At 45.9% G+C, this 57,478-nt stretch carries 55 protein-coding genes, 1 tRNA gene and 3 pseudogenes (1 of these 59 cut by a window edge); 23 read left to right on the plus strand and 36 right to left on the minus strand.

The window, feature by feature from the left end:
- Positions 1-205: 205 nt before the first annotated feature.
- The gene (locus QT994_RS08880) at positions 206-1,126 is read right to left on the minus strand and encodes a cation diffusion facilitator family transporter (protein ID WP_333173532.1); all 921 of its coding nucleotides are present in this window, start codon (positions 1,124-1,126) and stop codon (positions 206-208) included.
- A gap of 241 nt (positions 1,127-1,367) precedes the next feature.
- On the opposite strand from QT994_RS08880, the gene QT994_RS08885 reads away from it, so the two are divergent.
- A complete protein-coding gene (locus QT994_RS08885; RefSeq protein ID WP_015174783.1) occupies positions 1,368-1,715 on the plus strand; it encodes a hypothetical protein in 348 nt (115 codons plus the stop codon).
- 117 nt (positions 1,716-1,832) lie between these two features.
- Here the strand turns inward: QT994_RS08885 and QT994_RS08890 are convergent, their stop codons facing one another.
- The 4 genes and pseudogenes from QT994_RS08890 to QT994_RS08905 all read right to left on the minus strand — a co-directional run bounded on the left by QT994_RS08890 (position 1,833) and on the right by QT994_RS08905 (position 5,722).
- Positions 1,833-2,690: a rhodanese-like domain-containing protein gene (locus QT994_RS08890; RefSeq protein ID WP_333173535.1), complete on the minus strand. Its 858-nt coding sequence runs from the start codon at positions 2,688-2,690 to the stop codon at positions 1,833-1,835.
- Between the two features lie 3 nt (positions 2,691-2,693).
- Positions 2,694-3,182, minus strand: coding sequence for a type IV pilin-like G/H family protein (locus QT994_RS08895; protein WP_333173536.1), 489 nt, complete (start codon positions 3,180-3,182; stop codon positions 2,694-2,696).
- Positions 3,183-3,219: 37 nt separating this feature from the next.
- Positions 3,220-4,281, minus strand: coding sequence for an S-methyl-5-thioribose-1-phosphate isomerase (gene mtnA / locus QT994_RS08900; RefSeq protein ID WP_333173538.1), 1,062 nt, complete (start codon positions 4,279-4,281; stop codon positions 3,220-3,222).
- Positions 4,282-4,601: 320 nt separating this feature from the next.
- Positions 4,602-5,722 (minus strand): annotated as a pseudogene (locus QT994_RS08905) (IS630 family transposase).
- A 9-nt stretch (positions 5,723-5,731) separates the two neighbouring features.
- Here QT994_RS08905 and QT994_RS08910 point away from each other — a divergent pair.
- Both QT994_RS08910 and QT994_RS08915 read left to right on the plus strand, forming a co-directional pair.
- Positions 5,732-6,028, plus strand: coding sequence for a hypothetical protein (locus QT994_RS08910; RefSeq protein WP_333173541.1), 297 nt, complete (start codon positions 5,732-5,734; stop codon positions 6,026-6,028).
- Between the two features lie 26 nt (positions 6,029-6,054).
- On the plus strand, positions 6,055-6,270 hold the full coding sequence (locus tag QT994_RS08915; RefSeq protein WP_333173543.1) for a hypothetical protein: 216 nt from the start codon (positions 6,055-6,057) through the stop codon (positions 6,268-6,270).
- Between the two features lie 554 nt (positions 6,271-6,824).
- On the opposite strand, the gene QT994_RS08920 is transcribed toward QT994_RS08915, so the two are convergent.
- The 7 genes from QT994_RS08920 to petB form a co-directional block, all read right to left on the minus strand.
- On the minus strand, positions 6,825-7,982 hold the full coding sequence (locus QT994_RS08920; RefSeq protein WP_333173546.1) for a matrixin family metalloprotease: 1,158 nt from the start codon (positions 7,980-7,982) through the stop codon (positions 6,825-6,827).
- Between the two features lie 612 nt (positions 7,983-8,594).
- Positions 8,595-9,140 carry a hypothetical protein gene (locus QT994_RS08925; protein WP_333173548.1) on the minus strand — a complete coding sequence of 182 codons (546 nt, stop codon included), beginning with the start codon at positions 9,138-9,140 and terminating at the stop codon, positions 8,595-8,597.
- 257 nt (positions 9,141-9,397) lie between these two features.
- On the minus strand, positions 9,398-10,759 hold the full coding sequence (locus QT994_RS08930) for a cytochrome 450 (RefSeq protein WP_333173550.1): 1,362 nt from the start codon (positions 10,757-10,759) through the stop codon (positions 9,398-9,400).
- Between the two features lie 325 nt (positions 10,760-11,084).
- Positions 11,085-19,757 carry a DUF7948 domain-containing protein gene (locus tag QT994_RS08935; protein ID WP_333173553.1) on the minus strand — a complete coding sequence of 2,891 codons (8,673 nt, stop codon included), beginning with the start codon at positions 19,755-19,757 and terminating at the stop codon, positions 11,085-11,087.
- Between the two features lie 307 nt (positions 19,758-20,064).
- Complete coding sequence (locus tag QT994_RS08940; RefSeq protein WP_333173555.1) at positions 20,065-20,913, minus strand: AraC family transcriptional regulator; 849 nt, start codon at positions 20,911-20,913, stop codon at positions 20,065-20,067.
- A 399-nt stretch (positions 20,914-21,312) separates the two neighbouring features.
- Positions 21,313-21,795, minus strand: a complete 483-nt coding sequence (petD, locus tag QT994_RS08945) for a cytochrome b6-f complex subunit IV (RefSeq protein WP_333047181.1) — start codon at positions 21,793-21,795, stop codon at positions 21,313-21,315.
- Between the two features lie 183 nt (positions 21,796-21,978).
- Positions 21,979-22,647: a cytochrome b6 gene (gene petB / locus QT994_RS08950; protein ID WP_015174799.1), complete on the minus strand. Its 669-nt coding sequence runs from the start codon at positions 22,645-22,647 to the stop codon at positions 21,979-21,981.
- A gap of 588 nt (positions 22,648-23,235) precedes the next feature.
- Between petB and ctpA the strand changes: the two genes are divergently transcribed.
- Entirely contained in the window at positions 23,236-24,474 is a 1,239-nt protein-coding gene (gene ctpA / locus QT994_RS08955) for a carboxyl-terminal processing protease CtpA (protein ID WP_333047259.1), read from the plus strand.
- A gap of 226 nt (positions 24,475-24,700) precedes the next feature.
- Here ctpA and QT994_RS08960 read toward each other — a convergent pair whose 3' ends face one another.
- Positions 24,701-25,120, minus strand: a complete 420-nt coding sequence (locus tag QT994_RS08960; RefSeq protein ID WP_333047179.1) for a slr1601 family putative cell division protein — start codon at positions 25,118-25,120, stop codon at positions 24,701-24,703.
- Between the two features lie 284 nt (positions 25,121-25,404).
- On the minus strand, positions 25,405-25,500 hold the full coding sequence (gene psaM, locus QT994_RS08965; RefSeq protein ID WP_190660159.1) for a photosystem I reaction center subunit XII: 96 nt from the start codon (positions 25,498-25,500) through the stop codon (positions 25,405-25,407).
- Positions 25,501-25,972: 472 nt separating this feature from the next.
- Here psaM and QT994_RS08970 point away from each other — a divergent pair, with 472 nt between their 5' ends.
- Positions 25,973-26,743, plus strand: a complete 771-nt coding sequence (locus tag QT994_RS08970) for a TerC family protein (RefSeq protein ID WP_333047178.1) — start codon at positions 25,973-25,975, stop codon at positions 26,741-26,743.
- A 145-nt stretch (positions 26,744-26,888) separates the two neighbouring features.
- A pseudogene (locus QT994_RS08975) lies at positions 26,889-26,966 on the plus strand (Uma2 family endonuclease); the annotation flags it as partial.
- 266 nt (positions 26,967-27,232) lie between these two features.
- Here QT994_RS08975 and QT994_RS08980 read toward each other — a convergent pair.
- Positions 27,233-27,967, minus strand: a complete 735-nt coding sequence (locus QT994_RS08980) for a DCL family protein (protein ID WP_333047176.1) — start codon at positions 27,965-27,967, stop codon at positions 27,233-27,235.
- 146 nt (positions 27,968-28,113) lie between these two features.
- On the opposite strand from QT994_RS08980, the gene QT994_RS08985 reads away from it, so the two are divergent.
- Both QT994_RS08985 and QT994_RS08990 read left to right on the plus strand, forming a co-directional pair.
- Positions 28,114-28,533 carry a XisH family protein gene (locus QT994_RS08985; RefSeq protein ID WP_333047174.1) on the plus strand — a complete coding sequence of 140 codons (420 nt, stop codon included), beginning with the start codon at positions 28,114-28,116 and terminating at the stop codon, positions 28,531-28,533.
- Entirely contained in the window at positions 28,518-28,853 is a 336-nt protein-coding gene (locus tag QT994_RS08990) for an element excision factor XisI family protein (RefSeq protein WP_333047173.1), read from the plus strand. Before QT994_RS08985 ends, QT994_RS08990 begins: the two co-directional genes overlap by 16 nt.
- A gap of 191 nt (positions 28,854-29,044) precedes the next feature.
- Here the strand turns inward: QT994_RS08990 and QT994_RS08995 are convergent, their stop codons facing one another.
- The 5 genes from QT994_RS08995 to QT994_RS09010 form a co-directional block, all read right to left on the minus strand.
- Entirely contained in the window at positions 29,045-29,368 is a 324-nt protein-coding gene (locus QT994_RS08995; RefSeq protein WP_333173557.1) for a transposase, read from the minus strand.
- Positions 29,369-29,413: 45 nt separating this feature from the next.
- Positions 29,414-29,722, minus strand: a complete 309-nt coding sequence (locus tag QT994_RS27790) for a transposase (RefSeq protein ID WP_445243887.1) — start codon at positions 29,720-29,722, stop codon at positions 29,414-29,416.
- Between the two features lie 171 nt (positions 29,723-29,893).
- On the minus strand, positions 29,894-31,369 hold the full coding sequence (glgA, locus tag QT994_RS09000) for a glycogen synthase GlgA (RefSeq protein ID WP_333173560.1): 1,476 nt from the start codon (positions 31,367-31,369) through the stop codon (positions 29,894-29,896).
- 113 nt (positions 31,370-31,482) lie between these two features.
- On the minus strand, positions 31,483-31,656 hold the full coding sequence (locus tag QT994_RS09005) for a hypothetical protein (RefSeq protein WP_333173563.1): 174 nt from the start codon (positions 31,654-31,656) through the stop codon (positions 31,483-31,485).
- A gap of 20 nt (positions 31,657-31,676) precedes the next feature.
- Positions 31,677-32,360 (minus strand): AIM24 family protein, encoded by a 684-nt coding sequence (locus QT994_RS09010; RefSeq protein ID WP_333173715.1) that lies wholly within the window; start codon positions 32,358-32,360, stop codon positions 31,677-31,679.
- A gap of 225 nt (positions 32,361-32,585) precedes the next feature.
- On the opposite strand from QT994_RS09010, the gene QT994_RS09015 reads away from it, so the two are divergent.
- The gene (locus QT994_RS09015; protein WP_333173565.1) at positions 32,586-34,082 is read left to right on the plus strand and encodes a glycosyl hydrolase family 57; all 1,497 of its coding nucleotides are present in this window, start codon (positions 32,586-32,588) and stop codon (positions 34,080-34,082) included.
- A 143-nt stretch (positions 34,083-34,225) separates the two neighbouring features.
- On the opposite strand, the gene QT994_RS09020 is transcribed toward QT994_RS09015, so the two are convergent.
- Both QT994_RS09020 and QT994_RS09025 read right to left on the minus strand, forming a co-directional pair.
- Positions 34,226-34,525 (minus strand): hypothetical protein, encoded by a 300-nt coding sequence (locus QT994_RS09020; protein ID WP_333050161.1) that lies wholly within the window; start codon positions 34,523-34,525, stop codon positions 34,226-34,228.
- A 49-nt stretch (positions 34,526-34,574) separates the two neighbouring features.
- The gene (locus QT994_RS09025) at positions 34,575-35,186 is read right to left on the minus strand and encodes a DNA-3-methyladenine glycosylase (protein ID WP_333173567.1); all 612 of its coding nucleotides are present in this window, start codon (positions 35,184-35,186) and stop codon (positions 34,575-34,577) included.
- A gap of 17 nt (positions 35,187-35,203) precedes the next feature.
- Here QT994_RS09025 and QT994_RS09030 point away from each other — a divergent pair, with 17 nt between their 5' ends.
- Complete coding sequence (locus tag QT994_RS09030; RefSeq protein ID WP_006633228.1) at positions 35,204-35,326, plus strand: hypothetical protein; 123 nt, start codon at positions 35,204-35,206, stop codon at positions 35,324-35,326.
- 171 nt (positions 35,327-35,497) lie between these two features.
- On the opposite strand, the gene QT994_RS09035 is transcribed toward QT994_RS09030, so the two are convergent.
- Complete coding sequence (locus QT994_RS09035; protein WP_333173571.1) at positions 35,498-36,016, minus strand: pentapeptide repeat-containing protein; 519 nt, start codon at positions 36,014-36,016, stop codon at positions 35,498-35,500.
- A gap of 513 nt (positions 36,017-36,529) precedes the next feature.
- On the opposite strand from QT994_RS09035, the gene QT994_RS09040 reads away from it, so the two are divergent.
- Together QT994_RS09040 and QT994_RS09045 are read left to right on the plus strand one after the other, a co-directional pair.
- Positions 36,530-37,033, plus strand: coding sequence for a hypothetical protein (locus tag QT994_RS09040; RefSeq protein ID WP_333173573.1), 504 nt, complete (start codon positions 36,530-36,532; stop codon positions 37,031-37,033).
- 107 nt (positions 37,034-37,140) lie between these two features.
- Positions 37,141-37,458, plus strand: a complete 318-nt coding sequence (locus QT994_RS09045; protein WP_333173575.1) for a translation initiation factor — start codon at positions 37,141-37,143, stop codon at positions 37,456-37,458.
- Positions 37,459-37,615: 157 nt separating this feature from the next.
- On the opposite strand, the gene QT994_RS09050 is transcribed toward QT994_RS09045, so the two are convergent.
- Positions 37,616-37,700, minus strand: a tRNA-Ser gene (locus QT994_RS09050).
- Positions 37,701-37,734: 34 nt separating this feature from the next.
- A complete protein-coding gene (locus QT994_RS09055; protein WP_333173577.1) occupies positions 37,735-38,652 on the minus strand; it encodes a TIGR04168 family protein in 918 nt (305 codons plus the stop codon).
- A 211-nt stretch (positions 38,653-38,863) separates the two neighbouring features.
- On the opposite strand from QT994_RS09055, the gene nadA reads away from it, so the two are divergent.
- From nadA to QT994_RS09095, 8 genes are all read left to right on the plus strand, one after another.
- The gene (gene nadA / locus QT994_RS09060; RefSeq protein ID WP_333050148.1) at positions 38,864-39,832 is read left to right on the plus strand and encodes a quinolinate synthase NadA; all 969 of its coding nucleotides are present in this window, start codon (positions 38,864-38,866) and stop codon (positions 39,830-39,832) included.
- A gap of 164 nt (positions 39,833-39,996) precedes the next feature.
- Entirely contained in the window at positions 39,997-40,614 is a 618-nt protein-coding gene (locus QT994_RS09065; RefSeq protein ID WP_333050146.1) for a TIGR04282 family arsenosugar biosynthesis glycosyltransferase, read from the plus strand.
- 327 nt (positions 40,615-40,941) lie between these two features.
- Positions 40,942-41,742: a TIGR04283 family arsenosugar biosynthesis glycosyltransferase gene (locus QT994_RS09070; protein WP_445243888.1), complete on the plus strand. Its 801-nt coding sequence runs from the start codon at positions 40,942-40,944 to the stop codon at positions 41,740-41,742.
- Positions 41,743-41,856: 114 nt separating this feature from the next.
- Positions 41,857-42,366, plus strand: a complete 510-nt coding sequence (locus QT994_RS09075) for a photosystem I reaction center protein subunit XI (protein ID WP_333050145.1) — start codon at positions 41,857-41,859, stop codon at positions 42,364-42,366.
- A gap of 57 nt (positions 42,367-42,423) precedes the next feature.
- Positions 42,424-42,540, plus strand: coding sequence for a photosystem I reaction center subunit VIII (locus QT994_RS09080; protein WP_293127047.1), 117 nt, complete (start codon positions 42,424-42,426; stop codon positions 42,538-42,540).
- A gap of 337 nt (positions 42,541-42,877) precedes the next feature.
- Entirely contained in the window at positions 42,878-43,432 is a 555-nt protein-coding gene (locus QT994_RS09085) for a hypothetical protein (RefSeq protein ID WP_333050144.1), read from the plus strand.
- A 138-nt stretch (positions 43,433-43,570) separates the two neighbouring features.
- Complete coding sequence (locus tag QT994_RS09090; protein ID WP_333050143.1) at positions 43,571-44,458, plus strand: hypothetical protein; 888 nt, start codon at positions 43,571-43,573, stop codon at positions 44,456-44,458.
- A 185-nt stretch (positions 44,459-44,643) separates the two neighbouring features.
- Entirely contained in the window at positions 44,644-45,216 is a 573-nt protein-coding gene (locus QT994_RS09095; RefSeq protein ID WP_333173579.1) for a DUF2996 domain-containing protein, read from the plus strand.
- A 152-nt stretch (positions 45,217-45,368) separates the two neighbouring features.
- Here QT994_RS09095 and QT994_RS09100 read toward each other — a convergent pair whose 3' ends face one another.
- Positions 45,369-46,190 carry an alpha/beta fold hydrolase gene (locus tag QT994_RS09100; protein WP_333050138.1) on the minus strand — a complete coding sequence of 274 codons (822 nt, stop codon included), beginning with the start codon at positions 46,188-46,190 and terminating at the stop codon, positions 45,369-45,371.
- An 80-nt stretch (positions 46,191-46,270) separates the two neighbouring features.
- Entirely contained in the window at positions 46,271-46,996 is a 726-nt protein-coding gene (locus QT994_RS09105) for a lysophospholipid acyltransferase family protein (RefSeq protein WP_333173581.1), read from the minus strand.
- A gap of 417 nt (positions 46,997-47,413) precedes the next feature.
- Here QT994_RS09105 and QT994_RS09110 point away from each other — a divergent pair, with 417 nt between their 5' ends.
- Complete coding sequence (locus QT994_RS09110; RefSeq protein ID WP_333050135.1) at positions 47,414-47,728, plus strand: hypothetical protein; 315 nt, start codon at positions 47,414-47,416, stop codon at positions 47,726-47,728.
- A 129-nt stretch (positions 47,729-47,857) separates the two neighbouring features.
- Positions 47,858-49,585: a succinate dehydrogenase/fumarate reductase flavoprotein subunit gene (locus tag QT994_RS09115; RefSeq protein ID WP_333173584.1), complete on the plus strand. Its 1,728-nt coding sequence runs from the start codon at positions 47,858-47,860 to the stop codon at positions 49,583-49,585.
- 212 nt (positions 49,586-49,797) lie between these two features.
- On the opposite strand, the gene QT994_RS09120 is transcribed toward QT994_RS09115, so the two are convergent.
- From QT994_RS09120 to QT994_RS09135, 4 genes and pseudogenes are all read right to left on the minus strand, one after another.
- A complete protein-coding gene (locus tag QT994_RS09120) occupies positions 49,798-50,142 on the minus strand; it encodes a hypothetical protein (RefSeq protein WP_333173587.1) in 345 nt (114 codons plus the stop codon).
- Positions 50,143-50,353: 211 nt separating this feature from the next.
- Positions 50,354-50,551, minus strand: a complete 198-nt coding sequence (locus QT994_RS09125) for a hypothetical protein (protein ID WP_333173590.1) — start codon at positions 50,549-50,551, stop codon at positions 50,354-50,356.
- 73 nt (positions 50,552-50,624) lie between these two features.
- Positions 50,625-50,846, minus strand: a pseudogene (locus QT994_RS09130) (Uma2 family endonuclease); the annotation flags it as partial.
- Between the two features lie 257 nt (positions 50,847-51,103).
- Entirely contained in the window at positions 51,104-52,036 is a 933-nt protein-coding gene (locus QT994_RS09135; RefSeq protein WP_333173593.1) for a tetratricopeptide repeat protein, read from the minus strand.
- Between the two features lie 580 nt (positions 52,037-52,616).
- Here QT994_RS09135 and QT994_RS09140 point away from each other — a divergent pair.
- Positions 52,617-53,861: a hypothetical protein gene (locus tag QT994_RS09140; RefSeq protein ID WP_333173596.1), complete on the plus strand. Its 1,245-nt coding sequence runs from the start codon at positions 52,617-52,619 to the stop codon at positions 53,859-53,861.
- A gap of 71 nt (positions 53,862-53,932) precedes the next feature.
- Here QT994_RS09140 and QT994_RS09145 read toward each other — a convergent pair whose 3' ends face one another.
- From QT994_RS09145 to QT994_RS09165, 5 genes are all read right to left on the minus strand, one after another.
- Positions 53,933-55,108, minus strand: a complete 1,176-nt coding sequence (locus QT994_RS09145; RefSeq protein ID WP_333173599.1) for a homocysteine biosynthesis protein — start codon at positions 55,106-55,108, stop codon at positions 53,933-53,935.
- A 99-nt stretch (positions 55,109-55,207) separates the two neighbouring features.
- On the minus strand, positions 55,208-55,414 hold the full coding sequence (locus tag QT994_RS09150) for a hypothetical protein (protein WP_333173601.1): 207 nt from the start codon (positions 55,412-55,414) through the stop codon (positions 55,208-55,210).
- Positions 55,415-55,642: 228 nt separating this feature from the next.
- Positions 55,643-55,867: a hypothetical protein gene (locus QT994_RS09155; protein WP_333173603.1), complete on the minus strand. Its 225-nt coding sequence runs from the start codon at positions 55,865-55,867 to the stop codon at positions 55,643-55,645.
- Positions 55,868-55,880: 13 nt separating this feature from the next.
- On the minus strand, positions 55,881-57,053 hold the full coding sequence (locus tag QT994_RS09160) for an AI-2E family transporter (RefSeq protein ID WP_333173605.1): 1,173 nt from the start codon (positions 57,051-57,053) through the stop codon (positions 55,881-55,883).
- Between the two features lie 173 nt (positions 57,054-57,226).
- Positions 57,227-57,478: the 3' portion of a Uma2 family endonuclease gene (locus tag QT994_RS09165; RefSeq protein WP_333173607.1), read on the minus strand. It continues 366 nt past the right edge of the window; only the last 252 of its 618 coding nucleotides appear in the window; its start codon lies beyond the right edge, outside the window; the stop codon is at positions 57,227-57,229.

Genomic DNA, 57,478 nt, shown 5'->3' on the forward strand with positions numbered 1-57,478 from the left:
GAAGAAGTTTTATCTCTCTGTGGTTGGGACTATATCCTTGAAGCTATATTAAGTGCAGCTTCATAGTGAATTGGTATAAATTAAGTGCGATCGCTCTAACCCGATTGATATGATTTTAAAAATTGGAGGAATTGCGGTAAGTCAAAATACTTTCCCGATTCTTCAATTAATCCGTGTATCCGTGTCAAAATCACTGGTTGTGCCTTCATTTTTCAGAATCGTAGCTAATTTGGTCGGAGTGGTAAGCCGGCGGCTCAACGTGAATTAAGATGCGTACAGGGCTGAAACGTTCTTCCAAACGGGCTTCTACTTCTTCTGTAATCCGGTGAGCTGTTTCTACATCGACAGCATCGACAATCATGTGCATATCAATAAATACTTGACGCCCTACAACGCCACGGGAGGCGATCGAGTGACAGTTGACAACCCCCGGTACATCGATCGCGATCGCGTGAATTATCTCCGGTGCGATCGCCATTTCATCCACCAACCAAGGCAGATTTTCTGTTAAAACCTTCCAACCGCTGCTAAATACCAAAACAGCCACAGGAAAAGACAAAAACACATCCAGGGATTGTAATTGAGGTATATTCCAAACCTGCCCTTGCCAAACACCAATCAACCCAGCAATTACCATAATTGTCACCCAAACATCGCTCATCGTGTGTTGAGCATCCGCCACTAAAATCGCGCTACCAAGGCGTTTCCCAACCCTGCGCTCGTAAAAAGTGACAAAAATATTGATGCCCAGTACAATCAGCAATATCCACAGTTCATTTGGCGATATTTTGACAACTGCGCCACCTTTGAGCAACCTTTGAACAGCGCCGCTGAGAATTTCAAAACACGCAATTCCCAGAAAAACAGCTATTCCCAGAGCTCCGAGAGCGTCAAATTTCTGATGTCCGTAGGGATGATCGCGATCGGGCTGCGGATTGGCATAATGATTAGTTACCAATCCTAAAATATTATTAGCGCTGTCCGTGACGCTGTGCAAAGCATCTGCTAGCAAACTCAGGGAACCTGTGAGCCATCCCACCACTGCTTTAATTGCCATCACCAGCAAATTTAGCAATAAAGTAATGATTAAGACCTTGCGGATTTCGGAACGGTTATCGGCTACCATAGAATCTCCTCGATCTGCCGTCAAGTTTTCTGGTTTCTAGTTTAAAGCTTATCAAGTCATAAAAGGTTAAAAGTATTGCTGAATCTAGCTTCCGACTAGATTTATATTCATTAATTTAGCGTCGCTTCTTGAGACAATTTTTAATTAATAGCAGTTTCGCAGTCCAATTGAGCTGGAATGTACTTCTTTTGGGTTACTATATTTTTTATCATTAACAATAGTATGTTAAATTTCATTGCCCATGTCTCTTTCTCCGCTGACACTGAATTTAGTCGAAGGTTCTGTCTCCTTTAGCTTTTCCCCGCAAGCTGCGCGGGATTTGCAAAGCGAAATTGCAGCTTTGATGGAAAGCTTGAAAGCTGTAGCAGCCAAAACCGCTGGCGCTAAAGCTTCTCCCCAAAAACCGATGGAATATCGGTATGCAGGAGATGTATTTTTGGAAGTTTTCTGCAATCCGAATATCTGGCCAACTCCTTTTGCTGCGAAAGTGCTGATTACGGTTAGGGACGATCGCGTGCGCGTGACCACCGAAGCCGAACTCAGCCGCCTGCGCGACGATCTCGCTCAGTATATCGAACAAGTCGGTTGATAATCTCAACTTCGATCGTTTGTAGTTAATAGGTTGAATCTGAATTCAGATACCATTCTCAAGAACAGGCTTTCCAGCCTGTTCCACAAACATTAAATTTTCTTGTGGGGTGGGCTTCTAGCCCGCCCGTGAAAGGATTACTGACAAAGGATAGCTATCTGCTGGCGACGCCGACCATTCCCACATGGAACCTGCATAATTCCTAGCATTAAATCCCGCATTTGTCAACACACAAGTCAACCATGCAGAGCGAATTCCCCCACTACAATAACTCACAATTTGAGTTGACTGCAAAACTCCTTTCTGCTGCAAAATAGCCACTATTTCCCCACGAGATAGTAGTTGTCCCTGTTTGTCCATTAACTGTTTGTAATAAAGGTGAACCGCACCGGGAATGTGGCCGCCCCGCTTTTCTCCGTAAGGTGTTTTACCTGCATATTCTCGCCGCTCTCTGGCGTCGATAATGACTAAATTATCATTGCCTAAAATAGCTTTTAAATCATCCTGTTTAATTTCCCCATTCGAGCCGCGAGATATTACAAAATCTCCTGTTTGCGGTGGATTGTTTGAACTTTTTACTTGAGAAATTCCAGCTTTGATTAAAGCCCGATATCCTCCATCGACAAAAACGGCTTTTTCATGCCCCAAAGTCCGCAGCATCCAAACAATCCTTCCGTCTTCGCCCCACCCTTTAACCGGATCGGCAACCACTATCGCAGGTTTGTCTTGACAAATACCAATTGCTTGCAGTTTTAGAGTTAAAACTGTGTTATTTTCTAGAATTTGTCCCTTGTGGGGAAAGTCGGAACGCGAAAATTCCTGCCAAGTTACGGGAATAGCTGGTGGGAGACGACAAAACCACTTTAAAATAGGTGTGCGAGCATCTAGTAAAGTAGCTTCTTGTTCCAGCCATTTCTTAGCTAAATCTGCATTTACTATCCAGTTATTTGCTAAATTCCCCAGTAAATTAGACATAATTTATTGAGCAACTTTTGCTGTATTAGCACCGCAGGCTAAAACCCCTTTAGTATTAGTTGGATTAGCTGGTTTAGTCTTGCCAGGAGCAACATTTAAACACAAGATTGTTTGGGTCTTGTTTCCCACCAAAAAGACTCCCCCCACAAAACTTTTGAGATTAGCTTGCTTCGATACTCCGTAGTTAAATACAGCAGCTTTGCTGACCATACCGATCGAGTAGCTGTAATTGGCTGAGTTAGGTTTAATTTGGCGGCCCATATAAACCAATAGATTGGAAACAGAACTTGTAAAGCCTGCTTTTTCTGCATAGTAAACTTGCTGAGCTTTATTCATAGAACCCACCAACTTTTGAGCTTCTGATTCCTTAGCTTTAAGCGTTTGTGAAACTTGAGCTTCCGAGACTGTACTGACAAAAACTGGCAGAGTTAGAGCTGCGAGAGCAACTTTGAGCTGCCAGTTGCGGCTGCTAGAAATCCTGCTTAATTTCACAGACAACAGGTGGAATGAGCAGTTGAGGAACATATAATTAAACCAATTGTTTTGCTTGAAACTGTTTCAACGCCCAAGGAGCAACCGTGCCGTGTTCTGTAATGATTCCTGAGATTAATTCCGCCGGAGTTACGTCAAAAGCGGGATTGTAAAATTCAACTCCCACAGGACAAATTCGCGTAGTTCCAACTTGATACATTTCAACTGGATCGCGTTCTTCAATGGGGATTTTGCTGCCGTCGGAAAGTTCAAAATCAATTGTTGACAGAGGCGCAGCGACAAAGAAGGGAACGTTGTGAGCTTTGGCAACAATTGCTAAACTGTAAGTGCCAATTTTATTGGCGGCGTCGCCGTTAGCAGCGATTCTGTCTGCACCGACAACTACCGCGTGAATCATGCCTAGTTTCATGCAGTGAGCGGCCATATTGTCGGCAATTAATGTGACGGGAATTCCTTCTTGCACGCATTCCCAAGTGGTCAGTTTTGCACCTTGGAGACGGGGCCGAGTTTCGTCTGCAAAAACTCTTCCGAGTCTTCCTTCTCGCCAAGCAGAACGAAATACACCTAAGGCAGTACCGTAGCCTGCTGTTGCCAACGCACCAGCATTACAGTGAGTTAGTAAGTTCAATTTTTCGGGTGTAGCTGGCAGAACTTCTAAACCTTTGTCGCCGATATCTTTACAAGTTTGCAAATCTTCTGCTTGAATGGTTTTGGCCATTTCTAACAAAGTTTTTTGCACTTGTTCGACGGAACCGCTAGTTCTCTCCGCAGTTTTGAGCATTCGCGATATTGCCCAAAACAAATTAACCGCAGTGGGACGGGTGGAACGCAATAACTCGCCAACTTGTTCTAATTTAGTAAAAAACTCGGTACGATCGCCCGTTTCGATTTCTCGCGCCCCCAAATACATCCCGTAAGCTGCTGCTACCCCGATCGCCGGAGCACCTCGGACTATCATAGTTTTAATCGCCTCAGCCATATCTTCGCAGCGACTAATTTCGACTACACCGTATTCTTTCGGCAGTCGGTTTTGGTCAATTAGCAGAACTCGGTCTTCTATCCAAGTGATGGGCGAAACAGGGGAGTTTTGAGCGGTCATCTATTTCAATTATGTGAGGGACAAGTTTCTATAATGCCATGAAGGCGACTATTCCTCTATGTTATGAGGGACACGCTGAATTTGCCAAAATCCCAGCCCTGCGGTTTGAGATTTGAGATTTGAGATTGAATAATTGCTGGATACGTACCACTCTCTGGGTTTGGAACTTATACAGGGTTGGATTCTTTTTCACAAAAGTGTACTTAGTAAAAAACCTAACATTAAGTTTTGTAAATTATACTTAGGTTTTGTGAAAAATTTCCGTAATCGAGAACAAACTAGCTGTACCAGGGGTCTGCTTTTTTTAAGTTGATAAGCTGCTACGCAGCTAAATCGGATAAAATAGCATTGCCTTTATTTTTAACTTTTCTATCCCATTTAATAACCATTTCTCCTTCATTTAATAATCTATGTAGCAATTATGACAATTCTTCTACTGACTTAAATAGTCGATGTGCTATATATTCTTTCGCTGAATGCCAGACCAATTCAATCAAATTATAATCGGGGCTGTAAGCTGGCAAAAATTCTAAAATAATATGTGGCATTTCGCTGATATTTTGCTCAGAAAATCTTTCTTTTTGTAAAAAATAGCATTGTCTAGAATAATTACAATCTTAATTCCAGATTCGGCAAAAATTTCCCCTTGATTACCCTGTTCTATCGATTCTTTAACTATCGCATCATTTAAGGCTTTAATTGGCTCATAAAACTTATTCGACTCTCCTCTTTCTATCACAAAACTTAACCTTTTTTTGTCATGATATCTCAACCCACCCATGAGATTTACTCTGCCTCTTCTCCTTTGACCTGTAATTTTTTTTCTCTGACCTTTTTTACCCCAAGTTTTTCTTCTTGTCACTCGTAAACGGAATCCGCTCTCATCCCAAAACCATACCTGTAAAAGCTCGGGTGTTTGTTTACTTATTCTTAAATACTCTGATAGCTTCTGTTTAAATACTTCTCTTTCAAGTGGGTTTTATTTGTCTTCTAAACTAGACTTAGCCCAAATGTAAACGTATTTATTTTTATGTAGTATCCGGGATATTTGGGAACTACTCAGTTTAATTACTGTGACTTTTTCTAAATATGTTCCTAGTCAGGCTGCCGTCCATATCCCAAATTCATATCCATATTCTTCCGGAGCTTTTTCGATTGTATTTATCAATATTTGTTCATACTCGGGAGTGACTTTACGAAAATTTTCTGGACTTCTTTTATCTAAAAAACTCTCCAAATTATCAGGGTCGCCATGAACTGACCAATAAGCTAATGTTGTGTAAGCAATCTCCATAAATTCACTAATTTGTCGATAAGTTTTTCCAGCAGTTATGAGTAAGAAAATTAGAACTTTTTCCCTGACGTAATTCTCCTCAGACTCTTTTAGTATTTTAATGAGTCTCTGTTTTTGATTTGAATATAGATGATTTTGGGCGGGCATATATTATAAATGAACACTTATTTGTTATTTATATTATACAATCTAGCTGCGTATCAGCTTATCTGTGGCGGCGAGGGGGAAGATACAGTGTACGGGGATATTGGTAGCCCCCTCCCCATTGGTTCTACTGGCGGAAAAGACCAAATATGTGGCGGTTTGGGCAACGATTTGCTGTTTGGCAATGAAGGTCAGGATACTGTCAATGGGGAGGTCGGGAACGATACTCTTTACGGCGGTAAGGATGAAGATAGTTTGCTTGGCCTGGGGACGATTTCTTGTTTAAAGATCAAGGGAATGATACTCTGATTGGAGGTACCGGGAACGATCGATTTATGTTGGGTATTGACCTCGGCAGCGAGACTATTTTAGACTTTCAATACGGTATCGATTCGATCGGCTTAATGGGTGGTCTGGATTTCTCCCAACTAAGCATTGTGGTCGAGAATAGTTCTACCCTCCTCCGAGTTACTGGTTCCGGGCAACTTTTGGCAACTCTCAGCACTGTGCCTGCAAGCGTGATTACTGCCACAGATTTTGCTCTCCTCTAGTGTGATCGAGCTAATTAATTAGCTGAGAATATTATAGGGACGATGGATTAAGAGACTGTTGGCAAATAAAAAAAGGGTTAAACCAAACATTTTACAGCAGATTCCACGTTGTGAAGTACACCCCTGATCCCTGAATCCCCGTAGGGAAAAGGCAATGCCTTTTCCCTACTACTTTATGAACCTGGAATAGGCTATATAATCAGGGCAAATAAACTCTGATGAGCCAGAAGTAATATCATTTTCGGTTACACAGCGCCGTGTCCTACCTGGGGAGAATCTCGCTTTTGCAACCAAGCTAGAAATTGGAGTTTTGAGGCAGGAGACAGGAGGCTCTGTGCCTCCCTAAGTCACCACAACCTGCTGTACCTCGTTTCAGAACCCAATCAGCCCAAACCCGCCTTCCTCGCGCACAACCTGCTGCTTGATGAGCAAATTACCCGCTTTCTATTGGGAGAAAAAAGACAAAATAGAAAATAGCTTGCCCCATATACCCTACGGGTGGCCATGCACTACTTTGAGAAATCGCTTTTCTCTCTAAAATTTGGTGGCCGCCCTTACCAAAGCATCACTGAGGCTTCGCCACCAGCCAAGTTAGAGTATAAGCGAATTCTCAGCACATACCGCCGACCTTTATAAAGCCGAACATTGATTTGTGCATTCAAGTCTGTGCCACTGTCGTCGTCACCAGCAACATATTTGAGATCACCACTCTGATCCTCGAAAAGAACCATGACTGTATCTGTTTCTCCGAAGGTCCCAATTGTATAGCTTCGGGTGGCAGAGGGGTTGATCGCAAAGTTTTTCTGTTCAGCAGGTGCGAGGGATAGAATCTCCGAACGGAAGGGTTTAAGTTCTGTATAACTCGAGTCATCAAGCGGGGGATAGAATAATCGTACCTGCAACACATCCTGCTCAGAAAGTCCGCCAGCAGGATTTAATCCGTTGTGGTACTCCACAGGTTTCTCAATCAGTCCCGCTGCAAAAGCGTAGTGCATGATTGAGTTGGGGTCCCACTTTGACCCCTCAACTTCTCCTACTGCAAGCTTTTGGAGCACATTATAAAAAGTTGTCTCTCGATCCCAATTATTAGGAGGAGCAGCAAAATATTTATAAACGGCTTCTTCGTCCCATACGATACCTGCAAACGGGTTTTGGTGCTCGTGAGGGAAACCTAAGGCGTGACCTATCTCGTGAACAGGGACATCTACCCCACGGGGATCAGCGCGAAGATCCCAGCCGAAGTTCATGGTTCGCTCGCCTTGCTTAGGAATATCTATCGCATCGCGGCCAATATATGACCAGGCTCCATCCCCTTGCACAAAGCCGATTCGTATCTCTGCTTCGCTGATGTTCCGAACTTCCTCAAACTTGATACCAATCCCTACCTTCTTCCATACCTCAAACCCCTGCCGCACAATCTCCTTCTGTTCATTCCCGCCTGAATTGGGACCACTCTCAAAAAAGTAATAACGTAATTTTGTACCGTTAACCCACTTCTTCCCGATTAACCGTATTAGACGAGCACGGTCCGGCGACACGCTCGGATCGAAAGTGCGTGGAGGAACCTTTGGCAAAGCACAAAAATGTTGTGCTTCTTTACCTGATTCTGCGCCATCGAAGCCAACTTTGATTCCGAGCTTAGCTTCAAGTTGTTCGATGCGTTTTAGTAATTGCTCAACTTGATAAGAGTCGATTTGTGAAATTTTAGTCATGACAAATTCCTCCAAAGTGAATAGCTAGGGACTTTAAGTCCCAAGAAACAGCTATTTTGAGAATGTTTATTTTCATCTACCTGAATCAAGTGGGAACACAGTAGATTCAGGAAAGAAAAACTGCAACCATGTCAGCAATGACCTAGATAAATGCGAGCGGTCGAGCTTGTGTAAACTGAATTAAATCCTTGTGAAACCCAGATTTTTTGTTATAATGATGAGTCTGGACGGATAAATTTCCTACTCTCAACATCCCATGAGGAGATGGCGATCGCACTGTACAGGGAACTCGTGATCTCCCATTCTAGTTTCCCGCTTTACACTGTAAAGGATCAATAGTCCGGACAGTTAGACAGGAGTCTGAAACCCTTGATTTTCCGTTCCGCTCTCGATGGCGCAATCGCCCTGAAACCCTTATTTTACGGTTGGCAATCAAACACTATCCAAAGTATTGATCTCAATAATTGACAATAGGCGGCAACAGCTTACTGCATAGCCTTTATAGGCTATCATATCAAACTTGACCTAGTGGGGGTCGTAGGTTCAAACCCCCCCGCTTCGATCGACAAAACCCGCTTAATTAAGCGGGTTTTGTCGTTTTTGTAAATATTTTCACTCTTTGGCAATGATTAAACAATCACTGTCAACTTTAGACAGCATATCTGGAAACGCTGACGTGTAGTTGCCATTTTTGTCTACAATCCTGCGGAGTATATATCCCCTCTCAGCAGGTCTGCCGAAAAACGAGTTTGTGCGATGCCAGATATCTCCATTCGGAGTGTTCGGATCTCGATCGATCAAAAAATCTACAAGCCACTGTGGCACAGACCATCCAAACACTATCGGCGTTATGTGCCCGTGCTGCAAAGTTGCATCAGAGAATCGGAACAAGTAAGTAATCCGAGAAAATTTGACTAAATAAAGTAACATCCGTCCCGCCATTGATGAATGAAATGTCCAGATAACAGGGTCAAAAACGCGCAGCAATAACGTCCGTTCGTCAGCATTCCAGTCTGAACTGTACATCGTCAAACAATGGTCGGGTAAAACATTCCCGTCCATAAAAAATATACCTTGCAGGACTTCGGGTAACTCGGCTGGATGTTCTACTTTCATCCAATTCGCGATGTCTTTTAGTTGCTTTTGTTCGATTAACATGGGATTATTTATCCTCCAAATAGTTGTGATTTACGGTTCAACTTAAATACCTCATTTATTTCTTAGTCTCTGGGTCGAACTTCGTTTGTGTGGCGTGCGGTTTCAACTCACATGGGGCAGGATTGCCAATAAGTGTTTCAAGGGTGGGATACCCCACAAGAAACTTGATTTCTTGTGGAAGAGGTCGGAAAGCCTGTTAAGCGAGAATGGTGTAATATCTCAGTTTCAGCCACTGTCCGATCGAGCTTTTGGATTAATTACCCCTGCAAATTCGGCTCCGACGAGCGGCGCACTTTGCCTACCGTACTCACGACATCCACCAGCATATTGAGTGCGATGTCTTTACCGGGGCAAATCCGTCCCGCACTCCGATCGCCCACCGAATTAAAACCCATATGAAAAGGGCACAGATTCTCCCGCTTAGGGTTGAATTCGTATACCGTAGAGCCCCAGAAACTCCCGTCTAGGTGCCCCAGGCTGAGCGGTATCAGTACCTTGGTTCCGGCAGGGAAAGTGCGCTCTTTGCCCGCTACCGTTGCGGTGAAAGGCTCTGTCGCGACTCGGTGGGTGGCGCTGACGGGGGCCCAGAGGCGGGCGCATTCCAGGAGGAACAGCTTGATCGACTCGCGATCGTCCAAATCGAGCTGATCCCAAAAATCAGTAGGATTAATTTCGGCCGTCTGCTGTCCTTTATAGGCGGGGAGAGGGCGGTATCCCATTGCCGTGTTGCCTAGGTGCAGGGGGCCTTGCAGTCCCGCTATGCCCATAATCGATGTCATCAGCTTCGCCAATTCCCGCTTAGTCATGCCGTTGTTTTCCGAGCTCTCCTCGAAGTCGGCTAAAGCTGGGGAATTTTCATAGATAGTCGCTGCACGCTCGATTAGAGTGGACAAATCCCCGTGTCCAAACAGGTTCAGGCTTTGCAGCAGGTTGCCGATGACGGCGAAGTAGTGCAGCGGGCTTTGGCGGGTGTAATGCAATTCGGTGAGAAGTTCGATCGACTCTGAATCGTCTGGATTAATCCCAAAGATGACGTAGTGCAGATATCGAACTAAAAATCCCATCCAACCGCGCTTGACATCGGTAAAAAACGCTCCCCCCGCACCGTGCGACATCTCGGCATAATCTGCTGCTAGCCGATCGAGCAACCGTCTGCTGATTTCGTCCTCCTGGCGATCGGTTGTCGCACTGTTGAAGAGATATTTCTGCATACAGCTTCGGAATGCCGCGTGGTTGCTGCTACCGTCAGTTTCGCGATCGGACAAAGACAGCAGGAAAAGGTTCCTACCGCCGACATCTTGGTTGGGAGCGCGATCTCCATCGAGTACAGAAGTACCCAGCCGCCATCCGCGCGCCTGGGGCGATGTGAGTGCTTTTTCCAGCGTTGCAAACTCTCCCATCACGACTTGCCCCGCGCAGCAAAAATTGGCTCCGAAAGCCAGTCGTTTTATGGGCAAATACGTGGGTTCGTTGGCAATCAAACCCTCAATCAGGGCGATCGGCGGTAGCATCGTTTTGCTGAGACTTTCTTCCGGGTTTTGCAAAGCCCAAACCTGAAACTCGTTCAGTGCCGGGTTCATCAGCGATGAGAAAATAGTATCTAAATTTAGGTTCATCATAATTCCTCCGAGAATCCTTCGCCATAATGCGCTTCGCATTTAGCAGCAAGAGGGTATTGAGCAGTAATTGAGCGGGATTGAATGCCCGCTTCATTGCCAAAATCAGTAAGTATAACTATAGCCATTTTTCTTTGTGAAGGTAGTGGCAATATAGAGATAGTTTTACTGAATATGTCTGCGCTCCAGTCTAGCCTTTTTCCGGAGATTGAGTGGAATTTATAACGATTCCTGGTAAGTATATCTACTTTTTACATCTAAAGTATTAGCCCCAATCTCTGAGAGTCGCACATAAACTGTATTTATGTGCGACTACTTGCTATTAAATTTAGCCAAAATCGGCGACATTAATTAGACTGGACGACACCCCATTGAGAGCGGCTAAAATTTCTCCGGTTGCTGACAAACGGATGAAAGTTGCACTGTTTTCTTGAGTAATTGACAGTTGGGAGAAAGTAAGAGTGGTGCCTAGAGAAAGCAAATCTTTACCGTCTTCAAAATCCAAGATAATATCGATACCAGAATTGCTAGAGAGCAAGAAGCGATCGCTCCCATTCCCTCCAATCAAAGTGTCATCTCCATCTTCACCGAATAGGAAGTCGTCGCCGTCACCCCCAATAATAGTATCATTTCCCTTGCCTCCGCGCAAAGTATCATTGCCAGTGCTGCCATCTAGCAGATCGTCGCCTCGGTTTCCAAAGATAACATCGCCACCATCGCTACCTGTAATGGTATCAATTCCCTTGCCGCCGTAAAGGGTATCGTCGTCAAAACCGCCATTGATTAAATCATTGCCTTGATTGGCATTAATCCAGTCATTGCCGTTAAAACCAAATATCAAATCATTGCCCTTTTTGCCACTTAAAACGTCATCGCTGCTGTCGCCGCCTAGAGTATCGTCGCCATCCGTACCGATTTTTTGATTGGGGGAATTGTTGACTAATTCTATGCCGCTGTCGGGTAAAGGTTCGGCAGCAGTGAAGTCACTGTTTATACTCTGGCGAATAGTTGGGTTATTGACGCTTGCCGATTGAATTTGTGCGTCTAAGGATGTGCCTGTATTTTCTGCGATCGCCTCCTGAATTGTCTTATTTCCGGCTGCGACTTGCTGCAAGTCTTTAGCGACTTCACCTTGTTCTACCTGTTGAACTTCGGCTATTTTAGTAGCTGCATCTGAAAGCGGGAGGTTGCTGGATGCGATCGCCCGTACCCGCTGATTCCCTTCAGCAATAATTTTAGCAACTTCCGGTGCAAGATCGGACGCTTTTTGTGCTTGCACTTGAGTTGCTGCAGACTGAATGATGCTTTGTAATTGTGCGGGATTGGTTAAATCGACAGCCCCGGATTGAATTTGATTGGCAATAGTGGAAATAATGCGATCGGCAATATCGGTTTTAGAGTTCGCTGTAATCCCCCCGATTAAAATTGTCGTTTGAACAACAAGGTTTTGTACCTGAATGTGTGCTGCATAAACCGCCAAACCGTTCGGATCGTTTTGAGTAATTGCCTGTAGGGGATCGTAGCTAGTCAAATCAATTGTTGACGGTACTCCAAAGGCTGCCTTAACTTTAGTCTCTGCTTCATTAGGATTGATACCTTGTGCAACCATCTTCTCCATTAGGGTAGTTAAAGGCGTCACAACAGTAGAATCTGGTGTCGCTGTTAGCGCTGTTTGCTGCGGCAAATAAGTAGCGGTATTGATGCCGTCTGCAACGACAACTCTGCCTTCATTTTGTTCGAGTTGGCCGCTATTATTTTTGTCAAAATCGGGGAGAGAGACATCTAAATTAAAGCTGCCATCCACGTTAGTAATAGTGAAGGGTTCTTTTTCATCTTGGATGCCGTTAAAGTTAGCATCAAAGAAGACTTTAGCTCCCGTGAGGTAACTGTTAACACCGCTACCGCTGTTTCTTGAACTTTCTCCAGTGCCAAATTTGGCTATCTCAAATGTGGCAAAGTTTTTCTCATATACAGTTTTTTCAAAATCGAAATCTCCAAAGAATGTTTCAATTTTAAAACCGACTTTGACTATAGCACCCAGGTAAGCATTAACTTGACCAGATACGTCAAATAATTTCCAAGGTTCACTCAGGCGTGAAACAATTTCAGAACCTCGAAGTTTACCATCACTTGTCCCATTACTTTCTCCACCATCTACCAAATCAATTCCTATTTGTCCCTGAATTCCACCTTTGACGAAACCAGAAGCAAGGATGACATCGATACCCAGACCGGCTGCGATATTCGCGTTGATTTTGAGCTCCTCAACATCCGCGCCAGTACCGTCGGGATTTGCGCGATCGCTCACGTAAAAACCATCTAAAACTTTGTAGGCTGATAAAGGAGAAAATTCCTCGTCTTTCCATTCTTTTAATCCGTAAGTATCGTACCCAAAAGCGAGGTGTGCTGACGCATTAAAGTTGCCTTCAACTAACCCTGCTATCGGCCCCAATATAGGAAATTGTTTCCGAAAATTGAAATCTATTCCCAGTGGAGGCATATCGTAGGTGAAAAGGACAACATCCGGTTTTCCTAAAAGGAGTTGAATGGCTGTTTCGGGCTTGGTTAAAATTGGCAAGTCTATGCCCGGAAGGCTCTTGAAGTTATTGACAAAATCTTTTTTATTTCCCCCTATTTTAGAATTAATTTGTTGAGAAATATCGGACACTGAGTTTTTCAGTGTCGGTATTTTGTTTGCGAGGCTAGAGTTGGGCTTGGCAACATTAATATTCCCTAAACTGTAGGAACCTAAATCGATGGCAATATTTCCTGAAGAGTTTGACAGGCTATTTGCCAATTGCGATATCTCGTCGATTTTGATAACTGCATTTAAGAAGTCAGTAGCAACATTACCCCCGGATAATTTAGTTGCCAGTTCCAATATCGAAACTTTGCCATCTCCATTGTTATCGAAGAGGCCGCCCAGACCAATTTCTGATAGTAGCTTAGTGTCTGCATTCAGGAAATCGATAACGGGTCTAAAAGGGTCGATAATATCAGAAACAGTGGTGAGTATTGGTTTTGCCAAGTTAGTAATAAAGGTTCCCAAGTCGAGTTTGAGGTTGTTAAATTCGACTTTCGGGTTAGGCAATCCAGCAAAGGGATTGTCGGTGGTTGGCGAACCTATATTTCCCGGATTATTTGATGGCAAGAATGAAGATAAATTTGCAGTCGCGCCTGTATTTGAATTTGAGGAACTTAGCGAGGGATTTAACCCTGAAACCGCTGACAACTTCTTGCTGGATAAAAGTGATGAAGTGAAATTTGATAGACTCGATGTAGTTGACGGGGAAGTTAAGGATGGCTGCGAATTCTTTAATTGACCGTTCCTGTAATTAATCAGTGGCCAATTGACTGCTAAATCAAAATCAAAAGATGGAAAAGCAGCATTGCCGCTGATGCTAGTTTTGCCGTGCAAGCCGAGATTGGCATTACTCGTTAAGCTAGATTGAAATAAGTCTTCTAACTGATAACTGCCGTCTAACTCAGACAAAGTTAAACGATTGCCATCATCAGTACCGCCCAGATTATCTAAGTCATTCAACTTGACTTCAAAGTTGGCATCGAGTTGAGTTGGGTTTTCAGGATCGTCGGTAAATTCAGCTTGTAAAAAAGCGAGGTTGGCTTGAGCTTTGAAATTCTCAGGAAGTGCTAACTTTAAGTTAGCGTTCAATTTGGTATTGTCCGTATCGATGTAGCAGCCAAAATCTTTGTTGTAACCGACCCCAATAGATAATTCATAGTCAAATCCCGATTGTTGAGGTGTCTTGAAAAGACTAGCAACTGGCGAAATCAAACTCTTAGAAGGAACTATCGCACTAGAAGGAGAGCCATTACTACTATCTATAACAGGTGCTAATCCGGCTGAATTACTGATAGTGGAATTGAGGCTTGACGCTTTTAAATCCTTGGATAAATTGGCAAAGCTAGAGAGATTTGCAGTGGGTACGAGCGCGACAACTTGATTCCGCGGCTTAGGAGGCTTTTTGACTTTCAAGCCGAGTGCTGGCAACCCTAAATCTTCCGCAAAGTTAATATCATCTAGTTGATATTTTTTGCCAATTTTAATGACTAAGTTACTGTCATTTGGATTTGAACTACTCTCGACTTTAACATCGAATGCTGACCCAACAGCCTCCCGAATGCTATTTTGTAGCTGAGTAGGCGTGAAATCGGTTGCATTTTTAACGGTATTGACTAGACTATTTTTGAAATTGCTAATAAAATTCGGAGAAAGGTCGCTGAGTCGTCCTAAAATTGGAAGTTTGACCGCATTAAGTTGGTCGTTAACAATGTTTTCCAGTTTGTCTAATCCTTTTTCCAAACCGCACCAAAGGGTTTCGTTATCGGTATTGGTAACGGCGACATCTGCTGCGTTTAAACCGGAGTATCGAGGATCTGTGCTGACAGCAGGTGCGGTAACAATAGTGTAAGCTTTATCCCCGTCAGCTACATTGTCGTCAACACCTGTCACTGTTACAGTTTGCGGTGAATTCCAGTTACCAGAATTGAATGTCAGCGATACCGGTGAAACTGTTCCTTCTGCTGTATTGGAACTTTCTAAATCTATTTTGACATCAGCATTAGGTTGGCTGTTGAGTGTGACATCAAATGTTGCTGTTCCCCCGGATTCTGTTGTGGTTAATCCACTTGCAGGATTAACAGTAATTCCAGCAGGTGTGACTGTTGGAGGTACTGGTGTTGGAGTTATCGGTGTTGGCGTGGGAGTTATCGGTGTTGGGGTGGGAGTTATCGGTGTTGGAGTGGGAGTTATCGGTGTTGGAGTGGGAGTTATCGGTGTTGGGGTGGGAGTTATCGGTGTTGGGGTGGGAGTTATCGGTGTTGGAGTGGGAGTTATCGGTGTTGGGGTTGGAGTGGGAGGTATTGGTGTTGGGGTTGGGGTGGGAGTTATCGGTGTTGGGGTGGGAGGTATTGGTGTTGGGGTTGGTGTTGGGGTTATCGGTGTTGGGGTTGGGGTTGGCGTTGGCGTATTGTCGTTATCAGTAATGGCGACGCTAACAGGTGAAATTGTGATGCTGTTATAGTTAACATCGGTACTGGTAGCAGTATGGTCGATCGCCCCCGCATGATTTCCTTCCACAACCGCATCGTCTGTAGCTGTTACTGTGACGGGTTTAGCAACATTCCAGTTAGTAGCGTCGAAGGTAATTGCACCGATCGCATTAATTTGATTTCCCGCATCAAAACTGATAGTAACTGGTGCCGTTGGCTGCGAATTTAACTTGAGTGTATAACTGCCTGTACCTCCGCCTTCTGTAGCAGTTGTGCTCTCCGGTGAAATACTCACACCCGTCGTGTCGTTGTCAGCAATCGTGGCAGTCACAGGAGAAATCGTCAGGTTGTTATAATTAGTATCTGTACTGACAGACGTATGAGCGATCGTGCCGCTGCGGGTTCCTTGCGCTATGCTGTCATCGATCGCCGTAACAGTGACATTTTGAGCAACCTTCCAATTATTCGGGGTGAAAGTCAGAGGTGCGATCGCATTAATTTGACTGCCCGTGTCAAAATTAATCGTGACGTTTGCAGTAGGTGCGGTAGTCAGAATTACGCCGTAGCTATCCGTTGCACCGCCTTCAGCAATAGCTGTTCCGCCTTCTGATTGGACAAGAGAAATACCGGGACTATCGTTATCTGTAATTGATACCGTCACATTGGGAATGACTTTCGCGTTATAATTGGCATCGGTACTCGTAACTGTGTGAGAAATCGTGCCACTGTGAGTTCCTTGTGCTAGATTGTCGTCGATCGCACTGACAGTGACAGTTTGAGCAACATTCCAATTAGTGCTGTCAAAAGTAATAGGTGTGGCGATCGGATTAAGTTGATCGCCAGTATTGAAACTGATAGTAACTGGTGCCGTCGGTTGCGAAGTTAGCTTGACTTTGTAACTGCTAGTTGCACCGCCTTCTGTAGCAGTTATGTTCGTAGGTGCAATGCTGAAACCTGCCGTGTCGTTATCGGTAATGGCGACGCTAACAGCCGGAATTGTGATGCTGTTATAGTTAGTATCGGTACTGGTAGCAGTATGGGCGATCGCACCTGCATGATTTCCTTCAACTGCATTGTCATCAACAGCAGCCACCGCAACAGTTTGAGCGACATTCCAATTAGTAGCGGTAAAAGTAAGTGCGGTAATTGGTTGAATTTCACTGCCTGTAGCCAAGTTAATCGTAACAGGTGCTGTCGGTTGAGTATTTAATTTAACGCTATAAGTTCCAGTTGCACCGCCTTCCGTCGCAGTCGTGTTAGTCGGAGTAATGCTAACGCCTGCGGTGTCGTTATCAGTAATGGCGACATTAACAGGCTCTATTGTGATGCTGTTATAGTTAGTATCGGTACTGGTAGCAGTATGGGCGATCGCACCTGCATGATTTCCTTCAACTGCATTGTCGTCCACAGCAGCCACCGCAACAGTTTGAGCGACATTCCAATTAGTAGCGGTAAAAGTAAGTGCGGTAATTGGTTGAATTTGACTGCCTGTAGCCAAGTTAATCGTAACAGGTGCGATCGGTTGGGTATTTAATTTAACGCTATAAGTTCCAGTTGCACCGCCTTCCGTCGCAGTCGTGTTAGCAGGAGTAATGCTAACGCCTGCGGTGTCGTTATCGGTAATATTAGCATTGACGGTATTGCCAGCAGTGCCATTGACCGTAAAACTTACACCCGCCCCGTTATAACTGGCATCGGTACTGATAGCAGTGTGAGTAATCGGGCCGCTGTGTGGCGAAGTTTCTGTTACGGCATCATCAACTGCACTGACTGTCACTGTTTGCGGTACAAACCAGTTAGTTGGAGTGAAACTAATGCCAGCAATAGGTTGAATTTGACTGTCAGTATTGAGTGCGATCGCCACATTTGCAGTAGGCTGATTAGTCAATACAACTGTATAAGTATCCGTCGTCCCGCTTTCTGCTACAGTAGTGCTGCCGCCCGACTCAACAATCTTTACCTGCGGCCCGCCAGGAATGATTTTAGTAATAAAAGCATCAAAAGCACCTCCCCCATTCGCCGCTTGCAAAGGAGTTGCTGTTGGGAAATTAGTAGAAGCAGTAGAGCCCGCCACATAAACTGCACCCGAAGCATCCACCGCAATACCACCACCGACGTCGTTCCCGCTGCCGCCAAAATAAGTTGAATCAACTAAGGTAGAACCAGATGAATCGATTTTCGTAATAAAAGCATCTTGCCCGCCACCGCTGATACTTTGAATCGCATTGTTAGTCGGGAAATTAGTCGAAGTAGTGTTTCCCGTCACATAAGCATTACCCGCACTGTCTACAGCAATGCGATCGCCCTTGTCATCTCCACTACCACCCAAATAAGTTGAATAAATCAAAGAATTACCCGCAGCACTCAGCTTGCTGACAAAAGCATCATTCGCACCACCTGCATTAAGCAGTTGAATCGGACTAACTGTCGGAAAATTAGTTGAACTTGTAGTTCCCCCAATATAGGCATTTCCAGAACTATCAGTAGCAATACTAGTACCTTGGTCATCACCAGTACCACCTAAATAAGTCGAATAAATACGTGCACCATTTTGAGTAAACTTACTGATAAAAGCATCATATTGACCACCTCCCATTGTAGTCTGAACTGGATTAGTCAATGGTAAATTAGTCGAATAAGTAATTCCAGAAACATAGGCATTACCATTACTATCTACTGCAATCCCTTGACCTTCATCGCGATTACTACCGCCGAAATAAGTAGAATAAATTAAACCACTGCCCGTGGGATTAACTTTAGTAATAAACGCATCAACGTTGCCTCCAATTTGAGGTTGAGAGGCATTGGCAATGGGAAAACCATTGCCTGTCGGTCCGGTAACATAAGCATTACCGTTACTATCTACAGCAATGCTAGTGCCTAGGGCACTCCCGTTACCGCCCAAAAAAGTAGAATAAACTAGAGAATTCCCGGCCGCATTGAGTTTAGTTGCCGCAGCATTGTAAGTAGTTGCTGTGGGTTGAAAAGAACCAAGTGTAGTTGGATAACCAGGATCGACTTGTCCGGTTAAATAAGCATTTCCTTGACTGTCTACCGCAATCCCAATACCGTATTCATTGCCTGTACCGCCGATATAAGTAGAGTAAACTAAGGCAGTTCCTTCAGGGTTAATTTTAGTAACTAAAAAATCAGCTTGACCTGCTGGCGTAGTTTGGTACGCACCGGGAGTAGTCGTAAAATTGTTAACAGTAGTTCCAATAATGTAAGCCGCACCTGTGCTATCTACGGCGATGCGGTTGGCGTAGTCATTCCCGTTGCCGCTTATGCCATCGCCGCTGCCACCTAGATAAGTCGAGTAAGCTAAAACCGGATCGATAACTAGGGGTTGAGTGGGGTCAAAATATCCCAAACTAAAATTAACTTGACCGTTTCCTAATAAATTGTAAGCTGCGGGAACATTCACCCGCTGGCCGTTGATATCTTGATAAACTATCGGTGCGTTATCAATTAATTCGCCTAGCGGTGTCTCTAATATCAGTGCTCCGTCGTCCCGCAACCGGATGTCATTAACACCGCTATAGTTCATCTTAATTTGACTCGGATCGGCCAAAGGTGCAACCAAAAACTCGCTCTTAAGTTGTCCTTCTGTGCCTTTGAAAAGGCGGTCAATTCCTTGATAGACGTTTTGATAAACAACGCCGTTAAAAGTAGGCACATTAGTCTGCCATTGACTAGAATCTTCGCCTACAAGAAAGTTAGCAACTCCCGGCAATTGTTCCAGCCCGGAAATTGTGGGATTCGGGTTGCTGTTGGCTAAGCTGCTGCGGACAATTGCAGAATTTGTGGCTTGGTTTCCCGGTTCATTGGGTTGCTGAAAAGCGACGAAAGAAATTTCGTTTGGAGTAAAAAAGATGCTGTGACCGGCACCTTTCACCTGGAATTTCACATTCGGGTCTGTTTGTCCAGCATTTGCAATAAAACTTAACGGAATTTGACCGTAAGATGCCTGTTGATTTTGAGAGTTCATAGCTGGTACCCCTGGTTTATGTTATGCGAGTAAGTATATACAAGTACCAGCTCTGCTGTATAGTAAATTCTGGCGAATAATTTACAAAAAATACAATTTTCTGGCGAAATTTCTCTGATTTTTGATTAAAAATTGTAACACGGGCTACGGACTCGGTATTTCGACCCCAGTCCGACAGGGAATTAATTCCCTGTCTCATAGCGCAAGTCCTCTTTTAGATGACTGAATAACTCCTTAGTCCTCTTTTAGATGACTTCTGCTTTGAGGCAGGGGTTTAAGCCCCTGCCGGACTGCGGTGTTACCTTGATTAAAGTCGATCGCGATATTTCTTAGGAGTCAAACCGACGATTTTGCTGAAAGTCTTGCTAAAGTGACTTTGGTCGTGAAACCCGATTTGCTCCGAGATATAGGTTATTGATAAATCTCGCCTTTTCAACAACTGTTTGGCTTTTTCGCTCCGGCACTGGGTTACGTACTGATGGGGCGTGATTCCAGTGGATTGTTTGAACAAACGACCGAAATAATAAGGACTTATTTGTACTAAATTAGCTAGTTCAGCTAAGTGCAAATCTCGGCTTAGGTAGTCATTTATGTAGTTAATAACTCTCTGCAATTTGTAAGGCTCAAGACCACCCTCAAAATCTCGCAGATTCGGTTTATCTGCACAATAGCGGTGCAGTATATGAAGTGAAAGCGCGTTTTTCAGTGCATCGACATAAATAGTACCGTTTAATCCACCTGATGCGAGTTCGGTTTTCAGGGCCCAGCCAATGCCGAGAATCAACGGATCGCTGATTTTCCAGTGCGGTATAATTTCAAGGAGGTTTGAATTGGTCGATTCGCCAACTGTATTGTCGAAGTCGGTAGGGTCGATCGCGATCGCTATAAATTCAGGATCTTCGACTGCACCTGACTGGAAATCAGTACCAGCACCACCGATGAAAATTTCTCCTCTTTGCCACGGTTCGCTACCGTAGTGTTTCCCGTTGAGTATGCCGTTTACTGTAACTGAATTGAGTATCAGCCCAATGTTGTGTTGTTGGAAACAGTGTTCGGGAGTTTCGTCTGCTGGCTGACGGTGATATTCGACGTGAATTCCCTCCCATTTTTTGCCGTGACTCGACAGGATTGAGGGACTCGGGAGAATCGATTTCATTGCGTCTGCCTGGGCAAAATCAAGAATTAACTGTTTCTCTGAGGACATAGCTTGCACCTGCGGCAGTTGCTATTATTCTATAGGCCTGAAGTTCCCGCAGTTATACAAAAGATACGCAGGAATTACGCTACATATTCTCGGTCTGTTTGTCAAGCTTTCGCAATAAAAATTAAGGGAATTTGACCCTAGGGCGGTGGAGGATCGACAATCAGCAATTTCATACCAGCCGTTGCGCCTACAATTAATTACTGATAATTATTAACTTTTAGAGCGAACAATTTAAAATCTAAAATCTAAAATCTAAAATCTAAAATCAAATGACGCCCGCTAAAGTTTCCCACAAGTACAAAAGCACTTTACAGAAAACCCGCAGGCGTCAAAATCAAGCAAACTTAAATCTTAGAAAAGACCCAGTGTGAAAGATTTGTCGATCGGGAAAATAGCACCAATACCCAACCACAGAGTTACCGCAGTTCCCAACAGGAAAACAGTAGTAGCAACAGGGCGGCGGAACGGATTTTGGAACTTGTTAACATTCTCGATGAACGGAATCAAAATCAAGCCAACGGGAACACCGGCCATGCAAGCAATACCCAACAATTTGTTAGGCAAAACACGCAGGAGTTGGAACACAGGCCACAAATACCATTCCGGCAGAATTTCCAGCGGAGTAGCAAAAGGATTAGCCGGTTCTCCAACCAAAGCCGGGTCTAGTACGGCCAAACCCACGCACAGAGAAATCGTTCCCATGATTACTATAGGGAAAACGTAGAGCAAGTCATTAGGCCAAGCTGGTTCGCCGTAATAGTTATGACCCATGCCCTTAGCGAGCTTAGCGCGGAGCGCGGGATCGCTCAAATCAGGTTTTTTGAGAATAGACATAGTAACAGTGTTCTCCTTTTAGTTTTACCCGGGCCTGCCCTTCCGCTGTATTCGTTAGTTTGAATCAGCGGCGCGATCGCAGGAAGTATTAGCCGTAAATAAATATCATGAGTGATGAATTCTGAATTTTCAACTCAAAATTCAGCGGGGGGGCAAAAAAATACCGCCCCCACAACTCAAAACTTACAAGGGGCCAGAGATACCTTGCTTGCGAATCATCAAGAAGTGAGCCAGCATGAAGACTACAATCAGCCAAGGCAACACAAAAGTGTGCAAGCTGTAGTAGCGAGTCAAAGTACCTTGACCAACGCTGACACCGCCGCGCAGCAGTTCAACCATCAAAGAGCCGACAAACGGGATAGCTTCGGGGACGCCGGAAACGATTTTAACTGCCCAGTAACCGATTTGATCCCAAGGCAGCGAATAGCCGGTCACGCCGAAAGAAACAGTGATGACTGCCAAGATTACTCCTGTCACCCAGGTTAATTCGCGGGGCTTTTTGAAGCCGCCTGTCAGATAAACCCGGAAGATGTGCAAAATCATCATCAGCACCATCATGCTCGCAGACCAGCGGTGGATGGAGCGGATCAGCCAGCCGAAGTTGACTTCAGTCATCAGGTATTGCACTGAAGAAAAAGCTTCTGCTACCGTGGGACGGTAATAGAAAGTCATGGCGAAGCCGGTGGCAAACTGGATCAGAAAGCAAACTAAAGTAATTCCGCCCAAGCAGTAGAAAATATTGACGTGCGGGGGTACATACTTTGTAGTGATGTCATCGGCGAGCGCCTGAATTTCCAGGCGTTCCTCAAACCACTGGTAGGTTTTTGAGTCGGTGATTTGTTTAGAAAACATGGAGCCAGAATTCCTAAAAGAATATTGCTGTGGTTGAGGTTCAGGGCAGCAGCCACAAGGTTTTTTGTCGCCCCGCGCCGAGCAGCTTGCTTTTACTAGCAAATGCCTGAGGCTATTTTTTAAATTTGGAGCTGACGAAAGGAACTCTATTGTGCGATCGCCTGCAAGCCCTGGGAAACTAAGCGGTGGCTTGTCCCTACTCGCTGGCGTTGCCCGATCGAATTCCAGACTGTGATAAAAAATGTAACATAATTGCTGTGCAAATTTCACGCGAGCGATGCTTTTGCCGAGTCTCAAATACCATTTTCTGCAAGCTCTACATTCGCCCCAAGCTGGCATACAGCCAAGAGCCGAGCCTAGGACCAAAGTCCGAGCCTGCCACCTGGTCGCTGGGACGTAATTTTTAATATTTATGATAAAACTTCACTTATTTTGCGATTAAATGTTACATTTAACTAATTTTTTGTTCGCGGCGGAGGTTTGACGAATGCCGAATGCCTTGGGGAGAGTTAAATGCACAAAAGCTTAAAAGCTTACAAACTTAAAATACAGGAGATGCAATACTTGCCTATCTTTTACAGAAAAATCATGCACAGACGAGTTTTCCAGATTGCTATTTTACTTTTCCTCCAAGTCGCCCTAGTTCTCGGCCCGTGGGCCGGGCCTGCGGCGGCGCTGACTCCTGAACAGCAGCTATTGAGCGAAGCTTGGCGAATTGTCAATCGCTCTTATGTGGACGACAGCTTCAACTCTCAAAACTGGTGGTCGATTCGCCAAAAAGCTGTCAAGCAACCGCTCAACGACAGACAGCAGACTTACACGGCGATTCAGGGGATGCTGGCGAATCTCGACGACCCGTTCACTCGGCTGCTGAAACCCGAACAGTACCGCAGCTTGCAGGTCAACACTTCGGGAGAATTGACGGGTGTGGGGCTGCAAATTGCGATCGACCCCCAGACAAATACCCTGACAGTGCTGGCCCCTTTGGCCGGCTCACCGGCAGATAAAGCTGGCATCCAACCCCTCGATCGCATCCTGAAAATTGATGGGACTCCTACCTCAGAATTGAGCCTAGACGAAGCAGCAACTCGAATGCGCGGCCGCATCGGCACTGCCGTTACCTTGACCTTGGGGCGCGAGGGAAGGGACGTTGCTGAGGAAATTGAGCTAGTGCGCGATCGCATTGCTCTGAATCCGGTTTACGCCGAATTGCAGTCGGGGTCGGAGAATTTGCCGCTGGGCTACATTCGCTTGAGTCAATTCAGTGCTAACGCCACTGAGGAAGTCGCTCACGCGATCGACCGCTTGGAAAAACAAGGAGCCGCCGCCTACATTCTCGACCTGCGGAACAATCCGGGGGGACTGTTGCAAGCAGGGATTGAAATTGCCCGCCTGTGGCTCGATTCCGGGACGATCGTCTACACGGTGAACAGACAAGGCATCCTCGGCAGTTTTGAAGCCTCTGGAAAAGCCCTAACTAACGATCCACTGATTGTTTTGGTGAACAAGGGAACTGCCAGTGCTAGCGAAATTTTGGCGGGTGCGCTGCAAGATAATGGCAGAGCTCAACTGGTAGGAGAAAAGACTTTTGGCAAAGGACTGATTCAGTCGCTGTTTGATTTGTCTGACGGTTCTGGGTTGGCTGTGACTGTTGCTAAGTACGAGACACCTAACCATAAAGATATTAACAAGCTGGGGATTTCGCCCGATCGCGTAGTGCCTTTGGAACCCATTGCGCGCGATCAAATCGGCACCGAAGCAGACTTGCAATATCAAGCTGCACTGCAACTACTGAAAGAAAAAACCGTGCTGGCAAAGTCAGTATAAGCCTGAGTTTGAAGTTTTGAGCTGGCAGCCGGGCCTCAATACACATATCTAAGTCTGTCTCTGCGTTTCGTTCGCAAGGACAGACAAGAATCATCCTAAAAACTTTTTAACTCAAAAGTGATATCACGTCCGACAGATTTATCTGTCATTCTTCGCTGTGCGAAGCAAGGACATAAAAGAATGATGCACCTCGGACGTGATATCAAAACCCAAAACAGCCGTTCTCTTAAGGTTCGGGGGTTGATTCCTCGGCTTCGGGTACATCGGCTTCTTGCAAAATCACCTGACGCTGCTGCGGGTCAGCTTGGTTGCTTTGCTCTTGCATCACAGTTTTAGCCAGACTAGGGTCAAAGTAGCGGTTAAAGTCCGATCGCGACTGATTTACTCGCCCTTGGGTAAGATTGACTTCAGCTTGGATTTCGTGCAATTTTTCTTGCACCGCCCGGTAGTGAGGCCAAAGCTGAAGCAAAGCAGAAGTGGCACAGACTGAAAGTACCATGTTGACTGCCAACTTGACGCCTGTTTCGGCCGCGAGGGTTTGGTGAGGGTAGGAACGCTGGCGGCTGCTACTGCTGCGACGAGGAGTAACCCGAGGGGATTTTTTTACAGGACGCAGTGGGGTAACGGAGGGTTGAATCGCTTGCATAATTTTTTTCAAATACCTGAGACTGACGTTTTAGAGTTCAACAGAGCAAATTCTGAGCTTAACGCACACTCGCCGCTGTTTGTCAGGGTGCTGACAGCCAAAATTTTTGAGGCAAAGGTGACGCCTGAAGACGGAATTTTCCCATAAAAATGCCTGCCCTTGCAGTGTCGTCTTGCTGAACACAAACAATCTACTCCACTGGGGCAGCAATTGTCTGTATCTGGAAAGCGAGAGATTTAACTGGTCAGGCAGGCGTTTTGCGGTTTGCAACTGGTGTCTGGAAACTATTTGTACAGTTCAGTTGACAGCCGGAAAGCCATAATTCCGGGAATCAAAGCAATTACGAGCGCTACGTAGACTTGGGTATCTGTTAAAGACATATTCGCAAAACTCCTTTTCGCGGGTACGATCTTTCACCAATTTGAGACAAATTGGCACTTTTGGGAATCATTTGTTACAACTTGCAACACAAATGCTGCCTCCGGGAAGGAATGGCGCAGTGGCGCAGTGGCGCAGTGGCGCTGTTTTTGAGTGTCGGAGGGGGAGAATTTTGGTGGTGCATAATTACGGGATGATTCTGATTGTTTTGTGGGATGGGCGCAGGAGGCCGAAGGCTTGTATTTTCACAGCAGGCGGGACGCCTAACCCACAAGAAGCCTCCTCAAATTGTGCAACGCCCGAATTTTTCCTTGTTTTCTGGGACTGCTTCCTTCGGACGTTGTTCGGACGATCGCCTCCCACAGAATTACCGCATTAGGTTAAGATTTAAGTGAAGGTGACACTAATGTTAGACAGAGCGGGTAATTTGCGCTGCGCTCGACCCTTGCCAATCTTAGGTGCACAAAATAGTTAATGCTAGATCAATTTCTCGACGCTTCACCCAATTTTGGAGTTGACGGCTTTTTATTATTGTTGGTTTTGGTGGCTTTGGAAGCTGTACTTTCGGCTGACAACGCGATCGCCCTGGCGTCTATTTCTAAAGGTTTGGAAGATGCCAAGCAACAACAAAAGGCTCTCAACGTTGGTTTGATAATTGCTTTTGTACTGCGGATCGCCCTAATTTTAACAGCTACTTGGGTGATCCAATACTGGCAGTTTGAGCTGCTTGGTGCTCTCTACCTGCTGTGGCTTGTTTTCCAACATTTTACTTCAGAGACAGACTCCGAAGGAGAACATCACGGGCCCAGATTTGCGACTGTGTGGCAAGCAATTCCCATGATTGCTTTTACGGATTTAGCGTTTTCCTTGGATAGCGTTACTACGGCCATCGCCGTTTCTGACAACACTTTTATCGTCGTAGCCGGCGCTACAATTGGAATTATTGCCCTGCGATTCATGGCCGGATTGTTCATCCGCTGGCTGGATGAATTCGTTCACCTAGAAAGTGCTGGTTACATCACAGTTGGGTTCGTGGGAATGCGGTTGTTGGTGAAAGTAATTAATCCGGATTTAGTTCCTCCGCAATGGCTGCTAGTTTCCAGTATCGTCTTGATGTTTGTGTGGGGATTTTCTAAGCGCACTCCCGAGCCAGTCGAGATGGCAAAATCTCTCGAAATTGCTCTGAATCAGGCGGATTCAGAAGTTGCAGTGCCAGAATCGCAAGGACAGAAGTCCGAAATTTAACATACTTTCATCTGAATAAAAGTAGCTTAAATCTGTCAAACCAACAAGATTGAAGGCTGGTTAAAATGTGCAAAAGCCTTTCATCCCGGTGACTTTAGTCCGGGGATGAAAGGCTTTTATTTGGTAATATTGTTTCCTTCACTAGCCGCTCGAACTTATGGGAGTACAATTGGGCCTATGGTTCGGCAGTTATCAAAATCAGACTCAGCAATGGTTGCGCTGGTGAGATAGCGAGGGGAATTCGTTGCTGACGGGGTTGGCGGCATATTGGCGATCGCAGCAGGCGATCGATCAGGATCTGATTTAATCCTTGGTGGTTGCTGTATTTTTTGAGGCTTTAGGGAAATAAGGCGGGCGACGGGAAGGAGTTGCAGGCGATCGGGTTTCACCTATCGGTAAAAAATGTAACCTTCCTGTTGAGTTGCTACCAGAAAACTTCGCGATGCACCAGAAATCTGAGTCAATCCACTCCAACAGAGATGTGATACGTCAGTCACCTACAAGTTCCATAGGAATCAATACAGGATTACGAATCTTCAGAATTCTCTCAGAGCCGCCAAGACTAAGATTTTGTTCGGCTTTAATAACCCTAAGCTGCGCCATTTTATGATGATATCGTCGAAACTTATCCTTTAACTGTCGATCAATCATAGTTGTTTGAAACTGGGCATCCTGGGACATCAACAACATTTCCGGTTTTATTTCAATATCATTAGCGCCAATAAAAGTGTTCACAATAACCTGAAATGTCAATGGTTTTTTATGGTCAAGATGGCTCTCATAAATAGCTACCTTATCACCAGTAATATCGCATTCAACTTTTCCATCCTGATCGGCACACTTTTCAAAGTATCTTTTTTTAGTTACCTGCAGATCATCTTCAACAGTGGCACGGCAGGCTTCTAAAAATTCTTGATAAAGAGACTTTCCTTTAGCAGAAACCGCTGTTCGATAAGAAAAATCCGTTCGAGAGCCATCTGTTCTTTCTATCCAAAAGCAACTTGTCGGCATATCTGTTCTATCTTTGTACAAACGTTTTATACCACATCCAGTCTTTTTATCTGCTTCAGGATGGCGCTCCAGAAGAGCCAGTAACATATCGCGATCATCACCTGCTATGCTTTGACCATTTCGATAGCGCTCCAACATATTTCTGAAGTGTTCAATAGCATCTTTCTGGAATTTGAACTCTATTCCATTGAGAACAATTGGTTGCCTGGCCATTTAAACTCCCTACCAGTTTTATATGACGTATAATTTAAATTGTATCGCAGATGTGGTAGCATAGATAATAATAAGCGATAGCTGCAAGACATAGGAGTTCAAAAAGTCCCTGCTTATCTTTCCTAACCTCAATTCTCGAATGTCGAATGTCTAGACGCGATAATTTACACTTCTCCGTACGTCGTACCCTCGAAAAAGACGGGTGGACAATTACGGACGATCCTTTAGTCTTAGTGTTAGAACAGACTCTTTTGAAAGCCGACTTAGGAGCAGAAAAGTTTTTCACGGCGGAAAAAAAAGGGCAGAAAATCGCTGTTGAAATCAAAGACTTCGATTCAGCCTCAGTCATCAGCGAACTGGAAAAAACGATGGGACAGCTTCAGCTTTACCAATGGGCATTGGAAGGCCAAGAACCGGAGCGTCAGTTGTTTTTAGCTGTGAGCCAAGCCATCTACATTAAACACTTTCAAAAACCGATTTTTCAGTTAGCCGTCCAGCGAAATAAAATTAACTTATTAGTTTACGAACCAAATCAAGAGGTGATTCTCCAATGGATAACTCACTAAGCTATGCAGACATCCTCAAAAAAACCCTGCAAGAAGCAACTCGCGCCCAACCGCGTTTACAGGCGATCCAGCTTTACCCCGTCTGTGATGTCGATTCGGGTCACTTTCTGATTCTGGCTACAGGCTGGGATAAACAGCGCTGGATGGACACGATTCTGTTTCATGCTCGTTTAGTCGATAATCAAGTTGTAATTGAAGAGGATAACTTCGAGGAAGGTCTAAGCCAAGCGCTGATTGCAGCGGGTATAAAAGCAGAGCATATCGTGACTAGCCCCTTCCCTGACAACAGCGATAGACAGAAAACCTATAATACAGTATAGAAGCCATTTGACATCTAAGAAGAGCGTGCAAGCCTTCTAATCATCAGCCTAATAAAACAAAGGTTGAGCTTGGCAGTCGCCGCTGTCAAACTTCTCTCAAAGTTCTTCACCAAAATTTTACATCTTTCCATCCAAGCATTTGACCGTTCAATGACCCACCTTGCCTTAACTGGGACAAATCCTGATTTCCCTTAAGCTTTTTTTTCAGCTTTTGATGGCTTTTCTGAAAGTTCAAACTTGATTTTTGTCATAATTTCTGGATATTTTTTTTCTAACTCTTTTGTAAGATGTTCGGGATGATAGCCATTGTCTAGTAAGAGTATAATTTTCGGAATATTTAGAGGTTTGGACTTAAAATAATCGATATTTAAAGTCAACATTTCAATCAAACCAGCATCATCTGATACACTAGCTTTAGTTCCGTGGGTAAAGAAGGGAAACCCAAGTGTATCAACGGCTAGGTGTCTTTTAATACCATTTTTAGATTTGTAGAAACTTTCATCCTTTTGACTCAAGACTAGCATTACAAGTATTTTTTACGGCTTGTAAGTCTATCATCATCAATGTAGTCCATTTGGCTTTTTTTTTACCTGCTCACGCACTTGCTCATGTAATACCATCATCAGCTCTTCTATTACTCCCTGTGAGCGCCACTGCTTGTAATGCCAATATACAGTAGAATAGGGCGGCAAGTCCTTCGCTAAGTCTTGCCAATTGCAGCCATTTTTTAGTTGGTAGAAGATGCCATCTAAGATTTCTCTTTTTGTCCAGTTACATGGTCTAGTTCGGTTCTTTTTGGGCAATATCTCATGTAGTATTGGTTCAATTGTTTCCCATTCTGAATCCGTTAGACTGCTATAATAAGGCATAGCTGCTACTGGATAATGCTTTTACGGTCACGTTACCACAAGACCGTAAAAGATGTCAAATGGGTTCTATATCAACTGTTAGAGTTCGCAACCAGGCTCAACAGCTTTCAAGAAGCGGGCTAGCAGTGCACACCCTACAGTTAGTAATTTGCACACTGGACACCCTACTGATTATTTGTGTCGAATTAGCTCGTAAATTTCCACATAGTCTTTAGCTGGATATTTCCAGGAATTGTCACAATTCATGCCTTGAAGCATGAGTTTTTCAAATTCATCATGATAGTCATACCACAATCCGATCGCCCGATCGAGCGCCGACTCTAAAGCTGAGTAGTCGCTTTGGTAAAACACGTAACCGTTGCGCTCTTCCGGGAGGTGGCGGGTGTCGTAATCTCGATCGAACACAGTATTCACCAAACCGCCAACTCCCCGTACCACAGGAACAGTACCGTACCTCAACCCAATCATCTGAGTCAGGCCGCAGGGTTCGTAATTACTGGGAACCACAATCATATCCCCACCCGCGTAAATTAAGTGCGACAATTCCTCATTAAAACCTAGTTCTAAATGGCAGTCTGGATTGTCATTTAAAAAGTATTTTTCGTGCTGGAAATGAGCGTTAATTCCCGCTTCCGTCGCGGAACCCAAAAGGACGAATTGCGCTCCCTTACTCAGAGAGTAATAAATTGCATGGTGGACGAGATGAACGCCTTTTTGGTCGTCCAAACGACCGATAAAGGTAATAATAGGCTTGTCCGCATCGCGCAGGAACAGCCGATCGCGCAAAGCTTTTTTAGTTTTGGCTTTTCCTGCCAAATCATCCTTAGTGTAGTGGTGCGGAATGTAGCCATCACTTTCTGGATTCCACACATCGTAATCGATGCCGTTGAGCACCCCGCGAAACTTCTCTTGATACAAGTGCAAAGTGTGACCCAAACCGTAGCCGAACTCGCCGAGGTGAGCTTCCCAAGCGTGGTGCGGCGAAACGGTGGTGACAAAGTTCGAGTAAACAATACCACCTTTCATAAAGTTGATAGCAAAAGGGTTAAAGTTATCTCGCAGGCGAGCGTAATCAAAATAATAATCATCTCGATTCAAACCCGTGGCTTGCAAAATATCGCCACCTCCCATGCCTTGATGTTTGAAATTGTGAATGGTATAACAGACTCGCTGATTTTCCATCCAATTGTATTTGTAAATTTCAAACAGCATGACTGGAACCAAACCAGTTTGCCAATCATGACAGTGAATCACATCGGGACGCTTGTTGCTTCTGAGCAAAAATTCCAAAGCGGCTTTGCTGAAAAATGCAAACCGCATATTGTCGTCATTGCACCCGTAATAACAGCCGCGATTAAAAAAGTTATCTTGAGAGCGAGGTTCGATGAAAAAACACAACTGCCCGTGCACCCAGCCGCACAAGACATCACATAAGATTTCGCCGCCGTACCAGGGTACCGCGAGATCCCGATAAGCCTCGTGAAGTCCCCAAATGTGGTCGTACCTCATGCAGTCGTACTTGGGTAGAATAACCTCGACGCAGTGGCCGGAATTCTCTAACTCCCGACTCAAGCCGTAAACTACGTCGCCTAAACCTCCTGCTTTGATGACGGGGGCACACTCCGAGGCAATTTGTACTATGTACATTTTTTTTCTCGCTCCTGGATGAATCAAAAAATATTTTCTTAACTTGACAAAGTATATGATTTCTAGGCAGATAAGCAAGTCGGCCATTGGGAATACAGGGAAAATACGGGCTGCTAGCGGATGTTGAGACGGATTTGGGCGATCGGACTTTTGCTTAAAATACAGGTACGGACACGGCAGTGCCGTGTCCGTAATGTGCCAAAGTGCAATCGATCGCCTGTTTTTCCAGGTTTTGCAACAATCAAACTAACTAATTTGTCAAATCCATTCGTTTTGAGCGATCGCATCTCTTGTCGCTGTCAATAACTCAACCCAAACCCATAGCATCATTTTCACATATTAATAATTTACCTTTCCCCTGATAAAACCAAACATAACCCTCCCCGCCGCCTTTGCCAAAATGACCTAATTTTCGATACTCTTCTTCAATCCCCTTGGTAAATCCTTTAACCAAATCGCAATCAGCTATCAAAGTTTCACCTTGTTTGAGTTCGACAACCTTAGCCGGGGAACTTGTAGCTGCTACAACAGTAGCTTTTTGTTCGCGCAAAGCTGTAACAGCAATTCTCCACCTACCGTCATTAGAAGCAGCCACTTGTCGGAATTTAAGTTTTTTAGCACCGATAACTACATTGTCCGAACACAACTGAAATATACCGTCATCAAACTCCCACTGCTCCCCATCCAAAAGCTCGATCGGCATATAATGCAGAAAAAGCCCTTTTTGTCTCGGTTCCAGTTTCACAGTACCAGTCCCTTGATATACGGGAGCGTTGTAGTCCATTTCCGTTGTCAAAGATACGCACATATCTTTCAAACGGTTATACGTTTTATAAACACCAGAAATCAATTTCCCCAGACACCAATGCAGCGCACCTTTTTGAATAATCACTCCCGAATTGTTCAAGTTAATTTCTACTTGCTGAACGAGGAGAATATTCTTAGTGGGATGGTAAAACTTATGGGTTTCAGAATTGATGTTATTTTGGATGTACTACAAATCCGTCGGCTCCAAAACCTTGATTTCTTATTTCATGATTTACCTCGCATATTTACTTGAAATGTGTTAAACATTTGAGCGGTGATTTGGGGCTTCCGCGAACCCGGACTTATCTTGTGAAATTTATGTTTTGCAGACATCCTCTGCTACTGTTAAATTATCTAGCTATATTAGCAATAGCAGACAGCGCTCCTCCACAATTGTTGAGAAAAATTTATGCCTGCGATCGCAAAATCTCCCAATTTACCGATTTTACAAGAAATCAACTCAGGATTGCCCAATATTTGCGGCTCCGAAGCAGAAATCAGTGCCGCAGCCAATAGCAACGAACCAATCTTTCTACCTACCACAAATCTGCGCCTCGAAAACATTCAAGCCGGATTCGCCTGCGCCCTGCATATGCACCAACCGACAATTCCTGCGGGTGCAAACGGCGAACTAATCAGCAATCTCCAGCATATGTTTGAACATCCCAACCAAGGAGATAACCACAACGCCGGAGTCTTTGCTTGGTGCTATTCTCGTATGGGAGAATTCATCCCACAACTAATTGCTGAAGGCTGCAACCCGCGAATTATGCTCGACTATTCGGGCAATTTATTGTGGGGATTGCGCCAAATGGGACGCGACGATATCTTTGATAATCTCAAGCGGATTACCTGCGATCCTCAATATCAACCTCATGTAGAATGGCTGGGCACAATGTGGAGTCACGCCGTCATTCCCTCAACTCCCATTCCCGATATAAAACTCCAAATTCAAGCGTGGCAACATCATTTTGCAGCCATTTTTGGCATAGATTCCCTGAAGCGCGTTAAAGGTTTTTCGCCCCCTGAAATGCACTTTCCAAATCACCCAGATACACTTTACGAATACATCAAAGCTTTGAAAGAATGCGGCTATCGCTGGTTGATGGTGCAGGAACATTCTGTAGAAAATCCCGACGGTTCGGGATTGTCACAAGACCAAAAATATATTCCCAACCGTTTGGTGGCCCGAAATTCTCACGGCGAAACAATCAGCATCACGGCTTTGATTAAAACCCAAGGTTCTGATACGAAATTGGTCGGTCAAATGCAGCCTTATTACGAAGCCAAAGGACGCAATAAACAGAAAATTGGCAATGTCACAGTTCCTTCTTTAGTTACTCAGATTGCTGACGGCGAAAATGGCGGCGTGATGATGAATGAATTTCCCAGCGCTTTTGTCAAAGCTTGGCACGAAAACCGCGAACAAGGCGGGGGAAAATCCGGTGTTGTCGGTTTAAACGGCACTGAATATTTGGAGATAATTGAAGCGGCGGGTGTTAATCCTGACGATTATCCTGTTTGTCAGGGGATTAACCAGCACAAAATCTGGCAGCTAGTCGATCCTGATAGTGCGACGCCGGAAAAAGTTGAAAGTGCGATCGCCCAACTCAAGCAAACAGACCATAATTTTCACATGGATGGTGCTTCTTGGACTAACGATTTGAGTTGGGTCAAAGGCTACGAAAATGTCTTGGAACCGATGAATCTACTCAGCGCTGCATTTCACAAAAAATACGACCCGCTGTTGCAGCAAGATGCGACCGTTACCAAGCAGTTTGAATACCAGCAAGCTTTGCTTTACAACTTGCTGCTACAAACAAGCTGTTTCCGCTATTGGGGACAGGGAACTTGGACTGATTACGCGCGCGAACTTTACAACCGCGGCGCTGCTTTAATGAAGTAGCAGAATTTATCGTAGGGTGCCCCGGAAACAAACTGTTTGAACAGCGCCAAATATCTGTGCTGAAGCACCCTACAGCTAGAAAGCTTCATGGATAAAGAGAGGACTTTAGTCCTCACTACAAACACCGACTTACCAATTACTGCCTACATTTCCTGCATCAACCGCAAATAGTTTTGCCGCATCTGCGTCATATTTTCCATCATTCTATTAGCCATATCTTTCTCAACATCGCTCATTTGCTGCCAAAATAAAGCCGATCGCCTCGCCATAATTGCCTCTTCCCACAGCATCTCCAAAAGTTGTGCCGCCATTGGGTTTTCAGCATCGATAATCCCACACAATTGCTGGAAAGCCCGGTTGGCTTCGGTGTGACTACCAACATCCTGAGCCAGCGTCAGGCATTTTTTGAGTTGTACGATCGGATTTTCAGAAGAGTAAGCCATAATTTCACGAAGATAAGCGACAAAATTTACACTGATACCTTTGACATTACTAGAGTTTTGACACAGCCGTAGAGTTCCCTACATACCACCGCCAAGGCAAATCAGTTCCTTGAGAAATCCCGATCCGCGTAGTTTGCACAAAATTTATTGTACCCTCCTCCACAGCTTGCTGAAAGTGAGCGCTCCGGTGTTCCAACCGCAGCGGTTGGCCTGCACCCAAGGGAAAACCGCTTAAAGTTCGATCGATATCCAGCACCTTACACAGTTTCCCAGGCCCGGCGGCGAGGCGCGATCGCTTCTTATCGGGAATTCCAGCGAATTGTTGGGGAACCGCATCTAGCTGCAAAGCTCGAATCAGCACAGCACTAGCAACTCCCTCTGCATCCGTCACCACGTTAAAACAGTGATACATCCCGTAGATTAAGTAAACGTAGCTCATACCCGGAGGCCCGAACATCACCTCATTGCGAGGAGTTCGCAGCCGATAAGCGTGACAAGCGGGATCTCCTGGACCGTAAGCTTCGGTTTCGACAATAATTCCCCGAATCGTCTCGCCGTCCGGAAACTGCCGCACCAGCGAGCATCCCAGCAAATCTGGCGCTACGCTGGTAGATGGTCGCGCCAGCCAAAAAGATTCTACAATCTGAGTATTTGCACTCACTCAACAACAGGTAAATTATGGACGTTAAGTTAGTTTTAGCAGTCTTGACAGCAGTTTTCACCGTTTGCTGTCTGTTCTTTGGTACAAAAAACGGATTCTACGATACTGACAAGTATCACGGTAACGGTTCTGCTCACTAATTTTAGGTGGCTGTTAGTTACTTAAAAAAACCGCTGTCTGTTTTTCAGACGGCGGTTTTTTTAAGCAACCACAGAGGCCACAGAGGACACAGAGAAAGAGAAAAGAGAGAGCAGAAAGAATGAAAAGAAGTTGACAAATGAGGAAACAGCAGATTGCTGTCTTTGCTGCAATTAAGGATGAATTGTGCCATCGGGCATTTTAGCTTCTTGCAAGCTAGCATTCGAGAAGTCAGCGCATCCCATGAGGTTGAAACGCATTGTCGCTCCTCGATCCGTTGCTTTCATATTGAAACCAACTACTGCATTTTCTGGGTTGTTCTGTTCTGGAACAGCGAGGACATTAAAATCCATATTTGCTTCTTTTTCATTCGCATCAAGGTTGAAAGTGATGCCGGCACAGCCCAAATCAGCTCCCGTCAGGTTGGCTCTATTTAAGTTGGCATTTTTGAGGTTGGCATTGGTCAACTTGGCTCCTGATAAGTTAGCACCTTCTAGATTAGCTCCCTGCAAGTTGACTCCTTGCAAGTCTAATCCTTTTAGGTTGGCATTGCTGAAATTGCATTCGGGACACTGTTTGGTTTGCAGCAATTCCTTGACTTGGTTTTGTTGATTTGAAAAAATTAGATATTTTACCGCAGTAAATACAACTGCGATGGACAATCCAGCAGTAAATAAATTATTTAATTTCATACATATCCGAAAAGCTTCGGGGGCTTTCTGTCGCGGTTAATAGATTTCTACAATAGTGCGATCGACCTCTCCAGAATTCCCACGAAAAAATTGCAGGCATCTCCGACAAGCAGTCCGGCGCAATTAAACACCGCCAGACTTATACATCCCGCCTCCTTTCTGTCGCCAGTGCAGCTTTGAGCTTCGGACTCGTGCCGTCCGTCTGCTTAACTTTGCTTTGAGCAGTCCACAAACGGAATTTATTGTTACACGAAGGCGCGCATTGGCATATATCTGCGGACTGAAATAAAAGAAACTTTATTTATATCCCTGGAAAGAGGAAATTTTCGAGAGACTGGAGGATAATTAATATACATAAGTCATACTGTAGCTGCGCTGTTAAGTTCTCAGCAACTACTTTTTTGTCAAAATTGCTTTGAGAAATTAATTTACTTACAACACTGTTGGCAGCAGCTCAGGTTCCTCAACCTCGCCAGAATACACCACCTATAATCCCGACAATTCGGAGCGGCAATGAACACAATCAAATCCGAACCCAAAAGATCGCGCTTCATGGCTCTGCTGCTGACAACGCTGCTGACCTTTCCGTTTATGAGTGCTTGCGGTTCTAGTCAGGAAAGTTCCGCTCCCCCGCCTCCTGTTGACAACACTCGGGCTGGACGAGTGCAAACTAATCCGGGTTCCGCTCCTAGGCCACAAGCGAAAAAAGGACTGAGCAATGCTCAAAAAGTAGGGATTACATTAGTCGGAGCAGCCGCCCTTTACTACCTCTACCGCCAGCACCAAAACAAGCAAGATAAGGGGCCACAGGGAAAATATTACCTTTCCAAAAATGGTCGCGTTTACTACCGCGATGCCCAGAATCGCCCTCACTGGGTAACGCCCCCGCCTGAAGGAATTAAAGTTCCGGAGTCCGAAGCAGGGCGTTACCGGGAATTCCAGGGGTACAATAACCAAAATACCGGTCGTGACCTCACAGGCTTGCCGGAAGCTACAGCTCCAGTTCCGGCACAGTAGCCTAACCATTTGAGATTTTAGATTACCGATGAGAGATTTTCCCTTAAATCTGGGATTCTTAATCTAAAACAGCAGTTTTTCACCACATAAAAAAGAGGAACTTTATCATGGTAGACGGATTTTTTCGGAAGTTAAAAGATGCGATCGTCGGGCCAGACAGCGAGCAAGTCGATCCTGATGGCAATTACGAAGATCCCTCAAATCCCGGACAGTTCGGCAACGTGACCCCTGCCAGCGAAGACCCCTACGGCGACCCGGCAGACTACGCGGATGCGGGACAGTTCGGTAACGTGACCCCTGCCAGCGAAGACCCCTACGGCGACCCGGCAGACTCCTACGTAGCGGATGCGGGACAGTTCGGCAACGTGACCCCTGCCAGCGAAGACCCCTACGGCGACCCAGCGGATGAGGAAGGGTTTAGTTAAGTCAGTTGGCTAGACAAATTATCTGGTAAGCAACAGCACCCCTGCGGGGGTGTTTTTTTGTTGGGAAATACCACGAGTGAGCCAAATATGAGCGGAAAAGGGAACTATTGAGGGGATAGTGAATCTGAAACCCTTAACCAACAAGAGAATTGTTAAACGGAGAGGGTGGGATTTGAACCCACGGAACCTTGCGGTTCACCTGATTTCAAGTCAGGCGCATTCGACCACTCTGCCACCTCTCCCGGCGCATAAATTTTATCATACCAGCAATTGTCTCTAACTACAAATAGCCGCCGATTCTGTGCGCCGATAAAGAATTTGTTCTCTTTCTACCCCGAAATCTTGCCCTACCCATACCAGAGATACTTCCGACACCGATCCATTTTCCAGCAGGACGATCGAGAAATTCCGCAGTTTCGAGCACTCTTTCTCCACAATTCGCGGTACGCTGGCCGCATTCAAATACACCGTACCCTCCGCACTCACCTCCAGCGACTTCCGCAACTCGTGCTTCGTGTGCCGCAGTTTGTGGTGCATATGACCAAAAGTTACCAGAGGTATGTGCTTCCCAGAACTCCGAGTTCGATCGATCGCGTCCGCAAAATCCGGGTCGCCCCAATCCCCTCCTAGGGGCTTCCAATCTCGCCCGCAGGGGTCTTCAGGAGCCTCTCCCAACCCCGTCGGACCCGTGTGACCCAAAAAAATCACATTTTCGCAATCGGCCTCCGCCGCAGCCGCTGCTATGCGTCGCGCCGACTCCTCAAAACTTTCTACCCCAAACCATTCCGAGTAAAAATCCGCGTACTTCCACTCCGAACCCCCCCAAGTAAACGGGCGGCTTCCCACCACAGTTACGCCCAATTCTGGAAAATCCCGTTTCCGGTAACCGACGTGAGCTTCTCCCATTAAATCTAACTGCTGTTTCACCCAATTTTCTTGAGTGCGATCGTAAGGGCACTGACTGCGGCCCCACTCTGTCGCAGTGTACCAAGCGTCGTGGTTCCCAAACACCGCTGCTTTCGGAATGTCCAATTGGGCGATCGCCCGCACCACCTCCACCGACTCATTGCCAAAATCCCCCACAAACAGCACCAAATCAACGCCCAGATGCTTCAGGGCCTCGCCGTCTTCCGCTTCCCAGCGATCGTGAACGTCCCCCACCACCGCAATTTTGATAGATTTAGCTTTATTCATGTGATTTGTTATGTGCGATCGATCCCTAGCCCCTTCTTACTCAGCATAAGAAACAGCGACCAATTTTTGCACTCTCCCGCAGCATATTTTGGATTTTAGATTTTAAATTTTAGATTGGCTCCACTGAACAGCCAGCACTTTTTGGTGAATTCAACTATAATTCAAAATACACTTTAGCTCTCTTCGCCACCTTCCCCGGAATATTCTAACTGTGTTTACCACCGCACCTGCTCCGAACTTTACTCAAACCCGACTGCCCAACGACTTGTTTGCAGCTATTAACGCCCTCAAACAAGAGTTAAACGCCGTCATTCTCGCCCACTATTACCAAGACTCGGACATTCAAGACATCGCAGACTTCATTGGCGACTCCCTAGAACTTGCCCGCAAAGCCGCCAACACCAGCGCCGATGTGATAGTTTTTGCCGGAGTTCATTTCATGGCCGAAACCGCAAAAATTCTCAATCCCGACAAATTAGTATTGTTGCCAGACTTAAATGCTGGGTGTTCCCTCGCCGACAGTTGCCCTCCCGAAGCCTTTGCAGCTTTCAAAGCCGATCGACCAGGACATTTAGTAATTTCCTACATTAATTGTACCGCCGCAATTAAGGCAATGAGCGATATAATTTGCACCAGTTCTAACGCTGTTAAAATTGTTAACCAAATTCCCGAAAATCAGCCGATAATTTTTGGGCCCGATCGCAATCTCGGCCGCTACGTCATGGAACAAACAGGCAGAAACATGGAGATTTGGCAAGGAGCCTGCATCGTCCACGAAAACTTCTCAGAAAAAAAGATAGTTCAACTCAAAATCGAAAATCCCGAAGCGGAAATAATTGCCCACCCAGAATGCGAACCTCCCGTGCTGCAGCACGCCAATTACATCGGCTCTACCACTGCTTTGCTCAAATATTCTCAAGCTAGTTCCAGCCAAGCTTTTATTGTCGCGACTGAACCGGGAATCATTCACCAAATGCAAAAGCAAGCTCCGCACAAACGCTTTATTCCCGCTCCTTCAACCAATAATAACTGCGCTTGCAACGAATGCCCGCACATGAGATTAAATACCTTGGAAAAATTGTATCTCTCGCTAAAAAATCAAACCCCTGAAATTACCATGCCCCTAGATATTCAACTAGCCGCTTTGCAGCCCATCCAGCGAATGCTAGAAATGAGCTAACCGCTGGCTACTTTTAAGTAAATACATTGTAGGCTGGGTTCGGCGCGGCGATTAAATTAAGTCATTGCCTAACCCACCACCATTAATCGATAATTCGTGAAGCAGTGGTTAACTCTTTGTCATCCTCAGCACTTCATTCCTTTAAAACTTATCACCAATAAATAATGATGCCAGAAAAACTGATTGTTTTCACTCGCTATCCCGAACCGGGAACAACCAAAACTCGACTTATTCCGGTACTGGGAAAAACAGGTGCTGCCAACCTTCACCGCTTGATGGCCCAACGGACGATCGCGTGCGCTCTCTCTCTGCAAAAATCCCGCCAATTATCGGTAGAAGTTCACCGAGCCGGCGGCAGCAAACAACTGATGGAAGAGTGGTTGGGAAATGAGATTATTTTTCAAAATCAAAGAGACGGTGATTTGGGCGCAAGAATGACAGCAGCATTTCAAAACTCTTTTAATTCCGGGGTTGAGAAAACTGCAATTATCGGCACTGATTGCCCTGGTTTGAAAGCAGAAATCATGGCACAAGCTTTTGAGGAATTGAGCCAGCACGATTTAGTTTTGGGCCCGGCAAAAGACGGAGGTTATTATCTGATCGGGCTACGGCGATTGATACCGGAATTATTCGGTGGAATTCACTGGGGAACCAGTCAAGTATTGGCTGGTACGCGGGCTATCGCCCAAAAGCTCGACCTCAATATTGCTTATCTTCCAACTCTGGCAGATATTGATCGACCCGAAGACCTCCTCGGTTTAGATATTAATATATTGAAATAACTAAACTCTATTTAATCTATTTGAAATATTAGCAAGTGTCATATTTAATTAGATAAAACTACTTGATTCTGAAACCAGAAGGTCATAATATAGTAATTGTATTTGTCTAACCAAATGCTGAATCTCAGTAGCAGTTAGACAGCGCTTGGGACAATAGTCCCAGGCGCGAGAAGCAGCGGAAAATTACCAACTAAATTAGCAACTAACAGATCAGCTTTGTACAAAACCCGCCCTGCCACAGGAAAGCCCAATGTAGGCGCGGGCCCGGTGTAAAAAATGAGCAACTAAGAGCTTGTTTTTTACAAAACTCTCCCACGTTAAGGCCAAATGTACGGGGGCTCCTGGGGTCAGAAATCGGCAAAATCAGCTTTGGACAAAACTCGCTCTCTCTCATGGGCTGCTTATTTCTGTATGTCGCCAGAAAATCCCTATCTCAAAATTTCCATTATCATTCCAGTCTTAAACGAAGCACCTACAATTGCCCGAGTCATCTCCACCGCCCTTGAGGCCAAAAATGTGGAAATAATTGTCGCCGACGGCGGCAGCAGCGACGGTACTACAGATATAGCAAAATCTTTTGGCGTCAGAGTTCTCTCCACCGCCCCAGGCCGTGCCACCCAAATGAATGCAGGTGCTGCTGCTGCTACTGGAGATATCCTACTGTTTCTCCACGCAGACACTCTTTTGCCTCTCGGGTACGACTCAAGCGCGCGTCGGGTACTAGCTAACCCCTCCGCAGTCGCGGGGGCCTTTGAACTCAAGATTGACGCCCCCAGGCTCAGCCTCCGGCTGGTAGAGAGAGGGGTAAACTGGCGATCGAACTTTTTGCAAATGCCCTACGGCGACCAAGCTATTTTCCTCCACGCAGTTACCTTTGACAAAATCGGCGGTTTTCCCGGCTTGCCCCTCATGGAAGACTTTGAATTCGTGCGCCGATTGAAAAAACAAGGCCGCATCGAAATAGTACCCCAGCCAGTGCTGACATCCGCCCGTCGCTGGCAGCAGCTTGGGGTGATCGAAACCACCGCCATTAATCAAATAGTAATCATCGCTTATTTCCTGGGAGTGTCGCCCGATCGACTCGCTTTCTGGTATAAGAGGCAAAAGAAAAATTCTTCCAAAAACTAAAGAATAGTGAACTTTTCTAAAGCTCGCCGTTAATTATGTAAATAGGAAACACGTCCCTGCGTAAAATATGACTTGAACGCCTCAACTTTATTACACTGCGAGGACAAACAGAATATGGCCGATCCCAGAGATGCAGAGCTTATTAAACCCTTTAACGGCGACCCCTTCACGGGTCATCTAGCAACTCCCATCAGTGCTTCTGATTTCACAAAAGCATTCATTGGGAACTTGCCCGCTTACCGCAAAGGACTCTCGCCCCTAATTCGAGGCCTAGAAATTGGTTTGGCACACGGCTATTTCCTTGTCGGCCCCCAAATCGTCTTCGGACCCCTGCGGGATTATCCAGAAGCAGCTAATCTCGGCGGATTATATACAGCCCTCGTCTTAGTTCTGCTTGGCACACTAGGTATGTCTGCTTACGGTTTAGTCTCTTTCAAACAAGACAACACCAGCTACCCTAGCGCTAATCCCATGACCCCTGATGCCCTCAGAAATGCTGAAGGGTGGAGCCAGTTTACCGGTGGTTTCTTCATTGGCGGGATGGGCGGCGTCTTTGTTGCCTACTTCTTACTCGAAAACTTTAACGGCATCGATGCCATTTTCCGGGGTTTAGTCAACAATTAGGCTTCACTCCCAAATATCCCTGTTGGAACACACTAACTTTAGTTTGGAGAATTTGATATGACAGGTTCCTACGCTGCTTCTTTCTTGCCTTGGATTTTGATTCCGCTAATTACCTGGCTGATGCCGGTTGTGGTAATGGGTTTGTTGTTTATCTACATTGAAAGCGACGCCTGAGCCTTACCCCTAAAGTAAGAGCTAAGTTGGAAAGCCGAAGTAAGACAATTGACGAATAATTGCTCTGAAATTTCTAGATAAATCTAGGGAAAATCAGCAAAAATTGTTTTGAGATTGCTGGCTATCAGAAAACTTAGTTTCTTTACCCCCATCTCCAGAATTTATCTGTAGAGCAATCTTTCAGTTTTCTTCCTTCTGAACTCGTAATTGCAAAAAAATCCTCTGTCGGCAGGCAGAGGATTTTTTTGCCAATAAGACAAATCATCCGCTCAGAGCACACAAATTGCCAAATTCTGAGCCACAATTGTTATGGAAACCTACTAATGAGGAGACAGCGATGCAATTTTTCCCAGCACGCCGCATCTTAGCTCCATTCCTGATCTCGGTACTGCTGTTAGTGACCGCCTGCAGTCAAACCCAAGCCCCCTCCCGCTGGGACAAAGCCCAGGTGGAAAGCACCCAAAAACCTGGTAAAGCCAAGCAGACAACTGCTGATAAATCAAGTGCTAGTAATCAAAACCTTCCCAAGAAGGCAGTTGCAGGCGGTAAGTTAAATAAATACTTCCCGGCTTCGGGCGGTGGATTTGATCGCGTTTTTGCTCAAGAAAAATCCGGTTTTGCTGAAGCTAAGCTGAACAAAGGCGGTAAAAATGTCGCGGTTCTCTCGATTAACGACATCGCCGGCAACCCCAGCGCAGGTGCAAAATTCCAGCAAAGTACCAAGCAAATCAGTGGCTATCCCGCTGTTAATCAGGGTGCTAATATCACTGCTGTTTTAGTGGCAAATCGCTATCAGGTGAAAGTTCAATCCCGCAATCCCTCTTTTACCGCTAGCGAGCGCGAAGCTTGGCTGTCAAAATTTAACCTCGGCGGTCTCGCACGCCTCAAGTAGCAATCTCTTTTGTCACACTCCGCGCCCGACTCCAGTCTGGCGCTATTAGAATTAAGTCTGCCAGAATGAGACTGTGAAGTTCTTGGCATCTGCCAAAAGTAATACCTTTGATTCCAGTTCCAGCAAAAGGAGTTTTTTGTGAGCAAAACAGTCTTTGAATTAGTCGATCAACTGCCTCAAGACAATATGACTGTCAAAGCCCTGCGAGCGCTTGACTTTGTGGTTCCCGGTGAGTGGAACAATTTAGTTGGCTTTGAAAATACCATTCGCACCGTTACTGGCGAAACTGACGAAGAACTGATTCAGCAAATTGGCGATCGCGCCATCTACCTCTACAACGATAAATCTGAGGGCTACCAGCGTGCTCTGTGGCTTTACCAAACTATTGACAATGCGGACAAGGCTTTGGGTAGTGCCGCCCTCGCTAACAAAGTCTCCCAAAATGTGCCGTTTTTATCGATGCTCGGCAATCTCACCCCCAAGCCCGAAAAAGCTCAGACGATCGACCTTTCTTTAAAGTTAGTCGTTGAGTTACTAGCTTTTTGCCAAATTAACGGCCTTCCCGGCGACAGCATTGGCGATTTTGCTGCTTCCTTGGGCGACTACGGCGGCGAATCCCTGATGCGGATGGCTGCTTTGGTTTGTTTTGACGGTTTGATTCCCCTGGGCCCGGACTTTATCATGGCAACTCAGTCTTGGATTCAAAAGCTCTCCCCGAACGATTTGCAAGATAATCAGGCATTTAAGTCGATCGGTGGCATGATTCCAGGGGGCTCTCCCGCTGGCCAACTCGGCTTTATCGGCGAAAGCTTTAACTCGGTTTCTGGCTGGATGAGCTCTTTTGTGAGCGATCGAGGTTTGACTCCCCAAAACGTACTTGGCCACTTGCAGAGTTTTGTGGAAATTTCTGCTGACAAGGTGGACTACGTGGGCGCATTCCTCGACATGACTACCAACTACTACGAACACACCGGTATTCAAACTCTCGCCCGCCGTTTGATTGAACGAGCTGTCGCTGAGATTTAGAATAACCAAAGGAGTTGTGATATTGGCGGGCGATCGCCCTCTGAGAGTGTTTTGAGTTCAAATTTTTTTGACTAGCCATTTTCTCAGGTTGGTTTTCGCTCAAAAGTGTCCGCGATCAAAAAAGTCGATCGCCCGCATCTGCACTCACAACTCCTTTTACCGATCACTTTTAAAAGGAAGCGTTAATGCCAGAAGAACCCCAAAATCCTACTGCTGGAGAATCGGAAACTCCCAGTGCTTCGATCGAGAATGCCCCGAGTTCCGACGTACCCGAGACAAGCGACTTTCCCAGCACTGACAAGCCTCAGCCGGCTGCTAAAAAGCCCCCAGCTAAGGCCGAAGGCGACAATCCCCCAGCTAAAGCTAAAAAGGAAAAAGCACCTGCTGTTGAAGACAAGCCATTTGCGGAATTTATTCAACAAGATTATTTGCCGGCTTTGCAAACTGCTTTGACTAAGCAGGGCGTTAAGGATTTAGAGGTGAGTTTGGCAAAGCAAAAACTCCCCATTGCCGGCATGAGCTCCGCCGGTGATTGCTGGCAGGTAATTGGTAAATTTCAAGAAGGTCAGCGCCAATTTAACCTGTATTTTCCTCAAGAAAATATTCAAAGTCAAAGGGCGTTTTCCTGCGCTGAAAATAATACCAAAACTAGCACTTTAGAGCCTTTTTTGATAGATGAGCGCAAGGTGACACTAGACCTCATGGTGTTTGGCGTCGTCCAGCGACTTAACGCTCAAAAATGGCTAAATCTTAATTAGTCAGTAGTCATTAGTTATTAGTCCTTAGTGGCTTGTCTTCGGGGACTTACTAAGGAGTGTCAGGGCGGGTTAATTGTAATATAAACTTTACCCCTCGCCCAATCTCTAATTTTGCCCCGACTGACTCAGAAGTGAGAAATCATAGCTAATGACTAATGACTATTGACTAATGACAGATTTTCTTCGGATTTTGTCAAAAAATTGCGAGCTTGCATAATCCCGTAAAGGTCAACATCTGTTTCTAACAAACAAGCATGACCGCTGTTAGCCAGCACCACCATTTGAGCCTTGGGAATTACCTTGACTAAAAGCTTCGCTTCTACTAGGGAAGGCAGCAGCCTATCGGCACCGCTAGCAATTACTAGCGTCGGCTGTTTGATGTCACGCAACTGATTTTCGTCAACATTAAACGATCGCACTAACGCCAATCTCCACACAGACGTGTTTTGCGGTACTGCTTGCATCGCTTCTAGCAAAGCGCGGCGATCGTCGCGCCCAATCTTTCCTAATGATGCTAATATCGGCAATAAACCGATTACCGACAGCGGATAAAGGTTGGCCGGCAGCCACTGAGTCAGGTACGATCCCCACTGCACCCAAGGCTGCTGTCGAAACGAAGAAGCTGGATTGACTAAGATTAATCGATCGCACAATTGAGGAGCTTCTAAAACAGTTTTCATCGCTAAACAGCCCCCAAATGACTCGCCGCACAGATAAATCGGCCGCTTCGGCTTTCCGGCTTGCTTTTCTGCTTCAATTAACGCAATTGTTTCGCTAACCAGTACCTCCCAACTAGCCATGTCGTCAGCCGGTACAGTTAAGCAGCGAATGTCGAAATCATTTGCTAATTTAGAAATTTGGGGCCGCAGCAGCAAACCACTGCCATCCATACCGGGAAGAAATACAAATAAAGGGCGCTCGGGTTTCGGCGGTTTGGGGGTTAGGAAACGAACCTTGTTGTTAGCATTTGCCATGATTCAAATCAATCGATTTTAGATTTTAGATTAAAGAATTGGAAATCTGACACCAGCCAACAGTCAACAAACTTACAAACTTACAAACAACCTCGTTGGAGTAATTCTGCAATCTCTCCCTGACAGTGGTCTGTGAGTTCAGCAACGACTGCTTTGGCTTTTTTGCCTCGATATTGCTGCTGTCTCTCGACAGTAATCCAGTAAGGCCGGCCGATTAAAACATTAACTCGCTGATAAATTATCACAGGATGCCACCCCGATCGATCGAACAGCGGTTCCGAAGGATCAAAAAAACTCAACAACTTGAGCGGTACACCCGATCGTACCGACTTTTCCTCAAAAGAACTAATCGCCACCGGCAAAACTGCCAAATCCCGCACCGGAGCCCGGAAAGCCAAATGAGCAAATCCTCGCTGAAACTTACCCACAGTATTCGGCTGAGTAAAATTTACCATCGGTTCTGCACCCTCTGGAAACACCCCCACCATCGCCCCGCCTTGCAGCAGGGCCGTCGCTTGAGAGAAAAAATGCTGCTGTCGGTGCTCCGGTGCTTCCAAGGGGAAAGCGCCGAAAGTCGTGACCACTTCCCTCATCACCGGAACTTGACCCATGTAATGATGACAAGCAAAGCGGATCGATCGACCCAAAGCCGCTGTCAGCAGCACAGGATCTAAGAAACTGCGGTGATTGCTCACCACCAGGACCGGACTCTCTTGGGGAATCCGGTCTTCGCGGTACACAAAGGTCTGCGTTCCCAAACTAGCCAGGAAACAGCGCGAAATCAGCAATTTGCTCTCTGAAGACATGGGCCAAAAGACAGGTGGGACGCGATAAATGTTGATTCTATTCCCATGCAGCTTAACATTACTTTACTAAGTTGGGGCTCCCTCAAAAAGTAGACTTTCCGCTTATGCCTTTGTTTCGTAATCTTGGAGGCACGGGTGGCCATCACCTTGGTTTTTTGGCGCGTTTACTTCTAGTCAGCCTGCCAAAACCCTAAAAAACCGGGTTTCTAGGCGTTGGAGTGCGATCGCGAACTGTTTGGGCCGAATTTCCCAGTCAGAAGCAAAAATTTATCAAGTGTTGTGGCAACTTATTAAAGAATGTTTACAACAACCCCAAAACCTAGTTGCGACAGCTAAACTTAGAAATTTACAGTCGGCATTGACGCACTGTCAAAGTATTTTTGGACAAGTCGTAATAGCAATCTCGCGAGGCATCAAATGAATAACATCCAAAACTATCGCCTTAAATGTACCCTCACCTTTGGCGACATTTACGGTCAAATCATTGTTTGGCTGATAGTCATCTTCCTAAGTCTAGCGTCGGCACTGGCCTTGTGGAGTAGCGCCCGCCAAATTTACGCCTTGGCTACCGTCGGCTTGATTTTAGTGCTGTCTCTGCCCTTCTTGCTGTTTGCTTTCGTTACAACTCTGCTAAATAACATTGAAGTGCTTGCCGTAGAGCCCGGCACGGAAACTCAACCTTCTGCAACGGGAAATCAGTCCAATCAGCAGTCTGTCGAAAGCGCCGGCTAGTCCAATTTAAAATTTTAACTTTTGATTTTCCATTCAAATCAAAAGTTAAAAAACTTCCTGCTCTTTTGGTAGGAAGTTTTTTTTTGCGTCACCATAAGTTGAGCAGAACACTCAAAATAATTAAAAAAAATGCTAGAACACGACGTAATCATTGTAGGCGGCGGTTTAGCAGGTTGCCGCGCCGCAGTAGAAATTGCCCGGACTGACCCGAGTTTAAAGGTAGCTGTAGTTGCCAAAACTCACCCAATTAGATCGCACTCCGTCGCAGCCCAAGGCGGCATGGCCTCCAGCCTGCAAAATGTCGATCCCGAAGACAGTTGGAAAGCCCACGCCTTCGACACAGTAAAAGGTTCAGACTATTTAGCCGACCAAGACGCGGTAGAAATCCTCACCCGGGAAGCCCCCGGTGTAGTCATAGATTTAGAACACATGGGAGTCCTCTTCTCCCGCCTCCCAGACGGCAGAATTGCCCAGCGCGCTTTCGGCGGACATTCCCACCGTCGCACCTGCTACGCCGCGGACAAAACTGGTCACGCCATCCTCCACGAATTAGTCAACAATCTGCGCCGGTGCGGAGTTCACATCTATCAGGAGTGGTATGTCACGCGCCTGATTTTGGAAGAAGGCCAAGCCAAGGGGGTAGTTATGTACCGCCTTCTAGACGGTCAAATTGAGGTTGTCCGTGCTAAGGCGGTGATGTTTGCTACGGGGGGTTACGGCCGAGTTTACAATACCACGTCGAACGATTACGCCTCGACGGGAGACGGTTTGGCGATGACGGCTTTAGCTGGATTGCCGCTGGAAGATATGGAATTCGTACAGTTTCACCCGACTGGTTTGTATCCCGTGGGAGTGCTGATTTCCGAGGCTGTGCGGGGCGAAGGCGCTTATTTGATTAATTCAGAGGGCGATCGATTTATGGCCAATTATGCCCCGTCGCGGATGGAATTAGCGCCCAGAGATATCACTTCGCGGTCAATTTCCATAGAAATTCGCGCCGGCCGAGGGATTAATGTTGATGGTAGTGGCGGCGGCCCCTTTATCTACCTCGATTTGCGGCACATGGGACGCGAAAAAATTATGAGCAAAATTCCTTTTGCTTGGGAAGAAGCCCACCGTTTGTTAGGAATTGATGCCGTAAATCACCCAATGCCCGTGCGCCCTACCGTTCACTATTCAATGGGGGGAATTCCTACTAATGTTAGCGGGCAAGTTCGCAGCAGTCCTGAGGGTTTGGTAGACGGTTTCTTTGCAGCCGGCGAAGCAGCTTGCGTGTCGGTTCACGGCGCCAACCGTTTGGGCAGCAATTCGCTTTTAGAATGCGTAGTTTACGGCAAAGTTACTGGCACAACCATAGCACAATTCGTACAAAACCGCAAGTTACCTGCTGTAGACGAACAGCGTTATATTAAGGAAGCAAAAGAGCAAATTCAGGCACTTTTAGAACGTCCTGGAAAATACCGCATCAATCAAGTGCGACAACAGTATCAAGATACTATGACTGAGTATTGTGGTGTATTTCGTAGCGCCGAATTGATGCAGGAAGGTTTAAAAAATTTGGACGATTTAGAGCGAAAATATGAGGAGGTTTACTTAGACGATAAAGGCAAGTTGTGGAATACGGAAATTGTCGAAGCTTTGGAGTTGCGGAGTTTAATAATTGTTGGAAAAATGATTTTAACTTCTGCTTTGAACCGGCAGGAAAGTCGGGGAGCTCATTCGCGGGAAGATTTTACAGAGCGCGATGATGGGAATTTTTTGAAGCATACGCTGGCGTATTATTCGCCTGCGGGGATTGATTTGGCTTATATGCCGGTGGCGATTACGATGTTTGAGCCACAGGAGCGGAAGTATTAATTTGTAGGGTGCGTCAGCCCTCAATAAATTTTGTTTGTTACATAATTACCCAATGGCTGACCCACCCTAATTACTACTGGCTGCATATTCAAACAACTATGATATACAAATATCCGTTCTGGTAAGCCTTTTTTATACTTTTCGTATACCTTGCTAGATAGTTGCGTAGCTCAATTACCTCTCTTAATCCTGCAATTGACAAGTTGACTTCCTCAGAAAGAAAACTCTTTGAAATCTCTGAGCAACACTTCTGTGAGTTCAGTGCAAAATTTAGCCAGAACCGTCTCATTTAGTTGTTGTACTTGACAGATATATGCACTAGCAGCCAAGACTGTCAAAGCAGTAGTATCTTTAGTTTTCTCCTCACTCGGTATAGTGTTATTCGCAGGCTGTTCAGTAATGCCTCTGTATTCAAATGTTTTAATAAAATTCTCGAAATTTTTTACAACATCAGGAACAGATATTGAAATTGGCATTTCGGCGAATGCTTCTGGGTTGTAGACGATATATGAATCGTGCTTCTCTAGTTCCCGCGAAAAATTTAAAGTATATTTCATGAGTCTTGAGGATTATTTTCCCTAACTACTATTGTGATTCTGATACCATATGAATCAACTGGTTCGTGTGCTGTTTTCGCAGCGGAACGACATCGAATGATAATTTCAGTTGCATCTGGAACAGCGCGAAGTTGAGCACCGACGATTTGATCCAAGATTGGACGAGTGAGATGGCGAGCGTTAAACTCTAGGGCTATTTTTTGCGAAGCCATTAGTAGTCACCCTTAACAATAATATTTCTGAGCCGACTGGCTACATTTTTTGCTCCTCTTTCGGTTGGAGCAATAATGTGGATCACACAGTCAATTCCACCATCTTTACCGAAACGTTCGTCTATGCTATCTGGTGTAAGTGATGTGCCAGCCACATCGGTCAACTCAACTGTCTCAAAACCTTTTAGCCTCACCATGATGCGTTTTAGCTCATCATGCTCAAATTCATAGCCCCTTTGACTGGGCGTTGGTGTCTCGAAATGCTCAAAGTTCCGCCGGCTCGGTTTCTCGCCAGTATATGCCGCAGTCTTGACCGATCGCATATTGTCCGTCAGGATGCGCCTGCTGCAAAATTTGCCCGATCGAATCAGTTAAAATTAAACTTTGCGGATGTTCCTGAAAATTTTTCACAAAAGTACCGTCTGACTCTGGTAATTGAGTGTTGTCTGGAAAAGCAGGAGGTAGAACAACGCGGTCAACGCTTTGGGTCATAATTCCCTCCGAGGTCTTACCTAATTGGTAATTAGTAATTGGTAATCGGTAACAGCACGCTCCGCGCGAGGGCTTAGAAACCCGGTTTATTCATGTATCTGTCGTCGTTCAACCAAGATTTATCGTAGAAACCGGGTTTCTTTTCCTAACTCCTGCGTAATTAAGAAGAAAGCGAGTAGTTTTGAGTTTAAATTATTAAGTTTTTAAGTTAAAACTTTTTCACTGACAACTCAAAACTCTTTCACTTACAACTTTCCTTAAGGTTTCGGTAGCGCACCTTCTGGACTAGGAGAAGCAGCCGATTTTGGACTAGGAGAAGCAGCCGATTCGGGACTCGCTTTCTGGGCTGGAGAAGGCGAAGGAGTGCCACTAGCTAACTGATTAATTTGGTCTTTATAGTTAGGAGGCGCTAACTCAGTAGCTCGATCAAATAGCGTTTTTGCCTCATCTGTTTTGCCCTGTTCCTTCAGCACGATCGCCTTTCCTAAAGTGGGGCGAAAATCTTTGGGATTAGCCTTAGCAGATTCGTCGTAAATTGCGATCGCCTCCTCGTAGCGCTTCTGGACAGCATAAACCTGCCCCAAAATCAACTGCACCGAAGTTACATCCACACTTTCCGGTTTCGCCTGATTTGCAGCCGGAGCCGCCTTCAGCGTATCTTGCAGCAGTCCGATCGCAGCTTCGGGCCGTTGCTGCACCAGCAGCAAATTCACCAACCCCTGCAAAGCCTTAATTTCCCCAGGCTTAGACGCTAAAATTGACCTGTAAGCTTGAGCAGCCCCTTCGCGATCGTTCGTGCGTTCCTTAGCCTGAGCCAGCAAAATCCCGTATTCAGTAGTTTCAGGATTCAGCGCAGCCAACTTTTCCAAAGGAGCGATCACATCCTTAATGTCGCCCACTCCTTGTCCGATCAACTCCAGTCGCACCTGCAATAATCCCCGCAAAGCTGTTACATTGTCAGGTTCCCGCTGCAAAACCAATTCGTACCCCCTAGCCTGAGCTTGCAGCAACTCTGATTGCTTCTCCCCAGACTGCGCCGTTTGAGTAGGCGTTGGAGTTGACCGACTTTGCGCTTGGCTGGCCTGGAGAATACTGTTTAAAATTGGCACAAGGGAAAATCCCAAAAAAGCGATGAGCGACAGCACCACCACGACAGTAATCAACCCACGACGCTTGTTTGCTTTTTCCATAATTCAACTATCCCAGCTTAAATCTACTATTTTCTAAGAATTAACGCATCGCCCAGGGGCGTCTGCCATTTAACTAGATCCATGCAACCATAAAAGTTCTTAACTTCAAAGTCCGAACGGACAAAGCAGCCTTTTACTTGCAGCTAATATGGTAACAGACCCACAACTCCATGCTAGCTAAACAATTTTGGACACTCAGACCCGCAGCCCCAAGGACTGCGGTGTCTGTCCAATTTAGTCTGGTCAAGCTAAAAATTACCGAAAATATGGCGGATCAGGCCGTTAGGTAATTGGATTAAGTAAAATAGGCAAGCTGAATATCCTAAATGCTATTAGCCAGCAACTCCAGCTCAGCGCGATCGGCGATCGATCGGTCAGCAACTCCCAAAGTCCTTGCTCGCAAGGATTTTAGCAGTCAGCGAACCGATCGGCACTCGTAGCGTTGAAAGTTGGCGTTGACGGGTCACAACCAGACCTCCGGGCGCAAGCCCCAAGTCAGGTGCTAGTAGTTTTTAAAGCAGTTTCTTCAGTTTATTCCTAATTTCCCTTAAGGGATGTGTCTCCGCTGCAAGGAGTTTTTATGAACCCCTCTCCCAACCGGTCTTCCAAATCGTCCAAATCTACTTCAAATCGCAAGGCTCAGCCCAGCGAACTGGCCGTCAATCCGCCTACAGATACAGATTCCATTCCTGAGACACCAGACGAAAGTTCGGTACCTTCGGCGTTGGCTGCACCTGTTGACCAAAATCAACCGGCAACGCCAACAGACGCCCCAGCGTCCAAGGATAAGCTGCAACGACCACGCTACAGTTCTGCCCTCGACAAGGACAAAACAAAGCCACAAGACCAGCCCAGCAATGATCCTGCACCCCCGGCGCCAGCAGCGTCTTCGACACCTGTCAGCGATACTCCAGCCCTAGCAGTTGCACCGCCGGTCAACGGCGAGCCTCCCGCTAACGAAAGTCAGGCCCCTGAGGACATACCCTCCGTCATGCGCCAACATCCGATTCCCCCACCCAGCGAACCCAGACAGTACCGAGCTGTTGGTTTGGTGCGGGGCCGCTACACGCAATCAGAAGAGCAATTCACCCGGGGTATGCTGATAGCTGCCGACGGAACTGCCATCGACGCAGTTTTGCTGGGTAGAGTCATGAGTTTAGTCAAAAATCACCTGGATCTGGAACAAGAACACCTGTGGGTGGTCTATCCCCGCACCAGGCAAGAAGACGGCAACTTGCACGCCCAGATTATGGGAGTTTGGGAGCCGGAAACGCTTAAGAAACCCCCCGAACCGTCCTCTGATGAGGAGAATCCGGAAGCAGCGGAGATTGAGGCTAGTGGCGAAGCATCGACCGCATCTTTGCCGCCCTCGGAACCTGATGTTGAAGATGGCTATTTTTCGATTAGAGGTGAGGTGATTTATCAATCCCAAGACGAGGAAAAGTATGTCATCGTCAAAATCAAGCAAGCTCCCCGCAAGAATGACGACAAGATGAAGTTTTTTAAACTGAAACTCAAGGGAGATTTAGCAACAAAAGCGATCGGGTTTTTTTGGGATTTCCACGTCAAATTGAAAGCTGACAGTCTGATGATTGAGCAGGCTAATAATATTGGTGCCCTGCCGATTAAAAAGCGGAAATTCCCCCCTGGCAGCAAGCCGCCCGGTGGCTTCAAAGGAGGAGGGAAGCGTCCGTTTACTCCTAGGCCCAGCGGTGACGGTGCTCCTGTAGGGCGTCCTACCATCAAGTCCGCAGCAGCAGCACCGCGTGTCCCCAAGGAACCTCTTCCTAAGCCGGTTAAGAAGCCTAAGCCGATCGAGGAATGAACCAATTTTAGATTTTAGATTAGTGTGTCCAAGACTAATTTACAACCGCTAAATCGCCAATCTAAAATCCTTTATTCGAGCCGGACTTGGGCGCCCCACAAATCTTGCGGGAGAAATACTCTGTCAGTGGGTAGGGGAGCAACTGGGGCCGTGAGGGTAAATTGACCCGCTTCAATTTGCTGCTTCAATTCCAATGCTACTTGCCGGGACAGAAACATACTCGCAAGGGGGGCGGCCCGCACAGGTTTGCCCTCTATCAAAATACGACCTGTTTTTAATTGAGCGTAACTAACTAAACCGAAAGTGGGACGAACGCGCCGGGGGATGGAGAAATCTACCACCGGCGCTACTATTTTTTTGTCGGATACTGCACAGTTGGCGACGACTGTTTCGTTTAAGACGGGAAAGGGGATGCCGACTCCCAGCATCAGGGATGGGCCGTAGTTTTTGAAGTAGCAGCCGCGCACCCATTTCGAGTTCATCTGTTTCGCGTCGCCGATGAGTGCAAGGGTGGCGGCCGGGCCGATGGGGGTGCGGTTGGGCTGGCGTTTTTGCAGCGGAAAGTGCTGGGTTCCTTCCCAGGTGATGTAGCCCTGAGCACCTCCTAGGAAGATGCGGGTGCCGATGCCGATGAGTTGGAGGTCGGGGTCGTTGAGCAGGGGAGACATGGCTCCAAGGTTCGAGTAGACGGCGTTGCCGAGGTTTGGTTGCAGGGGGCCGAGGTAGGTGAACAGCGGGCGATCGCCTCCATTGACGCCAACAATAAAGTTTTGATATGCGTTCCGGGGATTGAATAAATAAAACTGGTTGATTGTATCGCGGGTAATCGTGGTTTCAAAGGAGGCGCGGGGGTAGCAGTCTGTTACTTGTCCGAGGGCGCGCAACTGCACGGGTTTGCCGGCTATTAAGTCTTCGATGACGTGTCCGCCGCCCCGTTCGCGGGATTCTTCGCCGTCTTCGGCTACTTGGGTGGCTCCCAGGTACAGGTCTACTGCCCCGAAGCCCGAGTAGGCTAAAACGCCGTCCAGCCAACATTGGCGGATTTTTATCGGCGGGTCGGTATGGCCGAGGTTGATGATTGCACCGGAGGATTCCATGGGCTCGAAGGTGCCGGTGGTAATCACATCGACTTCTTTGGCGGCTTGGGTAATGCTGGTTTCTTGAACTCTTGTTTTGAGTTCTTCGATTGTCCAGACTGTGGCTTTGCCCTGGCTGATTTTATCGTTGATTTCGTCGATCGATCGCATAAGACTATTTTAGATTTTAGATTTTAGGGTGATGAGAGGTCGAGCGAGCGAATGCAGTTTTGGCGATCGACCTTTTTATTGGTTTTCGCTATAAATTAGCTACAAACTCTGTGTTTGCAATTGCTGCCTCACCGGCTGCCGCCAATACCGGACAATAGCATTATCGTCCTGAGTTTCTGACATTTGTACTAAATGAGCTAGCAAGGTTGCAGGCATAACTGGAAATGCGAGACTGTATTCGCCAAAAATATGTCTGGCTTTTTGAAGTTGGTAAATTTCGACAGTTCCTCCCCTATATCGCCCCATTTCAATAATTCCTAGCTGCTGATAAATTGATAATCGATTCGAGGATACACTGGTAAGATCGACTTTAATGACTAAAGCGGGCGATCCATCGTTAAAAATTCCAAGATTTTTACCGAGAATACTCTCAACATTTTGGATAGAAAAACATGAATCTTGTTGTACACCTTGTGGTAAATCGGAGCGATTTCAACTCGTGGAACTAAATCCTTTAACTCTCAAGTCTAACTCTTAAGTTAAAGCGGTAACTATGCCTTTCAGCACGTCATTTATGTTTGCGTGCAACTCGGACGGTATCATAATTTCTAGCAATCCTCGACTGTAAGCAAAGTTAGAGGCTCTGCGGTCTCTAGCTTCTGCCCATAAGGTCTGATAAGTTGGCAAACTGATATTTGGTAAAACCACTCTTTGAGTAGTTTTTAAACTTAGATTGTCAAGGGGTGTAACAGTCATCATCGAGCAATTTCAATTATTGATTTTCAGGATTGTGGCTTTCTGTATTATTAGGGATTTCTAATTTTTTTTCTGGCAGGCTTTCTGACTTGCTATGTGTTACTCCTATAGATTCGTACTCCTCGTGAATAGCGGTGTCGAGCGCTGCTAGCTTTCTGGGAGTGGCCTGCCACTGGTTAAGAATGTCTTTAATTAAAACTTCTCTAACCCAAACTTGAGCGACAACGGTGAGAGGAAGCGCAAGCAATAGTCCTAAAAATCCAAAGAAGGTAGCGAAGAATACTTGAGCTATTAAGGTAACAGCCGGCAATAGCGCTACTTGCTGCGCCATAACGTAAGGGGTGAGGAGGTTGCTTTCAAATTGTTGAATTAGAAAGTAGAGGATTAGCACAAAACCGGATTTTAAGGGAGAGTCTAAAAGTGCGATAGTCATTGGGGGAATGACGCTCAAACCAGGCCCGATATTGGGTATTAGGTTCAGCAAGCCGGCTAAAACAGCGTGAGCTAGAGCTAGGGGAACCTGCAATACTGACAAACCAATTAAACTCAGAAAAGTGATGACACTCATGCTAATTAAAGCGCCGATTACCCATCGACCGAGAGCTGTTTCGCATTCATCTAAAATGCCATCGACTCGTCGCCGATAGAAAGAGGGAAATAGTTGGATGAATGCTTTGCGGTAAGATAGAGGTTCGGCTAATGTCATCAAGGTCAAAACTATGACCAGCAAAAAGCTGAGAATAACGCCTAATGTGTTACCGACAAAGGCTCCGGCACCGCCGACGAGTTGGTTGAATAAAGGTTGCAGTTGTTGGATAATGTCGTTAATATCAAGATTCGGTAGTCGCTGACCCATTTGTCCAGAAAACCGAGCTTCAATCTGATCGATCCACTCATTTAATTTTGCTATTCCTTGAGGGGCTCTTTGGGTAAGTTGTTGAAACTGTTGGGCAAATGGTGGTACAATGATGAGGAATAATCCTACGAAGATGAGGACTAGGAAGCTAACTGATAAGAGTACGGCGATCGATCTTTTGAGTCCGAATTTTTGCAAGTAGCGTGCTAGTCTGTTTAAGGCTGTGGCTAAGACGACGGCAGCAAACAGCAGCAGTAGGGCCTGCCTGATTTGCCACAGGATGTAACAAGATGCGATGAGGGCTAATAAGCCCATCCACTGTCCTAGCTTCATTAGATTTTAGATTTTAGATTTTAGATTGAGGAATAAGGTATTGGGAATTGCTGCTGGCTAATTGTTCTGCAGCCCCGAAGCGATGAATCGCCTTTATATCAAGATACAGCAGATGCGGGCGATCGCATCTTTAATCAGATACCCCTACTCGGACATCAGCATAAGCAGCCTCCTCAGTTCCCTGTTGCGAACACCTGCTGCGCTGTCAGCTTCAATTCGGGGAAAGTTGGGGACTCAATACGCTGGCCTTCTCTGAAAAGTTTGACTTGGTATTCCCCCTCAATTAGTTGGTAAATCGAAAAAGTGGGTTGTTTGGGGTTGCCAATAAACCGTCTGCCGCCCAATCCTAAATAGTCTATAATCCAATATTCTTGAATACCCATTGACTCATATGCCTCAAGCTTTAGGGCATAATCATCACCCCA

This window comes from Microcoleus sp. S13_B4 (assembly GCF_036700885.1).
GTDB lineage: Bacteria > Cyanobacteriota > Cyanobacteriia > Cyanobacteriales > Microcoleaceae > Microcoleus.

What these genes read in the sequence shown, in the direction of transcription:
- QT994_RS08990 (WP_333047173.1), top strand. Translation starts at nt 28,518, where the DNA reads ATGGATAACTCACTAAGCTATGCAGACATCCTCAAAAAAACCCTGCAA.
- QT994_RS08880 (WP_333173532.1), bottom strand. Translation starts at nt 1,126, where the DNA reads ATGGTAGCCGATAACCGTTCCGAAATCCGCAAGGTCTTAATCATTACT.
- QT994_RS09095 (WP_333173579.1), top strand. Translation starts at nt 44,644, where the DNA reads ATGCCAGAAGAACCCCAAAATCCTACTGCTGGAGAATCGGAAACTCCC.
- QT994_RS27790 (WP_445243887.1), bottom strand. Translation starts at nt 29,722, where the DNA reads ATGCCTTATTATAGCAGTCTAACGGATTCAGAATGGGAAACAATTGAA.
- QT994_RS08985 (WP_333047174.1), top strand. Translation starts at nt 28,114, where the DNA reads ATGTCTAGACGCGATAATTTACACTTCTCCGTACGTCGTACCCTCGAA.
- QT994_RS09115 (WP_333173584.1), top strand. Translation starts at nt 47,858, where the DNA reads ATGCTAGAACACGACGTAATCATTGTAGGCGGCGGTTTAGCAGGTTGC.
- QT994_RS09030 (WP_006633228.1), top strand. Translation starts at nt 35,204, where the DNA reads ATGGACGTTAAGTTAGTTTTAGCAGTCTTGACAGCAGTTTTCACCGTT.
- QT994_RS08925 (WP_333173548.1), bottom strand. Translation starts at nt 9,140, where the DNA reads ATGTTAATCGAACAAAAGCAACTAAAAGACATCGCGAATTGGATGAAA.
- QT994_RS08890 (WP_333173535.1), bottom strand. Translation starts at nt 2,690, where the DNA reads ATGTCTAATTTACTGGGGAATTTAGCAAATAACTGGATAGTAAATGCA.
- QT994_RS08885 (WP_015174783.1), top strand. Translation starts at nt 1,368, where the DNA reads ATGTCTCTTTCTCCGCTGACACTGAATTTAGTCGAAGGTTCTGTCTCC.
- QT994_RS08920 (WP_333173546.1), bottom strand. Translation starts at nt 7,982, where the DNA reads ATGACTAAAATTTCACAAATCGACTCTTATCAAGTTGAGCAATTACTA.
- QT994_RS09155 (WP_333173603.1), bottom strand. Translation starts at nt 55,867, where the DNA reads ATGATGACTGTTACACCCCTTGACAATCTAAGTTTAAAAACTACTCAA.
- QT994_RS09065 (WP_333050146.1), top strand. Translation starts at nt 39,997, where the DNA reads ATGATGCCAGAAAAACTGATTGTTTTCACTCGCTATCCCGAACCGGGA.
- QT994_RS08940 (WP_333173555.1), bottom strand. Translation starts at nt 20,913, where the DNA reads ATGAAATCGATTCTCCCGAGTCCCTCAATCCTGTCGAGTCACGGCAAA.
- QT994_RS09055 (WP_333173577.1), bottom strand. Translation starts at nt 38,652, where the DNA reads ATGAATAAAGCTAAATCTATCAAAATTGCGGTGGTGGGGGACGTTCAC.
- QT994_RS09100 (WP_333050138.1), bottom strand. Translation starts at nt 46,190, where the DNA reads ATGGCAAATGCTAACAACAAGGTTCGTTTCCTAACCCCCAAACCGCCG.
- QT994_RS08960 (WP_333047179.1), bottom strand. Translation starts at nt 25,120, where the DNA reads ATGCAAGCGATTCAACCCTCCGTTACCCCACTGCGTCCTGTAAAAAAA.
- QT994_RS09070 (WP_445243888.1), top strand. Translation starts at nt 40,942, where the DNA reads ATGTACGGGGGCTCCTGGGGTCAGAAATCGGCAAAATCAGCTTTGGAC.
- QT994_RS09005 (WP_333173563.1), bottom strand. Translation starts at nt 31,656, where the DNA reads ATGCGATCGCTCAAAACGAATGGATTTGACAAATTAGTTAGTTTGATT.
- QT994_RS09140 (WP_333173596.1), top strand. Translation starts at nt 52,617, where the DNA reads ATGAACCCCTCTCCCAACCGGTCTTCCAAATCGTCCAAATCTACTTCA.
- QT994_RS08935 (WP_333173553.1), bottom strand. Translation starts at nt 19,757, where the DNA reads ATGAACTCTCAAAATCAACAGGCATCTTACGGTCAAATTCCGTTAAGT.
- QT994_RS09160 (WP_333173605.1), bottom strand. Translation starts at nt 57,053, where the DNA reads ATGAAGCTAGGACAGTGGATGGGCTTATTAGCCCTCATCGCATCTTGT.
- petD (WP_333047181.1), bottom strand. Translation starts at nt 21,795, where the DNA reads ATGTCTATTCTCAAAAAACCTGATTTGAGCGATCCCGCGCTCCGCGCT.
- QT994_RS08915 (WP_333173543.1), top strand. Translation starts at nt 6,055, where the DNA reads ATGTTGGGTATTGACCTCGGCAGCGAGACTATTTTAGACTTTCAATAC.
- QT994_RS09045 (WP_333173575.1), top strand. Translation starts at nt 37,141, where the DNA reads ATGGTAGACGGATTTTTTCGGAAGTTAAAAGATGCGATCGTCGGGCCA.
- glgA (WP_333173560.1), bottom strand. Translation starts at nt 31,369, where the DNA reads ATGTACATAGTACAAATTGCCTCGGAGTGTGCCCCCGTCATCAAAGCA.
- petB (WP_015174799.1), bottom strand. Translation starts at nt 22,647, where the DNA reads ATGTTTTCTAAACAAATCACCGACTCAAAAACCTACCAGTGGTTTGAG.
- QT994_RS09120 (WP_333173587.1), bottom strand. Translation starts at nt 50,142, where the DNA reads ATGAAATATACTTTAAATTTTTCGCGGGAACTAGAGAAGCACGATTCA.
- mtnA (WP_333173538.1), bottom strand. Translation starts at nt 4,281, where the DNA reads ATGACCGCTCAAAACTCCCCTGTTTCGCCCATCACTTGGATAGAAGAC.
- QT994_RS09075 (WP_333050145.1), top strand. Translation starts at nt 41,857, where the DNA reads ATGGCCGATCCCAGAGATGCAGAGCTTATTAAACCCTTTAACGGCGAC.
- QT994_RS09020 (WP_333050161.1), bottom strand. Translation starts at nt 34,525, where the DNA reads ATGGCTTACTCTTCTGAAAATCCGATCGTACAACTCAAAAAATGCCTG.
- QT994_RS09110 (WP_333050135.1), top strand. Translation starts at nt 47,414, where the DNA reads ATGAATAACATCCAAAACTATCGCCTTAAATGTACCCTCACCTTTGGC.
- QT994_RS09150 (WP_333173601.1), bottom strand. Translation starts at nt 55,414, where the DNA reads ATGGGGCGATATAGGGGAGGAACTGTCGAAATTTACCAACTTCAAAAA.
- QT994_RS09125 (WP_333173590.1), bottom strand. Translation starts at nt 50,551, where the DNA reads ATGGTGAGGCTAAAAGGTTTTGAGACAGTTGAGTTGACCGATGTGGCT.
- psaM (WP_190660159.1), bottom strand. Translation starts at nt 25,500, where the DNA reads ATGTCTTTAACAGATACCCAAGTCTACGTAGCGCTCGTAATTGCTTTG.
- QT994_RS09040 (WP_333173573.1), top strand. Translation starts at nt 36,530, where the DNA reads ATGAACACAATCAAATCCGAACCCAAAAGATCGCGCTTCATGGCTCTG.
- QT994_RS08930 (WP_333173550.1), bottom strand. Translation starts at nt 10,759, where the DNA reads ATGATGAACCTAAATTTAGATACTATTTTCTCATCGCTGATGAACCCG.
- QT994_RS09105 (WP_333173581.1), bottom strand. Translation starts at nt 46,996, where the DNA reads ATGTCTTCAGAGAGCAAATTGCTGATTTCGCGCTGTTTCCTGGCTAGT.
- QT994_RS09135 (WP_333173593.1), bottom strand. Translation starts at nt 52,036, where the DNA reads ATGGAAAAAGCAAACAAGCGTCGTGGGTTGATTACTGTCGTGGTGGTG.
- QT994_RS08910 (WP_333173541.1), top strand. Translation starts at nt 5,732, where the DNA reads ATGAACACTTATTTGTTATTTATATTATACAATCTAGCTGCGTATCAG.
- QT994_RS09085 (WP_333050144.1), top strand. Translation starts at nt 42,878, where the DNA reads ATGCAATTTTTCCCAGCACGCCGCATCTTAGCTCCATTCCTGATCTCG.
- QT994_RS09035 (WP_333173571.1), bottom strand. Translation starts at nt 36,016, where the DNA reads ATGAAATTAAATAATTTATTTACTGCTGGATTGTCCATCGCAGTTGTA.
- QT994_RS08970 (WP_333047178.1), top strand. Translation starts at nt 25,973, where the DNA reads ATGCTAGATCAATTTCTCGACGCTTCACCCAATTTTGGAGTTGACGGC.
- ctpA (WP_333047259.1), top strand. Translation starts at nt 23,236, where the DNA reads ATGCACAGACGAGTTTTCCAGATTGCTATTTTACTTTTCCTCCAAGTC.
- QT994_RS09080 (WP_293127047.1), top strand. Translation starts at nt 42,424, where the DNA reads ATGACAGGTTCCTACGCTGCTTCTTTCTTGCCTTGGATTTTGATTCCG.
- QT994_RS09145 (WP_333173599.1), bottom strand. Translation starts at nt 55,108, where the DNA reads ATGCGATCGATCGACGAAATCAACGATAAAATCAGCCAGGGCAAAGCC.
- QT994_RS09015 (WP_333173565.1), top strand. Translation starts at nt 32,586, where the DNA reads ATGCCTGCGATCGCAAAATCTCCCAATTTACCGATTTTACAAGAAATC.
- QT994_RS08980 (WP_333047176.1), bottom strand. Translation starts at nt 27,967, where the DNA reads ATGGCCAGGCAACCAATTGTTCTCAATGGAATAGAGTTCAAATTCCAG.